Source organism: Olsenella kribbiana, from assembly GCF_036408795.1.
GTDB lineage: Bacteria > Actinomycetota > Coriobacteriia > Coriobacteriales > Atopobiaceae > Olsenella_L > Olsenella_L kribbiana.
Window position 1 is genome coordinate 1 of the sequence record NZ_JAZGJP010000016.1, and the last position, 43,579, is coordinate 43,579.

34 protein-coding genes and 1 pseudogene are annotated in these 43,579 nt (G+C 61.1%); 18 read left to right on the forward strand and 17 right to left on the reverse strand.

What is annotated here, in order from left to right; translation table 11 throughout:
- The first annotated feature begins 174 nt into the window (after positions 1-174).
- Positions 175-2,583, forward strand: a complete 2,409-nt coding sequence (locus tag VXJ24_RS09430) for a 3'-5' exonuclease family protein (protein WP_330972669.1) — start codon at positions 175-177, stop codon at positions 2,581-2,583.
- Positions 2,584-2,589: 6 nt separating this feature from the next.
- Here the strand turns inward: VXJ24_RS09430 and VXJ24_RS09435 are convergent, their stop codons facing one another.
- From VXJ24_RS09435 to VXJ24_RS09445, 3 genes are all read right to left on the reverse strand, one after another.
- Positions 2,590-3,129 (reverse strand): hypothetical protein, encoded by a 540-nt coding sequence (locus tag VXJ24_RS09435; RefSeq protein ID WP_330972670.1) that lies wholly within the window; start codon positions 3,127-3,129, stop codon positions 2,590-2,592.
- Positions 3,130-3,143: 14 nt separating this feature from the next.
- Positions 3,144-3,710, reverse strand: a complete 567-nt coding sequence (locus tag VXJ24_RS09440; protein ID WP_330972671.1) for a hypothetical protein — start codon at positions 3,708-3,710, stop codon at positions 3,144-3,146.
- A gap of 705 nt (positions 3,711-4,415) precedes the next feature.
- Positions 4,416-6,836 carry a hypothetical protein gene (locus VXJ24_RS09445; protein WP_330972672.1) on the reverse strand — a complete coding sequence of 807 codons (2,421 nt, stop codon included), beginning with the start codon at positions 6,834-6,836 and terminating at the stop codon, positions 4,416-4,418.
- Between VXJ24_RS09445 and VXJ24_RS09450 the strand changes: the two genes are divergently transcribed.
- From VXJ24_RS09450 to VXJ24_RS09460, 3 genes are all read left to right on the forward strand, one after another.
- The gene (locus VXJ24_RS09450; protein ID WP_330972673.1) at positions 6,835-7,068 is read left to right on the forward strand and encodes a hypothetical protein; all 234 of its coding nucleotides are present in this window, start codon (positions 6,835-6,837) and stop codon (positions 7,066-7,068) included. The genes VXJ24_RS09445 and VXJ24_RS09450 overlap by 2 nt on opposite strands.
- Positions 7,069-7,602: 534 nt before the next feature.
- Entirely contained in the window at positions 7,603-11,115 is a 3,513-nt protein-coding gene (locus tag VXJ24_RS09455) for a helicase-related protein (RefSeq protein WP_330972674.1), read from the forward strand.
- Positions 11,097-13,007 (forward strand): DUF1156 domain-containing protein, encoded by a 1,911-nt coding sequence (locus tag VXJ24_RS09460; protein WP_330972675.1) that lies wholly within the window; start codon positions 11,097-11,099, stop codon positions 13,005-13,007. The genes VXJ24_RS09455 and VXJ24_RS09460 overlap by 19 nt, the downstream gene beginning before the upstream one ends.
- Here the strand turns inward: VXJ24_RS09460 and VXJ24_RS09465 are convergent.
- Positions 13,004-13,576, reverse strand: coding sequence for a transposase (locus tag VXJ24_RS09465; RefSeq protein WP_330972676.1), 573 nt, complete (start codon positions 13,574-13,576; stop codon positions 13,004-13,006). The genes VXJ24_RS09460 and VXJ24_RS09465 overlap by 4 nt on opposite strands.
- A complete protein-coding gene (locus VXJ24_RS09470) occupies positions 13,563-14,000 on the reverse strand; it encodes an IS1595 family transposase (RefSeq protein ID WP_330972677.1) in 438 nt (145 codons plus the stop codon). The genes VXJ24_RS09465 and VXJ24_RS09470 overlap by 14 nt, the downstream gene beginning before the upstream one ends.
- Before the next feature lie 232 nt (positions 14,001-14,232).
- Here VXJ24_RS09470 and VXJ24_RS09475 point away from each other — a divergent pair, with 232 nt between their 5' ends.
- Positions 14,233-15,039 carry a DUF8807 domain-containing protein gene (locus VXJ24_RS09475; protein ID WP_330972678.1) on the forward strand — a complete coding sequence of 269 codons (807 nt, stop codon included), beginning with the start codon at positions 14,233-14,235 and terminating at the stop codon, positions 15,037-15,039.
- Between the two features lie 14 nt (positions 15,040-15,053).
- On the forward strand, positions 15,054-18,437 hold the full coding sequence (locus VXJ24_RS09480) for a DUF499 family protein (protein WP_330972679.1): 3,384 nt from the start codon (positions 15,054-15,056) through the stop codon (positions 18,435-18,437).
- A gap of 52 nt (positions 18,438-18,489) precedes the next feature.
- Here the strand turns inward: VXJ24_RS09480 and VXJ24_RS09485 are convergent, their stop codons facing one another.
- The 4 genes from VXJ24_RS09485 to VXJ24_RS09500 form a co-directional block, all read right to left on the reverse strand.
- The gene (locus VXJ24_RS09485) at positions 18,490-18,639 is read right to left on the reverse strand and encodes a hypothetical protein (protein WP_330972680.1); all 150 of its coding nucleotides are present in this window, start codon (positions 18,637-18,639) and stop codon (positions 18,490-18,492) included.
- Positions 18,636-18,803: a hypothetical protein gene (locus tag VXJ24_RS09490; RefSeq protein ID WP_330972681.1), complete on the reverse strand. Its 168-nt coding sequence runs from the start codon at positions 18,801-18,803 to the stop codon at positions 18,636-18,638. Before VXJ24_RS09490 ends, VXJ24_RS09485 begins: the two co-directional genes overlap by 4 nt.
- A gap of 262 nt (positions 18,804-19,065) precedes the next feature.
- On the reverse strand, positions 19,066-19,284 hold the full coding sequence (locus VXJ24_RS09495) for a hypothetical protein (protein ID WP_330972682.1): 219 nt from the start codon (positions 19,282-19,284) through the stop codon (positions 19,066-19,068).
- Positions 19,285-19,977: 693 nt separating this feature from the next.
- Positions 19,978-20,253, reverse strand: a complete 276-nt coding sequence (locus VXJ24_RS09500; protein ID WP_330972683.1) for a hypothetical protein — start codon at positions 20,251-20,253, stop codon at positions 19,978-19,980.
- 280 nt (positions 20,254-20,533) lie between these two features.
- Here VXJ24_RS09500 and VXJ24_RS09505 point away from each other — a divergent pair, with 280 nt between their 5' ends.
- From VXJ24_RS09505 to VXJ24_RS09515, 3 genes are read left to right on the forward strand one after another with little or no spacing between them, the layout of a single operon-like run.
- On the forward strand, positions 20,534-21,649 hold the full coding sequence (locus VXJ24_RS09505) for an SAVED domain-containing protein (protein WP_330972684.1): 1,116 nt from the start codon (positions 20,534-20,536) through the stop codon (positions 21,647-21,649).
- Complete coding sequence (locus VXJ24_RS09510) at positions 21,642-22,775, forward strand: nucleotidyltransferase domain-containing protein (RefSeq protein WP_330972685.1); 1,134 nt, start codon at positions 21,642-21,644, stop codon at positions 22,773-22,775. Before VXJ24_RS09505 ends, VXJ24_RS09510 begins: the two co-directional genes overlap by 8 nt.
- 37 nt (positions 22,776-22,812) lie before the next feature.
- Positions 22,813-23,199 carry a type II CBASS E2 protein gene (locus VXJ24_RS09515; protein ID WP_330972686.1) on the forward strand — a complete coding sequence of 129 codons (387 nt, stop codon included), beginning with the start codon at positions 22,813-22,815 and terminating at the stop codon, positions 23,197-23,199.
- A gap of 149 nt (positions 23,200-23,348) precedes the next feature.
- Here VXJ24_RS09515 and VXJ24_RS09520 read toward each other — a convergent pair whose 3' ends face one another.
- Positions 23,349-23,900 carry a hypothetical protein gene (locus VXJ24_RS09520; protein WP_330972687.1) on the reverse strand — a complete coding sequence of 184 codons (552 nt, stop codon included), beginning with the start codon at positions 23,898-23,900 and terminating at the stop codon, positions 23,349-23,351.
- Between the two features lie 238 nt (positions 23,901-24,138).
- Here VXJ24_RS09520 and VXJ24_RS09525 point away from each other — a divergent pair, with 238 nt between their 5' ends.
- The 4 genes and pseudogenes from VXJ24_RS09525 to tnpA all read left to right on the forward strand — a co-directional run bounded on the left by VXJ24_RS09525 (position 24,139) and on the right by tnpA (position 30,302).
- Positions 24,139-24,579, forward strand: coding sequence for a hypothetical protein (locus VXJ24_RS09525; protein WP_330972688.1), 441 nt, complete (start codon positions 24,139-24,141; stop codon positions 24,577-24,579).
- 209 nt (positions 24,580-24,788) lie between these two features.
- Positions 24,789-28,994 (forward strand): fibronectin type III domain-containing protein, encoded by a 4,206-nt coding sequence (locus VXJ24_RS09530; RefSeq protein WP_330972689.1) that lies wholly within the window; start codon positions 24,789-24,791, stop codon positions 28,992-28,994.
- 116 nt (positions 28,995-29,110) lie between these two features.
- Positions 29,111-29,548, forward strand: a complete 438-nt coding sequence (locus VXJ24_RS09535) for a potassium channel family protein (RefSeq protein ID WP_330972690.1) — start codon at positions 29,111-29,113, stop codon at positions 29,546-29,548.
- A 294-nt stretch (positions 29,549-29,842) separates the two neighbouring features.
- A pseudogene (tnpA, locus tag VXJ24_RS09540) lies at positions 29,843-30,302 on the forward strand (IS200/IS605 family transposase).
- Positions 30,303-30,462: 160 nt separating this feature from the next.
- On the opposite strand, the gene VXJ24_RS09545 reads toward tnpA, so the two are convergent.
- From VXJ24_RS09545 to VXJ24_RS09560, 4 genes are all read right to left on the reverse strand, one after another.
- Positions 30,463-32,550, reverse strand: coding sequence for a clostripain-related cysteine peptidase (locus VXJ24_RS09545; RefSeq protein WP_330972691.1), 2,088 nt, complete (start codon positions 32,548-32,550; stop codon positions 30,463-30,465).
- A gap of 74 nt (positions 32,551-32,624) precedes the next feature.
- On the reverse strand, positions 32,625-33,050 hold the full coding sequence (locus VXJ24_RS09550) for a hypothetical protein (RefSeq protein ID WP_330972692.1): 426 nt from the start codon (positions 33,048-33,050) through the stop codon (positions 32,625-32,627).
- 300 nt (positions 33,051-33,350) lie between these two features.
- Positions 33,351-34,835, reverse strand: coding sequence for an SPFH domain-containing protein (locus VXJ24_RS09555; RefSeq protein ID WP_330972693.1), 1,485 nt, complete (start codon positions 34,833-34,835; stop codon positions 33,351-33,353).
- Positions 34,836-34,866: 31 nt separating this feature from the next.
- On the reverse strand, positions 34,867-35,442 hold the full coding sequence (locus tag VXJ24_RS09560) for a hypothetical protein (RefSeq protein WP_330972694.1): 576 nt from the start codon (positions 35,440-35,442) through the stop codon (positions 34,867-34,869).
- A 235-nt stretch (positions 35,443-35,677) separates the two neighbouring features.
- On the opposite strand from VXJ24_RS09560, the gene VXJ24_RS09565 reads away from it, so the two are divergent.
- The 3 genes from VXJ24_RS09565 (at position 35,678) to VXJ24_RS09575 (ending at position 39,389) form a co-directional block, all read left to right on the forward strand.
- Complete coding sequence (locus VXJ24_RS09565; RefSeq protein ID WP_330972695.1) at positions 35,678-36,052, forward strand: hypothetical protein; 375 nt, start codon at positions 35,678-35,680, stop codon at positions 36,050-36,052.
- Positions 36,053-36,259: 207 nt separating this feature from the next.
- On the forward strand, positions 36,260-38,617 hold the full coding sequence (locus VXJ24_RS09570) for a helix-turn-helix transcriptional regulator (RefSeq protein WP_330972702.1): 2,358 nt from the start codon (positions 36,260-36,262) through the stop codon (positions 38,615-38,617).
- 187 nt (positions 38,618-38,804) lie between these two features.
- Positions 38,805-39,389, forward strand: coding sequence for a hypothetical protein (locus VXJ24_RS09575; RefSeq protein WP_330972696.1), 585 nt, complete (start codon positions 38,805-38,807; stop codon positions 39,387-39,389).
- A gap of 295 nt (positions 39,390-39,684) precedes the next feature.
- Here the strand turns inward: VXJ24_RS09575 and VXJ24_RS09580 are convergent, their stop codons facing one another.
- The 3 genes from VXJ24_RS09580 to VXJ24_RS09590 form a co-directional block, all read right to left on the reverse strand.
- Entirely contained in the window at positions 39,685-40,662 is a 978-nt protein-coding gene (locus tag VXJ24_RS09580) for an IS30 family transposase (protein WP_330972697.1), read from the reverse strand.
- A gap of 346 nt (positions 40,663-41,008) precedes the next feature.
- On the reverse strand, positions 41,009-41,347 hold the full coding sequence (locus tag VXJ24_RS09585) for a type II toxin-antitoxin system RelE/ParE family toxin (RefSeq protein WP_330972698.1): 339 nt from the start codon (positions 41,345-41,347) through the stop codon (positions 41,009-41,011).
- On the reverse strand, positions 41,337-41,600 hold the full coding sequence (locus VXJ24_RS09590; RefSeq protein WP_330972699.1) for a type II toxin-antitoxin system Phd/YefM family antitoxin: 264 nt from the start codon (positions 41,598-41,600) through the stop codon (positions 41,337-41,339). Before VXJ24_RS09590 ends, VXJ24_RS09585 begins: the two co-directional genes overlap by 11 nt.
- A 347-nt stretch (positions 41,601-41,947) precedes the next feature.
- Between VXJ24_RS09590 and VXJ24_RS09595 the strand changes: the two genes are divergently transcribed.
- Both VXJ24_RS09595 and VXJ24_RS09600 read left to right on the forward strand, forming a co-directional pair.
- Complete coding sequence (locus VXJ24_RS09595) at positions 41,948-42,646, forward strand: peptidylprolyl isomerase (RefSeq protein WP_330972700.1); 699 nt, start codon at positions 41,948-41,950, stop codon at positions 42,644-42,646.
- A gap of 8 nt (positions 42,647-42,654) precedes the next feature.
- Positions 42,655-43,527: a metallophosphoesterase gene (locus VXJ24_RS09600; RefSeq protein WP_330972701.1), complete on the forward strand. Its 873-nt coding sequence runs from the start codon at positions 42,655-42,657 to the stop codon at positions 43,525-43,527.
- Positions 43,528-43,579 lie beyond the last annotated feature (52 nt).

Here is a 43,579-nt window from a genome sequence, read left to right on the forward strand (position 1 = left end):
CTGCATGACCCTTCGCCATCTCGTCCCCCGATCCTCCGGATGCATCAGCCGTTCATCCATATGATGCAGCGGAGCGGCGACAGGAATTCCTGCGGTTATGCCGGAGGTCCTCAGCCATTTAATCAATATTCGTATCGAAGGAGTTCGAGTTTGCTTTACCTGAAGGGATGGCAGATGGTCGACCCGAAGAAGTACCTTGTTTTAGATCTTGAGACCAATGGGCTAAAGCCGGAAAGTGATGACTTGCTCTCCATCTCGATTTATAAGCCCGACGACGGGAGGACATTCGATAGGTTCCTGCCTCTCGAGAAGCAGGACCAGGTCAATCCCGAGGCAGCGTGGGTAAACGGGATTAAACCAGAGGACTTGGATGGGAAGAAGCCCCTCAGCCAAGAGGAAGTCAACACGCTGATCGATGAATTCGAGATGCGCGAGAGAACAATTCTTACCTTTGGCGGTTCGCATGGCGCTTCGGGACGCGGCTTCGACGAACGATTCCTGAAGCAATACTTCGATGACCATGGGCTCGCTGGAATGAGCGAGCTGAATTTTTATGACTTCAAGAGGATGGTCCACTCGGGGAATAGCATGCTCTTTACGGCAACGAAAGACAACCTCTGCAGGGCTTTCGGCATCGAGGGCGTGGCAATCACTCACTCCTCATTAAACGACTGCATACTCGAGTGGAAACTCTTCGAAGCGATGGACGAGTGTCATCTGCTTGTCACGGAGGGAAACGTGTTCAAGATGAACCACGACTACGTGGTTCCAGCATCGTATCTAGACAGGTTTTCGGGGCTTCGGAAATACGCCGGAGTGCCAAAGAGATATGCGGAAGCTCAGAACGTATTTGAGCTCGAACTCTCAGAGGAAACAACGAAAGAATTCCTAAGGTTTCCTACCAACATCTCCGGCGTAACCGTCGAACACCTGATTAATACTGAAGTCCGCGCTAGAAAGATTGATTCGCGCGAGAAGCTTCTCGAGAACAAGTCGAAGCTAGAGTACATCGGGTCGTTTCCTGGGGTATCGGCACCAATACCGGTAGAACAAAGGGACGACGGTCTCACCTACCTATCGTCCTCCGTCCTCGAGCATGCCGCCAAATCGGTGCGGGATGAAATGGGACCGTGCGCACTTGCGGATGTGCTCGATCTCATGAGGGCGAATGGGGGAAGCTTATTTGACCTGCTGCTCTCAAACAACGAAGCGATGAAGGAGTTCTGGAGTATCCGTTTGTCCCCTACGGCAACACAGCTCAGTTCAGAGCTGGAAGCGATTGACCGTCAGAGCGAAGTCGTCGAGGCTGCTGCTCGTGCAGACCGCGCAATCAAGCCGGAGCTGGGACCGCTAACTGACTTCCTGAAGAAGGTGCTTGGCCCGGAAATCATGACTCAGGAGCTCGTGGTGAACCAATCTGAAGGCTGTCTGGCGCTCTGTGATCTATCGTCAGAGAAGGCGGTGGTAGAGATCAAAACCGGCAGCCAAGGCTACGATTCCACAAAATTTGTAAACCAGCTCTACTACCAGGCGCACGGTAGGGACTGCTACGCACTGCACATCGAATGGGGCAAAGGGACCCCTGAAGGAATCTCACGAACGAAATTTATTGTGGAGAAAGTCAAGTTCACGACAACGCGGCCGAGAGCTCCAAGGCAAAGTTCTGGAAAGCTGACCCGGCGTTACGCAATCAGGCACGCCATAACAGAGTGGCGCTACTCGCACCCAAGGGGAGGACCGAAAGGTTGTGCGAAAGCCCTCTGGCTGAAGAGCGCGGAGGTGGAGAAGGCTTGGCCCAAGGCCGATTCCAACGTCATGTACGAGCGAGTGCCGTATCGTGGCAAGCAGAGACTCGCCTTTGAGAGGATGGTCGCCTGGAGGAACGCTCATCCAAGAGGCACGAGGCTTGAGCTCGCCGATGACACGGGGATCTCTGTAAGCGACGTCGAAAAGTGGTGGTATCAGGCGTCGATGCCAGTGAATGGCGGCGAGGGAAGCGCAATCCCGGCAAAAATAGACAACGAGACCATCCGTGAGATGATCAGTGAGTATACGGATAAGTCTTGTCAATACTTGGCGTGGACCGATGAGGAAATCGAGGAACTTAAAAGGCAGGTTTGGGAGCTTTGCAGACAGGCGGGTATGCCAGTTACGGGCGATTGCAGTGTGTTCTACTGGCCAAAAGAGCATTACCTCCCCAAAGAGCGGAAGGTCATCGTCCCCGAACTTAAGTCAGTTGAGGACCATTGCAGAGAAGAGCTTCGCTCCGGCACTAAAGTTCTCAGGATTCCGCTCCACATGACCAGGTACAAGACAAAGGTCTGTTATATGTGGCTCGATCCGCTGAAAGCGAGAATCTCGCGAAAAGAAAGTCCTGACAACGGAGAGGAGGACATCGCCATCATCGCTACAAACAGGGAGATAGCGGTGCTCAAGCCAGGAGACGATTTGTATGAGACGGCGCGAGATCTCGTGGGAAAGTGGATCAGGAGGGTGTTTATAGAGCGCTTGTACGAGGACAAGGAAGGGCAGGTCGTCATAGTGGTCGATAACACTCCAGACATGATTAAACCGAGGGTCTAGACCCTCTTACCCTGCGGTCAGATAGCCAGCGTGGCCTGCGCCGTCGATGACCGCGTAGTCGGCGGAGGTGTTCGAGACCGAGTAGGCGGTGCCGTTGCCGCCCACGAGCTTGGAGTCTGCGTAGAACGTGTTCGACTTGGTCGTGAGCGCCTTCGGAAGCGCCCACGAGGGGGTGGCGAGGATCTTTCTCAGCGAGGACATCCCCGAGAAGGCGTAGTTCCACCTCAGGATTGTGGACGGGTCGAGCCCGCACAGGTCGAGCGTCTCGAGGTTCACGGAGCTGTTGAAGAGGAACTCTATGCTCACGGGGTGGACGTTCGACCAGCCGTCGAAGGCTATCGCGGGCGACTTGGTGTTGTAGAACCAGTAGTCCATGGAGAGGCCCTTGACGCTGGCGAGGTCGGAGGCGAAGGTCACGCTCGTGATGGTGTCGCGCAGGCCGTGCCACGGCATGGACCCGAGCGCCTTGTACCGCGCGTTCGTGCAGAGCGTCCCCGAGGCGGCGATGATGCGGTCGCCGTCTAGCATGCCGGAACGGTTGACCACGAGGGGTCGCCCGATTAGAGGTACGCGAAGGCCCAGGAGCGCTCGTCGTCCGCGCTGCAGGTGAGCAGGCCGTTGTCGCCGGTCGTGAAGGCGGATTTCCCCGCGGTGTCCGTAGCGACCGTGAGGTGCCCACCGACGAGCTTGCAGCAGTCATAGAAGAGTATGCTTGCAATCGCGATCGAGGGGGCGTAGGGGGACTCGCACCAGATCGACCTCAGCTCCGAGTCGCCGGCGAAGGTCTGGTTAGCCTTGGTAACGCCGGAGATGTTGTCGAAGCCGCTCACGTTCATGCGCGAGGTCATGCCCCGGAACCAGTGCGAGATGTCCGGGAAGGAGACGCCCTTGAAGGAGGGGTTGACCTCGACGGAGGTGATCTGCTCCCGTACGGCGTGCCAGGGCACGTCCGTGTCTTTGGCGTAGCCTGCGGCCGACACCACCCAGGATTCCTCCACATCCCAGTATCCCGATGCCACCCCGGGACCGACGAGGTAGTTGAGCTCGAGGAACCTACCCTGGTTGTAGAGGACGGCGTGCGGCTTGAGCCCCGCGTCCCAGGAGAGGTCGCGAATCGTCTGCGCCATCCCACCGGGCTTGTACTTCGCTAAGAGCTCGTTCTGGCCGCGTATCGCGGAGGCGATGTCGGAGAAGGTGGAGTCGGGCACGACGCACACGCCGTCTCTTAGCGCGAGTGTGGCAGCCATGCCCGACTTCGTCCCGTCGAGCGCCGCGACGGCGGTCGCCATGTCCGCCGGCCTGTAGGTCGCGCTGCCACCGTTCTGCTCGCGGATCGCGTTCGCGATGTCGCTAAAAACGGACTCGGCGATGGTTCCCATTCCCATCAGTAGCTCACCCCGAGGGGTCCGGGAACTGCAAGGAAACCCACTCCTTCGTGGCGTACGCGGAGAGGTCTGGAGTCGCTCTGTCGGCGCCCCTTGCGACCGTGGCGTCGGTCGCTCTCGTCGCGCCCAGCTCGCCCTTGAGCCCGGTGAACGCGAATGAGAGCGTCCTGGCGGATGGGGTCCCGCCGAGCGTGACGGAGACGGCGGGCGTGCCTATCTTGGCATCTACAGCCGCGGTGAGCCCTGTCCATTATATTGACAGGGCTCAGCTCTCCGAGAGGGCAGGAAGCGCGAGGGAGGGCGCCTACCGGATCGCCGCGGAGGGCATAACACCGGAGGACATGAGGACCAAGTAGGAATACGGCAGGCAGACGGGTCGCGTTCAGGTTAACAAAGACACATGCGGGGGCAGAGTAGCCCTACGGGCTCGCGGCGTCAGGTATGGGCTCATCGCGATGGCCATGGGAGCAGAGAAAACTCTTGATTCGTCTCCCCCAGGGCAGCAGCGAGGTCATTCCGGCACTTGCTCATCACTTTGATAGTTCGGTTGATTGCCTTGATCATGTCCTTAGCGGACATGCCTTCTTCGGTGTCGTCTTTCCCATGCGGGTCGTTCCCTTCGCCAGGTATGGCGAGCCTGACTGACTCCGACTCAGCCTCGAGTTCGACAATCCTTCTGCAAAGGCTTGCATAGATGGAGGACACTGAGTGCACGTCATCATTGCGGTCGAGGAGAACTGTCTGGCAAAATGCCTCAAGCTTCGAGCACTCCTCCAGGACATATCTCCCGTCGGTAGCAAGCGCCAGCGAGGCCGCCGTGGTCAGGCCCGTGCCTCCGGCCGCACCCAAAAGAGCACCTCCGCCGGCGATAAGCATCGTTCCGCCCGCCATCCCGGCGCCACCTGCGGCAATCGCTCCGCCACCGAGGAATGCAAGGCTTGCGCTCGCGAGCGCCGCTCCGTGTAGGGCGGAAGCCTCAAGTCCGAGCGCGGCGGCGAGGGTTGGAGCAATGGCCGGGGCAAAGCAGGCGGCAAGCCCGCCGGTAGCGGCCATAATGATTGCGGTGCAGGCGACACCCGCAACAAGTCTTTCTCTGGACCCATCCAGTCTGGCCCTCGCCCCGTCCACTGCGTGCCCAAGGTCAGCGAGTTCCTTGGTTCCTGTTACGTCCTGGCGAATGCAGAACACATCGTTTAGGTAGTCCGAGCACGGTTTGAGCCCCTTGTACTCACCGTCGTCGTCGCGGCACAGTGGCCCGTATGGCCTGAAACGTCTCGCCTCCATTGCGACGAGCCATAGCCATGAAGTGTCCTCCCCGTCACCGATGCGCGATCCGATTTTCGCGTATAGCGCATCGTCTGGAAAGAAGTATCCAGCGTCCGCTGCCCAGACAAGGCTCACCGCATCGACGACCTGTTTACTCCACTTCTTTAGCCATGCCCTCTTCCTTGCTGCACGCTTCGGATACTCCTCCGCAGTTATGTCATAGGCCACTATCGCATGCTCTATCGAGTGGAGAATTCGGGCCTGCATGAAGTCCAGCTTGAGACATCCAAGGTCCGCGAGACCGCGCTCGTACGTCTCTTCCGGGCCTTCTTCGGAGGTCGAAGCCTCGTTCTCTAGCGTGGCGCGAACATCTACCACGCATGCGATGGTGAACGTCGCAATGCCGACGTAGTTGACCCGCAGGAAGAACTTGACGGGATCCCTGCTTGCGATGGAGCGCACGGCCGCATCCGCGATGTCGACGCCGACGAAGATGCCGGTCGACACAGTGACCATGCGGCGCATCGCGGGGGTGCCCCAGGGAAGGATGTCCTTGGGGGCGATGCGACCGAGCTCAGCAACCCCATGGATATCCAAGTCTCTGATTTCCCTTGCCACTCTGCGGCAAAAGTAGAATCCCCGCACGACGCACTGATTGACCAGAACGGGAAGGGCCTGCCTGCCTGTCTCCTCCAGCATGCCAATCTCCGTACGAAGGTCGAACTTGCGAGCGGTCCCCTTCACGATCCTCCCATTTTCGTCATGGTCCGCGAGCAGGGTCCCATTGAACAGCCTACTCACCCAAAGGCGTAGGCCAGGCTCCTCCGCGCTTGCCTCCCTGAAGAAGGGAAGGGCAGAAACATCCTTTATGAGGGAAACGATGGGTCCCGGGATGCCGGTGCCGCCCATGAGCGAGCCGCCTGAGCCGGCCATGTCGCTCACCATATGAAAGAACCAGCCGATAGTCCCGAAGGCGATCTTCTCCTGGAGGTTCTTTCCGATGAGGGGCCTATGAGACTCTGGCACGGGCGCGACTCTCAGGGCGCCAGATACGTCCGTACCCACCACGAGCCCGGTGAACTGGGTGAACATCGAGAAGAATAGTCCGTCGATGCCGAAGTGGTGAGAGAAGTCCCTGAGGTGGTGCTGCAGACCGCCGCCGAAGTCATTCGTGTTGCCGTCAGCAGCGAAAGGATGATTCTTCTCCAGTTTCCGTATGGCTCCGGCGAGGTCGTCCCCTTCGTATCCCTCGCTCCTCGCAACCCTTATCACAAAGCGCTCGACCTGGTCCTTTCCCCAACGGTTCGCGCGGTCGAGCGAGAATTCCCCGACCCAAAAAACGTCAACGAGGCCTGCAATCACTCCACTCGCGGCAGCAACGAGGTAGTCAAGCCTGTCGGCCTTGTCCACGCTTGGATCCCAATCGACCTCATCTTCGAGCGTCTCGTGGATGTCCGCGGAGGTTTCTTTGCCCCGTGACGCCTCATTGCCAAGGGTGAGCGAGGGGGTACCCAGAAGGGGAGTGCACTTCTGGAAGGAGATGTCGTACTGGACGAGTGAGCTGACACCGTCGGTTGCCAGCTTTGCTGATTCGCCACTCATGGCCAAGATCCGCCTTTCGAAGTGCATGGCTAACATAACAGTGGTCGGCATTGCCGAACTCATTGCAACGCCTTCGCCAAAGATGGGAGATTGTACGGAGACGAGCGATATAGCAGCTGTATTTCTGATATCAGACTATCACCCGATGGAAGAGGTCAAGGATTCTTTCGCCCGCGGCAGAATCGATGCGGTGAGCGATGGAATCGAGGTCTCATTAGACTCCTTGGCGTAGGTGCTCCCAATAACGTGTGGGAATCGGCCTAAGATTCAGTACCGTGGCGGAAGCGCTCATCAGAACACGGCACGCAGCGCGAGTCTTACCGCCCAGAGGAGGACGCGCAGGAACCCCCACAGGACGGCGAGCGTGATCCTGCCTAGGGCCAAGAAGAACCGTCTCATGACGCACCTCCGAGTCCGGGTTCCAACGATGGCGTGACGGTAGCACGCACGCGCCACATGAATACGAGGCTCACGGCTGGCAGATCGGATGGCCCGTCGTCAAGCGAGGCGCGGACGTCCTCGAGCCGCGAGACGTCCACGAGGCCGTCGCCCACCCTCATCCACCTCGTGGCTCCGTTGACGCCCACCTTGGACGCCGCCAGCTCCCCTGCCGTCGCGAGCTGCTCCCTCCAGCCCCGGTGCCATGATGACTCGCGCGAAACGGGGGCAGCGCTGTCAATCCGCAGAATATTTGATGCCAAGTCCTTAGACGTCTGCAATAATACCGTAGTGTTTTTTTTGTTATCTGCAGTTAGAATAGGTTGCTTTGGATATCAAGTCGCTCACTCCCGGCATGCACGTCACAGGCATAGTCCCGACCGAGGCGGTAGAGATTATCGCCGTCAAACCGTCGAACGACTCTGTCAGCGTTGTATTCCAGAAGCTTGATGGGAGCTACGACTCGGTAGTCCTCTTCTCTGAGGACTTGGATAAAGTCGCAGAGGTTGCAGGTGACGGGGTGCACCGGTTCGATGCCGACGCAAGCTCCTTTCTATTGGCGTCCGAGGCGTTGCGCATCCGGTACTCCTATGCATTCGACAACCGCCTGGCCATGCACACATCGCTCATCGAGCCTTTGCCACACCAGATAACTGCTGTCTACGAGGATATGCTGCCCCGACAGCCGTTGCGGTTCCTCTTGGCGGATGACCCTGGTGCCGGCAAGACTATCATGGCTGGGCTCCTCATCAAGGAGCTCATGATCCGCGGAGAGGTGGAGCGCTGCCTCATCGTCTGCCCGGGAGGCCTGGTTCAGCAGTGGGTAGAGGACGAGCTTGGGCCGAAGTTCGGCCTCGAGTTCCGCATGCTGACGAATGACGTCGTCGACTCCACACGCTCGGGAAACCCCTTCAGGGACATCCCGCTCATGGTCGCCTCGATGGACAAGCTCGCCCGTGACGAGAGGCTCAAGGCGATGCTTGGGGAGGTAGAGTGGGACCTCGTCGTGGTTGACGAGGCACACAAGATGGCAGCACACCGAAATGGGCGCAAGGTGGACGCAACCCGGCGCTACCGTCTCGGCGAGCTGCTACGCGACCACACCAGAAACCTCCTCCTCATGACGGCAACGCCGCACAACGGCAAGGAGGGAGACTTCCAGGAGTTCATGAAGCTCCTCGACCGGGACAGGTTCGAGGGAGGAACAGGCGCTGGCCTTGCGAGGAACACGGACGGCATGATGCGCCGCCTCCAGAAGGAGGAGCTCCTCACCTTCGAGGGCAAGCCCCTGTTCCCGATCCGGGAGGCCAGAACCTCCGCGTACACACTCTCGGCAGGAGAGCAGTCGCTCTACGAGCATGTCACAGAATACGTCCGAGAGGGCTTCAACAGGGCGGATAGAATAGTGCGCCAGGACCGCCGGAACGCGGTGGGGTTCGCGCTGACCTCCCTTCAGAGGAGGCTTGCGTCGTCCCCCATGGCAGCGTGGAAGTCAATCGAGCGCCGCCGTCTGCGTCTCGAAAGGCTGGCCCGGGAAGTCCGGGAGCACGGCACTTACACTGTTCATCCTCATGGTGGCGTGGGCATGGACGAACAGTTCTGGGCCGATTGGGACGACTGGGACGAGGAGGACATCGACGAGGCGCAGGACGACGACACGTTGGTCCTGGATGACGCGACGGCATCCGAGACGCTCGACGAGCTCGAGTCGGAGATCGCTGAGCTGAAAGCACTCGAATCCGAGGCCTCCGATGTCTACCACAGAGGCGAGGACAGGAAGTGGAACGAGCTGCTTAGGCTCCTCGAAAGCGAGCAGATGAAGGGACACGACGGGAAGCGCGAGAAGCTCATCGTCTTCACCGAGTACACAGACACGCTGGAGTACCTCGAGGGAAAGCTATCGAGCTACCTTGGCTCTGCGGGACGTCTCCGCACGATCCGCGGTGGCATGAACCGTGACCAGCGCAGACAGGTCGAGGCGGACTTCAAGCAGGACGACGACGTCAGCGTGCTCGTCGCAACGGATGCCGCAGGGGAGGGAATCAACCTCCAGGTAGCTCACATCCTCATCAACTACGACCTGCCTTGGAATCCGAACCGCATCGAGCAGCGCTTCGGGCGCATACACCGCATCGGGCAGAGGCACACCTGTTACATGTACAACCTGGTTGCGGACGGGACCCGCGAGGGCGAGGTCTGGCACAGGCTCTTCCAGAAGCTCGAACAGGAGTCAGAGACCCTCCATGGAAGGGTGTTCGACGTGCTCGGGCAGGTCACCTACGATGACAAGACGCTGAGCGAGCTGCTCCTCGACGCGATCCGCAGGGACAGCACGCCAGAGCGGCAGAGCTATCTCGACACGGTGATTGACAGCTCACTCGACACCGACAGGCTGAAGGACCTCATGGCGACCGACGTCCTAGCGACCGACTCGCTCGACGTCGAGGACGTCAGGAGGGTGAGGGAGGATATCGAGCGTGCGAACGCCATGCGCCTGCAGCCGCACTACATCCGAAGCTTCTTCGCGAGTGCTGTGGAAGACCTCGGCGGACACATGGTCTCCAACGGGGATGGTACCTACCGTATAAGGAAGGGGAAGGTACCCCTGGCACTACGTGTGAGCTCTTCCGGTGTGAAGAGGCCGCTTGCGGAGGGCTACGCTTCGCTTGCCTTCGACAAGGGCGACGTCAAGGAACCAGGCAAGACGGACCTCGTCTGCGTGGGACACCCGCTCCTTGACGCTGCTGTCGAGGAGATCCTCGCAAAGCATGGGGAGTCCCTCGGCAGAGGCTCTATTCTGATCGATGACGCCAACCGAACGCTCGCGCCGCGAGAGCTCCTTACGTACCTCCTCACACTCGTGGACGGCTGCGGGCAGGTCTGCGAGCGGCGCCTGTACTACGTAGAGGTCGAGCGGGGCAAGGAGCCGGTCATATTCGGACAGGCGCCCTACATCGACTACAGGCCGCCAAGCAAGGAGGAGTTGGCGCGGCTGGAAACAGGTGCGCTCGACCCGCTGGGGCTGGGCCGCGATGGAGAGGAACGGGCGGAAAGGATTCTCATGGACGGACCGGTCGCCCATGACGTGCGCGAGATCTCCGAGAAGCGCGCTGCGAGGGTTGACAAGGTCGAGGAGGCAGTCCGGCAAAGGCTCAATCACGCTATAGCAACCGCAAGCACCGAGAAGGAGAGGTGGGCCGAGCGGGCGCGCAGCGGAGAAGAGGGCGCGCGGCCCACGGCTGCGAACAAGAAGCGGGAGCTCGAGTCGCTTATTGCGAGGCGTGACACGAGGCTTAAGGAGCTCGAGGGCGAGCGCATGGTGCGCCCCAAACCGCTCAAGCTGGTATCTGCCGCGGTCGTGATTCCGTCGAGGGCTATCTCGACCAGTGCCGAGGCAGCAAGGGACCTGTTCGAGGCGCGCAAGGCGTCGGAGGAGCGGGGCATGGACGCGGTGATGCGCATCGAGCGTCACCTGCACCACGACCCAGAGGACGTCTCCAGGCAAAATATGGGCTGGGACATCCAGTCATACGTCGAGCGCCTGGACGGGACCGGAGACTGGAGATTCATCGAAAGCAAGGGCATCCGGGAGGATGCCGACACCGTAACGCTCTCCCCGAACGAGGTCCGCAAGGCTGCCGGAAACAGCGACACCTTCGTGCTCGCAGTGACGAGGCCGCTCGGGAGGGGAACAAGGACCACCTACTACTTCGGCGCGGTGCAGGACGACTACAACCCTGCGCTCGACTCCTATCCGTACAAGCTGAGCATGCTCGAGGAGCGGGCGGCATCGTGCGAGACATATGACATCGAGGACGGGAAATGTACAAGAAGAAGCTGATAGAGACCTCCATCCCCCTAGACGAGATCAACGCTCAGGCCGTGAGGGAGAAGTCCATTAGGAAGGGCCACCCCTCGACACTGCATCTGTGGTGGGCTCGGCGCCCCCTGGCGGCGGCGCGCTGCGTCATCTTCGCGAGCATGGTGGACGACCCCGGCGAGCACCCGGAGCTCTTCCCCACGGAGGAGGAGCAGGACAAGGAACGCGAGCGTCTCTTCGGAATCATAAGAAGACTGGCAGACTGGGACAACATCGGCGACGAGGCCCTCTACGACGAGGCCCGTGCAGAGATGAAGAAATATGCGCCGAATGGCGAGCTGCCCGAGTTCCTCGACCCCTTCGCGGGAGGCGGTGCCCTTCCCCTCGAGGCCCAGCGCCTCGGCCTGGTGGCACATGCGGCGGACCTGAACCCAATCCCAGTAACTATCAACCGCGCGATGATCGACATTCCGGCCAGGTTCTGCGGGCAGGACCCCGTGAACCCCGAGGCCAGGAGCCGCGGCCTTGCGGGCACCTACCCGCGCGCTACCGGGCTTGCCGCCGACGTGGAGTACTACGCCAACCTCATGCGCGAGAAGGCCAAGGAGCGGATAGGACAGAACTACCCCGACGTCGAGGTGACGAGAGGAGGCGTGAACAAGAGGGCCACGCCCATCGCCTACATCTGGGCGCGCACCGTGACCTGTCCGAACCCTGCCTGCCGACACGAGACCCCGCTCGTGAAGTCCTTCTGGCTCTCCAAGAAGGCAAAACACCGCGCCTACATTGACCCCATCGCCGCAGATGGCGAGATGCGCTACGTGGTGCACTTTGAAGGTGATGGCAGACCCGCCGACTTCGCCCATGTGCACGACAGTACGGTTGATCGCAATGGTGCAGTTTGCTTGCACTGTGGCGCACCCATCTCGCTCGATCATATACGTGCAGAGAGTCGTGAGCATGGGCTAGGCAACCATCTCATGGCCATCGTGAGCGAGAGTCCCTTTGGCAAGGGAAGATGGTACTCGAGCCCTCGCGACGAAGACACTTATAACGCTCAGGTTCGGAAGCCGACTGGTTCTCCAATGGGGAAGCTGGCAAAGAAGTATACGGGCGGTTCGTGCGTTACGTATGGCTTCGATACCTTTGACAAGCTCTTCACCAACCGCCAGCTGACAGCTCTCACTACGCTCTCAGGCCTTGTCATGGCCATGCGACCAACCATCGAATCAGATGCCATTGCCGCAGGTTTGGCTGATGATCATATAAGCCTCAGGGATGGTGGCACTGGCGCACGGGCCTATGGTGAAAGCATATCGGTATACCTTGCCTTCATGGTAGATAAGGAAGCAGATTACTGCTCATCAATCTGCATATGGCATACCACTCGCGAGACGATGGCTAATACGATGAGGCGTCAGGCGATTCCTATGACATGGGATTATGCGGAAGTAAACCCTCTATCTACATCATCGGGTTCGTTCCATAGCATGGTAGGCCAGATTGTTGAATCTATTAAGACGCTGCCATCTCTTCCAGAATGCGACGCGATACAACGTGATTCTACGAAGACAGAAGGCTTGTCCAACCTCCTCATCTCGACTGATCCGCCCTATTACGACAACATCGATTACTCAGACCTCTCTGACTACTTTTATGTCTGGATGCGACGAAGCCTGAAAGACGTATGGCCTGATACATTTGGCACCATGCTTACACCCAAGGCCGAGGAACTCGTTGCCATCCCCTGGCGTTTCGAGGGCGGTGCCGAAGAAGCGAAGTCCTTCTTCGAGAATGGCATGCGAGAGACCTTTACCCGGCTGTCTTATGCAATGTCGGACGACTATCCGATGACCGTCTACTACGCTTATAAGCAATCTGAGAAAATGACTAAGGACTTGCAGCATAGTTAGGCTTCCTGAACTGTAAGCTGCTTAGGCAAGATCGCAGGCATCTTCGGCTGGACCGTCGCGGTGGCGGCGATGTCCGAGAGCGGGACGTGGAAGAGGCACATCTCGTGGAGGAGGTCCCTGCATGCATCGGAGGAGCTCCGGTGGCTGTAGCGCCAGCTGAACGAGTCGGCATATGACTGCATGTGCGTCTTGGGAAGGCCGTGGAAGGCGCCCTCCACATACGCCTTGAAGTTCGAGATGACCCTGTGGACCATGGGAAGGGAGGCATCGCCGTCCGACCCGTCGTAAACCTTCTGCTCGAGGCCGCGGAAGGAGGAGAGCCCTGCCGCTATGCCGCTCCAGGCATCCGCACGTATCCTCGACGTGTGGCAGAGATGGTCGTGCCCGAACTGCCTCCACGAGTCTCCCGAGCAGTCCTCGGCGCAGCGGATGACGCAGGAGCCCTTCCCGGCAGGCGCCCTGTCCACGGCCGCGAGCATCGGCTGCTGCTCCGTGCCCCTTCCGCTCGTGCCATGGGCCTTCGTCCCGATATAGAAGTCGTCGGCCTCCACGCAGTCAGCACTGAGCACGTTGAACGCACTCCGATCCGGCCATCGCGCAGCGTATCCTCGCGAGCACCTTTCCTGCCGTCTTCGAGCTGCAGCCTATCTGGCGCTGGAGGGCGCATGCGCTCACGCCTGCCTTCTGGCTGGACATGAGCCATATCGCCACGAACCACTTCCTTAGGGGCAGGTGGGTGCCCTCCATCATCGTGTCTGCCGTGACCGAGAACTGGTGCGAGCACTTGGTGCACTGCCACTTGTGTGCCCGTCCATGCACCTTCGAGCAGGCGGTATTGCCGCACACGGGGCATACGAACCCTCCAGGGAACTTCTCCTCGAGGAGCCTCCTCTCGCACGACTCCTCGTCCGGATACCTCTCCAGGAGGTCCATGAGCGTCCCCCTGCTCTCGCACTCATGCCTGCTCAGCCCGCCTGCATGCCCCTTTGCCATCCTGTCCTCCGCCCTCTCGGATGCATCAACGCTTCATCCTCATTGTGCGGTTCGGAGGCGACAGGAATTCCTGCGGCTATGCTGGAGGTCCTCAGTCATTTCTGAGAATACGAACGATGGACGTACATCATCCGGCTGGGAGACCATGCTTCAGGCTCTCATTGATGCCGGTTTGCTCATCACCGGAACCTGGCCGATGAGAACCGAGCTGACGACTGCATTGAAGGGGAAGGTGAACGCCCTCGCGTCCTCCATCGTCCTCGTCTGCCGCCGCCGTCCCGAGGACGCCCCCATCGCGTCGCGCCCTGAGTTTCTCCGCGCCCTGCGGCGTAACCTGCGCGACGGCCTCGCTGAAATGCAGGGCGGATCAATCGCCCCCGTGGACCTCGCCCAGGCGGCCATCGGTCCGGGCATGGCGGCATTCTCGAAGTACTCCGAGGTCCTCGAGGCGGACGGCACCCCGATGAGCGTGCACGTGGCGCTCGGCATCATAAACGAGCAGCTCGACGCCCTCATGGGCGAGAGCGGAGAGGACCTGGACGGAGAGACGCGGTTCTGCATTACATGGTACGCGGAGCACGGATTCGACGAGGGACCCTTCGGGGATGCCCAGGTGCTCCAGAACGCAAGGGGCGCCTCCCTTGAGGCGCTCTCGCACGCGGGAGTCCTTGCAAGCGGCGGCGGCAAGGTGAGGCTCGTGAGGCCGACCGAGGTCGCGGACCTCGCTCGGGCCCGCCTCGCGCCGTCCTGCTGGAGTGACCTCATGGCGGAGGTAGGCGCACTCGAATCGCGTGACGGAGTTGCAGCCGCTGCCAGAGCCGCCTCCGAGTTCGACGACGCCCGGGCAGAGCGCACGAAGTCGCTCGCATATCTCCTCTTCCAGAGCGCGGAACGATCCGGCAGAGGCGAGGACGCACAGCTCTTCAACGATCTTGTGACATCCTGGGGAGACATAACGGAGCGTGCCGAAGACATGAGACGGCACCGTCCGGTCCAGGAGCGCCTGGACTTTGACCTTGGACATGATGTGGACGCTTAGGATAGGTGGTTTGGATGAAGCTCGAGATGGACAACAACTCTCTCATCGGAAGCGCATTTGATGCCATGCGCCCGACGCTCGGCGCCTTCATAATGCGCGAGATGATCCGCAACTACCACGACAGCTGGTGGGAGGAAGGAGTGATGGCGCACCTCTACGAGGACCAGCGGCGTGATGTTGCAGCCGACTCAACGGATGACACCGTGCGCATCGATTCGCTGGACATCCTCCTCATGCTGAGGCTCATCGTACAGTCATGGAAGGACGTCTTCCGCCCCGTGATGGACAGGAGGTCCCAATCCTGGGTGAGGGAACTCATAGACACGAGGAATACCTGGGCGCACCGCACGGGCGACGGGTTCTCCGACGAAGAGACGACGCGCGCTCTCGACACCATGGCGCTTCTCATGGACCAGATCGACCCCGAGACGGCAGTCGCCATCCGAGACTACCGGCGCTCCGTGATGGAGAGAAATGCTGTCACGGCGGAGCCAGTCGCTCCCGTATCGAAGGCGGCATCCTGGAGTGCCGTCACGCCCACGCCGACACAGGGCGGCAGCGAGGTGCTCGGGACGCTTCGTCCATGGAGGAGCGTCGTCGCCCCCAAGGACGACGTTGCGCGCGGCCAGTTCAAGACCGCAGAGTTCGCGCTCGACCTCGCATCGGTCGCCAAGGGTGAGGCTGGCTTCGAGTACCAGGACCCCAAGGAGTTCTACTCGAGAACGTACATCACGGAGGGCATGAGGTCCCTCCTCGCTAACGTAATGCGAAGGGTCTCCGGGGCTTCCGGCGGGGGCGACCCCGTCGTCGAGCTGAAGACCGCCTTCGGCGGCGGCAAGACGCACAGCATGCTCGCGGTCTACCATCTCATGCGCACCTCGAAGATAGCACGCGAGCTGCCGGGGGTCGCTGAGGTGATGGACGCGGCAGGGGTCCAGTCACTGCCGGAAAGGGTGTATGTCGCGACGCTCGTTGGCACGGACCTCGACCCCTCGTCATCGAAGAACCCGCCGTTCCTGTCGGGTAAGGTGAACACGCTCTGGGGGGAGATGGCCTACCAGCTCTGCCTCCAGAAAGGAGATCCCGCCCCCTACGGCATCCTCCGATCTGCGGACTCGAAGGGCGTCGCCCCCGGCACCGACGCCCTGACGAGGTTCTTCAAGGAAATCGGCCCCTGCGTCATCCTCATGGACGAGTTCGTGCGCTACGCGGCAAACCTCTACGGCAACGATTCGAGGAACCTTCCTGCAGGCACGTTCGACAGCGTCCTCACCTTCATGCAGCAGCTCACCGAGGCCGTGAAGCGCACGGATGACTGCATTCTCGTGGCCTCGCTCGCAGAGAGCGACAGGGAGCAGGGCGGAACCGGGGGCAGGGAAGCCTTCGAGCGCGTCGAGCACATCTTCGGGCGCGTGAACGCGATCTGGCGGGCCGCCTCCAACGAGGAGGGCTTCGAGATCGTGAAGAAGCGCCTCTTCGGAAGCTACGACGAGAGCCTCGCCGCACCCGTCGCCGACGCGTTCATGGAGTACTACGCGGAGGCGCCCGACAAGTTCCCCGTGGAGTGCCGGGACCCCTCTTACAGGGACAGGATCCTCCGGTGCTACCCCGTGCACCCGCAGCTCTTCGACAGGCTCTATGAGGACTGGAGCACACTCGAGAACTTCCAGAGAACCCGCGGGGTGCTTCGGCTCATGGCGACCGTCATCCACAACCTCTGGGAGGCAAACGACGCCGACCCGCTTATCATGCCGGGGTCCGTGGACTTCTCCGACTCGCGGATCAGCGAGGAGATCTTCCAGTACCTCGACCCGGCCTGGAACGCCATCGTGGACACCGACGTCGATGGTAGCAACTCGGTGCCATCCACAATAGACCGCAACAATAGCCGGTTCTCCCGTCCCAAGGCCGCACGCAGGGTGGCCAGGACGGTGTTCCTGGGGAGCGCACCAACATCACGCGGAGAGAGCCTGAGGGGTCTCGATGCATCCGACATACGCCTCGGCGCCGCCGTCCCCGGAACAAGCGTCACGATCTATGATGACGCGCTGGCTAAGATGCGCGACGAGCTGAGCTACCTCTACACCTCCGGGACCCGGTTCTGGTATGACACCCACCCGACACTCGAGAAGATGGCAAGAGACCGCGCAAGCAGCCAGAGCGCGGAGGCAATCGAAGAGCGAATCGTCGAAATAGTGCGGGAATCCGAGAGGTCCTCCAGGACGGGCTTCCACTCCGTCTACACCTGCCCGAAGTCAAGCAACGAGGTGCCAGATGCACCATACCTCGCGCTTGCGATCCTCCCTCCCTCAAAGACGATGTCTAGGGACCTCTCCCGCTCGGATGCCGTGGCGTGGGCGGCTGACTGCCTGAGCATGTGCGGAGGCACGATGCGCTCCAATAGAAACATGCTGCTCTTCGTCGCTGCGGACAAGACGGCCCTGTCGGATGCGAGGGACGCCGTCCGCCGGGAGCTGGCCTGGAAGAGCATCGACCGGGAGTCGGATGCGATGGAGCTCACCCGCCATGCCGTCGAGGACATGCGCGGGAAGCTGAAGAACGCGACATCGCGTGCGAAACGCCTCGTCCTCGGCGCATTCAAGCACCTCGTTTTCCCGACGCAAGACAGGGGCGACATATCCAAGGTCGAGTGGGACAGCTGTGGCATCGACGGCGGCGACCAGATCTCCAAGCGGGCCTGGAATCGTGCTGTCTCCGATGGCTTGGTTGCGCAGGCCTTCTCCCCCTTCATGCTCCAAAGGGACCTCGACGACATCTTGCTCGCCGAGCGGGAGAGTGCGCATATTCCGGAAATCTGGAACGACTACTGCAGATACAGCTACCTCCAGACGCTTGCCTCCGAGGAAGTGCTCAAGGCATCCATAGAGCAGGCGGTCAAGAGCAGGGACTACTTCGGATATGCTGACGGAGAGGGCAGCGATGGGCGTTTCCTCGGTCTCAGACTTGGGGAACGCCCGATGGTGGACATGCGGAATGGCATCATCGTCTCCCGCGAGGCGGCACTCGAGCAGCTCGCCTTCGATCACAGCCACGATGGGGGAGGCTCGGACGTAGGCGATGATACGCCGCCGGGTCCAGAAGTGCGACAGGGAGACTCTTCGCGCATGGACGGCAAGCCCAATGCCCATGGAGAAGAGCCGAAGAGGCCTCGTTTCACCGAGGTCGAGCTCGAGGCGACTCTTGACCAATGGTCGGCAGGCTCTGACGTCGGGAACATCGTCGAGGAGATACTCCAGCGTCTCTACGACCAAAAAGGCTCCTCGGCACATCTCACGCTTTCAGCAGACGTCTCGGTGCCAGACGGCATCGACGATACGACACTGCGAATTATCGAGGAGAACGGCAAGACCCTCGGCGTGACGCTCCGGATTAGATGATTCGGGAAAGCCATTCCTGCCATTAGCGGTGTCTGTATTATGACGTCCCAGGTCACTTCCTGCTCTCCGCCCACTGCCAGGCGCCGATGAGGTGGCGCAGCTTCGCCTGGCGCTCTCCCGTCACGACGATGGAGACCACGCCGTGGCGTATCGCGTCCACGTCGCCGTGGTCCGCAAGGTAGAGCAGGCACGCGCGCCTCATCGTCGCGAACTCATCGTCGCGAAATCAGCGGCGCCCACGGAGGGCTCGGGCATCATGGCCGAGCCCTCCTCGTAGGCGGAGACGACGGCTATCAGCACCGTCTCGTCCCCGTCCATGGCCACTATCGGTGCGTCCTCGCCGTTGTAGGACCAGCCGTCTGCCACGCGGGCCGTCAGGGAGCGGGAAGAGATGCTTGCTCCCTGTGCAAGCGTCTTGGGCGGGTAGAGAGTGGAGGTGTCGGCGCAGAAGTACCCTGTGCTTCTGCGCCGGCCGGGCGCTTTCGACGGGCGCGAGGATAGGGGATGGAGCAGCTATCACCGTCGCAGCGGATGTCGGAAGGGCGCCATCGCACAAGGTCACGCCCCCCCAGCGAGGGCGGCGTGACCGGCCGGCAAGACAGCTTTGAAGAAAAGCGGCGAGCAGGGTTTACCGTGCAAGATTGTCGTCTACGGCATGGGTATCATGCGACACGGTAGCCTCAGCGAGCTCTCTTACCAAGCGTCCCATGAGGCACGCCGCGACGTCCGCAGCGCCCCTCGGCGCGGAGGAGAGGTCGACGTGCTCCAGTGTCGCCGTGACGCCCATCCCCGCGAATGCGATCTCTTCGAGATCCGCGTTGACGTAAGCGTCACAAATCCACCTCATGGCATTTCCTCCAGTCCTCGCGACCGTTTGATGTGGCAGCTATGCTACGACGGACGGGAGAGACTGATGGCAATGCGTCGCGGGGGTTCTCCGGGCAAGCGTCGGGAATTTGGTGCAGATGCCGGCACCCCGCGAATCGTGACGTTCGGCACCCGGGCACCTCGTTCGGACTCGATTTGGATGATGGCCGGATCGCTCGCCGTGGCAGGAGCATCGCGCGCGTCCCCCAAGGTTAATGCGCGACGATCCGGAAGGCGTCGGCCGCGCCGGATCCGAAAGGCAAAAAATTAGGCAGAGACGCGCGAGCGCCTCTGCCACATAAAAAACCTCTCGGGTTTCGATATCCAAATGCACTATACCCGATTAGAACCAGCGGTCGACCAGCTCGGCGAGGAATTCCATGGACGCCTCCGCGGAGGCGTCAGGGCGGGTGACGGAGAGCACGGCCCTCACGTCGTCTGTCAGGGAGCGGAGCCCTGCAGACGCCTCGCCTCAGATCCTTATCTTCGCCGGGGCAACCCCTCGCTCGCTCGCGAACTCGTCTACGCCGAGAAGCCTGTACCTCGTTTCGATGACCTTCAGTTGCGAGTCGTATTCCTCGATTTCAAGCCATTCGTCATGCCCGTTGTCCGCTATCTCGGCATGCAAGACATGGCGGAGAAGGAGCGAGGTTCCATGGCTATCGATCGCGAACTAGTAGCACCATCCCTCGTTGAGCAGCTCGAATAGGGTGGTTTCCCTCACGCAGTCTCTGAACCCGCGCAGGTTGCCCAGCTTCGCCTGGAGGTAACGTTTGCCCTCTAGGTCCTCTTCGAGGCTCCTCGAAACTTGTCCCTCCGTCCGTTTCACTACGTCATTTATCCGACGGAGTAGCGCCTGCTTGGTTGTCATGTACTCCCGAATGAAGAGCTCGCGCTTGCGCGCGTTTAGGTCCTCATCCAGGTCAAGAAGTTCATCTCGGCGTAACATCTTTTCCCCGCCCTCATATGTTGAAGAAACTGTATCGTAACTGGTCAATTGCTGCACGAGGGGATATATAAAGTAAGGCGTGGAGCACGAGCGACATCCCTTCGGGTCAGCGCTCTCCACACCTGTATGAGAGTCGCCGGTGAGGGGTATGCTTTTCGACAAGACGAGGAGTCGAGTTTTCTACAACGTCTTGCCTTGACTAATCCCTTCTATATAATCTATATCTATTATGCTGCTGGTTTTATAACCACAATATCTTGTGGTCTATTTGAGAGTGATGATGAGCAAAACCAGAAAGAGCATCCCAAAGAATGTCTTGCTTTCCTTGTGGTCTCGCGCCGCGGGGAGGTGCGAGCTCTGCGGCAAGGAGCTTAATGTCGCGCACGCCTTCGACGAGTTGGGCAACTTCGCGCAAGTTGCCCACATCAACGCCTACTCGCCTGGTGGCCCACGCTACAAGGCCGACATGACCGAGGACGAGCTGAACGGCATCGACAACCTCATGCTCCTCTGCCACGAGCACCACAAGATGGTTGACGACAACGCTGACGACTATCCCGAGGAGGTACTCAGGAGGCACAAGGCAGACTGGGAAGACTCGATAGCTGGCTTTGTCGAGGGGCTCGCACCATCTCGCGCGCTCGTCGCCACGATGCTCCTGCCCGCAGGGGGAATGAGTCCGCACGTCACCACCGCCGAGCTTAACGCCGCCCTGCATAGGGAGAGGCTGTACGCCGCCAACCCGAAGGCGTACGACTTCGCGAAGGGCGTTGCTATCCCATGCCGACTCCAAGAGGCCGGCAGTCAGATCGAGCGTCGCATGGCTGCATTCGAGGACTCGTATGACGACCAGACAATGCCGGTGGCGGTATTCGCCCTCGCGCCCCAGCCGCTCCTGATCAAGCTCGGCAGCCTCCTTGGCGGGATGCGTGACGTCAGGGTTTTCCAGCCTTGCAGGGTCGGACGAGGCTGGGCTTGGCCCGAGGGTGGAAATCCAATTGATTTCTCAGCTCGCCATATAAGCGATGGCCAGCCGGACTCATCCCGTGCCTCATTAGTGGTCAGCCTCAGCGGCGTCGTCAGCATGAGGACTATCGTGGACATCCCCGACGGCACCCCAGTCTACGAGCTCACTACGACGAGCCCAGGTACTGAAATCGTCACATGCGAGGAGACGGTGAGGACCTTCGTCAAGGAGGCAACCTCGCTCGTCGACAGCATCCATGAGAGCTTCCCCGTGGTGAGGGAGCTGCATGTCTACCCTGCAATGCCTGCGTCCCTTGCCGTAGCGCTTGGAACCGCACTCAGGTTCAACCTGATCAGCAACTACGTTGTGCACGAGAAAGCCGACGGAACGTTCGGCGAGACGCTATGCATCGGGAGGTGCGATGAATAACAAAGACAACAGCCTTCTCAACGAATTGTATGCCGCGCTCGCGCAGGAGCTTGACATCTCCGAGACCATGCGCGGGAAGGCGGAGAGGGCCTACACGAGCGTTGGAGAGTGGATCGACGGTGACAAAGGCCAGCCTGCCGACGTCTTCGTCCAAGGCTCCTTTGCCCTCGGCACCGTGACCAGGCCTGTGAGTGGCGAGGACGATGACTACGACATCGACCTGGTTAGCGAGCTCCCCGGCATGACCCAATTCGGCCCCCGGACCATCAAGCACCACGTGGGAGACCGGCTCAAGGAACATGGGACCTACGCACAGAAGCTCGAGCCTGAGGGCAAGCGCTGCTGGACACTGCAGTTCGACGAGTTCCACATGGACATCCTCCCCTGTACGCCAGATCCGACGGCGCGCAGCATGACTGCAATCACCCTGACCAACCGAGAGCCCGGAGGCGAGTACACCACTAGGTCGAGCGACCCGAGGGCCTACCAGAGCTGGTTCGAGCGGCGCATGGGCGATTCCCTTGACCACGCGCGAAGCCGCGCGGTTGGGAAGGTCTATGCCTCGGTCGACAAGGTGCCAACGTTTGCTGTTGCCACTCCGCTGCAAATGGCCATCAGAATCCTCAAACACCACCGCGACGTCATGTTCGAGGGACGCGACGATGCGCCAATCTCCATCATCATCACCACGCTCGCAGCCCTTTCCTACGATCAGCAGGTGGGTGTGTTCGATACGGTGTCCGACGTGCTGGGCTCGATGAGCGGGCACATACGACGTGAGGGAGGCCTCTACGTAATCGAGAACCCCGTCGATCCGAAGGAAAACTTCGCGGACAGGTGGAACACCGAGCCTTGGAAGGCACGGGCGTACTTCGACTGGGTGAGTGCCGCACGCCGCGACCTCGTTGACAAGCCGCTCGGTTCTGCTGGAATCGACGCACTGTCGGACGGCCTCAAGGGGCCGCTGTCGGAGAATGTGGTCGTCAGGGCGTTCTCGAGGTTCGGCAACAGGATGTATGCAGAGCGCCAGTCGGGTGCCCTTCACTATGGTACAAGGGAGGGAATCACGCTCGCTGCTTCGGCGACTACCGTGGCAGTTCCGAGCCACAGGTTCTACGGTGCGTAGCAGAAGACCCCCTAAGGGAGGGGGCCTCACCCTGCCCATGCAGCTCCTGCATTTGCTCATGGCCTATCCCGACTCCTCGGGCAGAATCCTCCATGGTAGCAAGCTGGTTTGGCGGGCGACGGTGAAGCCATCGGCCCTCAGCGACATCTACCAGGTGTACATCGAAGCAAAGCCCCGCTCTTTTCCTCAGGTCTGGGTCTCTGGCGGTGCGGTCGATCGTTGCAAGGACCTCCCCTCGGTACCGCACAAGCTCGGCTACGAGGAGAGGCCACCGCGAGTACACGTCTGCCTCCAATACAGGGATTGGTCAACCGATCAGCTGTTCACGAAGACCGTCATGCCATGGTGTAGCGAGTGGATTCTCCACTTCGAGATATGGATGGCAACGGACGAGTGGCACGGCGGAGGCATTCACCCCTCATGAGGGCGCTCGCCTTCATCTCCATTGACCCGCCTCTTACGACCCGTAGTGCCAGAAGAGCAGGATGACCCTGGCCACGAACCTCATCCACATCAGGAAGAACTTGCCTATCGCACCTAGAACACGCTTGGCCACGCCCATCTCACACGTTCCTACTCGAAAGAATCGTCCGAATAAGCACTAGCAGCCACGCCGGACACAAATCCATAGCTGGCCTCCGTCATGCCGAGCATCGCGAATACGAGCCGCTCCCCATCGAAACTATGAAGGTCGCCGGCATGGGTGTCCCTCAGGTAGTCGTGCAGCCATACCGCACGCCCCGCCATGGGGCGTGCAGGCTCGTCGGCGTCGTAGAAGAAGTCGACCGTCTCGTAGAGCCTCGGCACGTCGCAGAGGTCGGGTCCGACACGCACCCACTGGAGGCGGCCGTCGAGCTCGACGGAGCGGATCTGCTCAATCTCCTCCTCGAACAGGACGTGCAGGCGACATCCCGCGGACCTCTGGGCCAGAGGCATGCCGGCGCCCTCCAAGCTTGTGACCCGGTACCAGCTCGCCTCGATCCAGAGCCCGCCGTCGAGAACAATCCGCAGGTTCGTGAGAGCGTTCGTCCTGCCGAGGGCGCTGTTGGTCATGAGCGTATTGGTGTCGAATACCTCGATGGCCCCGTCTGTGTTTGATAACCTCTGAGTTGCGGATTCGAGCATCGGGCACTTTCGGGTCTGAGCACGAAAAGCTTTCGGGTTCTGGCATGGGCACGCCGACCATCCCAAAGCTGGTCCAACATGTCGCTGCTTCGGCTATCGGCATATGGAGGCCAGAAAGGAAATGATCGGCGTGGACAGGATAGAGGACATGCGCAGAAGGGCGAGAAGCGGGGAACCGACAGCCTCGATCGCGAGGGTAGTCGGCGTCTCGGAGCCGACGGCCAGGAAGTGCGCGAGGATGGAGGACCTGTCGCCCGAGCCGCCGAAGAGGAAGGAGCCGGAGAGCGAGCTGCCCGCGCCGCACAGGGAGACGACCGGCTCCTGGCCCGGCGACGACTGCAGGAACTGGCGCAAGCAGCGCCATACGGCCGTGAGGGTGCATGCGAGGCTCATCGACGGGCGCGGCTGCGAGGGCTCCTATTCCACCGTGCAGCGCTACGTGAAGCAGCGCCGGGAGGAGATGGCCCGCGAGCGCGACCGCAGGGACGCCGAGGGCTTCCTGCAGCTGAGCTGGCTGCCCGGAGAGATCCAGGCCGACTTCGGCGAGGCCGACTTCAGGGTCCGCGGGGTGACCACGAGGGGCAAGTGCCTGACCGTCACGTTCCCGCACTCCAACGTGGGGCTCGCCCAGGTCTTCTGGGGTGAGACGGGCAATACGTTCTGGAGCGGCCGCGTGTGATACGCCGACGGAGGGGGTGGTCACGAACCAGAACGGACGGTGCCCGAGTCAGGGTTCCCATCGCTCGCATCCACCCGCTCTCTGCGACCTTCTGGCGTTCGCTGAGGCATCATACTTTGGAACGATGCGCTTTGCCTGCATGCCGCTGAAAATCTCCTAGAGCTGGACGCTACCCAGAAAGTATCAAACCTCCTAGGATTGGAGCGACCATGACAACGTGCCTCACACGCACGCGGTGGCTGCCCGTCGTATCCGGTGCGGTCGCGGCGGTGCTCGCATTTGCTGCCCTGCCCATGACGGCGCTGGCAAACGACGAGCTGAGCCCCGGACCCTACTCGCAGAGCAGTCAGCTGAGCACCGATGCGTACTCCGCCCTTGGCCTCACCGTCTCGGACGATACTGGTGACGCCGGCACCTATGCCCCCTATGGCAACGACGAGAACGTGAGCACCACCCTGCTGAGCGACGACGAGGTCTACATGGCAGCCAACGGCGCCAGAAACAACGTATACACGCTGCGGGGGAAGCTCAACCAGCTCTACGATGCCAATACATACGCGGAGGGCTTGATTGGCTACACCACGATCTCTGACGATTACGGGGGCATGAGCGGAGCTTATCTGTTCTGGCCCATCAACGAGCTCTACGGTACGAGCAGCAATTCAGGGATAGCCGTGGATATGGTTGAAAAGGGCGTTAGCTACTACTCGCCGCTCAGCGACAACGAGAATGACATGATCAAGGGGTCTACCAACAACGGATTCAGCGGCAAGTATGCCACCAGCGTCTCGGCAGACCTCGGCAGTGGCTACAAGGACCACGTCGTCGAGCTGCGTGCCTATGGGAGCCAGTACTACACCATGGTCGGCAACCGGCAGTTGAGCGGCGCCTTTGCGGTAAAGGTATTCTCGCTTGACGCAAAGGGGAACCGCACGGAAGTCGCGAGCCTCAGCCCCACGGTCAATGACAGTCAGATCCAGGTGAATGATTATACTGACGAGCTGTCATACATCCGGACCGGTTACCTGCAGGAGTACGACGCCTACTTCGAAGTGGCCGCCGCGGACGTGGACGCAGACGGCGTGGACGAGGTCTTCTGCTACACGGGCTGCTACAAGGACGAGAACGGCGAGCGCCTGGCCTGCGTCGACATGTGGGACCTGCAGCCCGACAGCTCCTGGAGCCACACCCAGGGGTGGGTGGACTGCGGCCAGGCGTCCTACTACGTCACAGATGATGAGCTTAACCAGATTCGCAACAGCAAGGATGACCCCACTGCTCGAATGCAGCTCATGAAGGCCCCGGTGGTCACCCTGGCCGGCGGCGACCTTGACCGCCGCGGTGGAGATGAGCTTGCCATCACCGTCTCCGCGCCCACGAACCACGACAACCCGACCGACGCAGCCCGCTGCTACATCTACACCTGGGATGACACCGCAAAGCGACTCTCCGCCGTCGTAAACGACGGCTTGGGCAACGACTATATCCCCCTGAGCACGACCGTCGGGGCGACCTCCGCCATGGTCTCCGCCAACTGCACCTTCGGAATCTTCAGGACGAGCGACACTGATACGGCCACGGCCCTCATCATTGCCGGCTGGGACTGCGGTGGCAGCTCAAACGCGGAGTATGCCAACTTCGGCTACCGCTACGTTTACTATGACACATCCCAGGACGATTTCGTCGTCTCCGACTACATCCGCAAGGCCCTCGGCAAGGACGCTGCGCACATCACCGAGACCGCCTGCAAGGACGCGAACCAGGGCGGCCGATACCGTCCGACCCTGGCGCCCTTCGCCCTGGGCGCCGCACGCTTGAACGGCCTCAACCAGGGTGCCGCCGAGAACGACGACGTTCTCATGGGCGGAGACATCTACTCGTTCAATCTCTCCGCTGGGGTGAGCCTCGACACTCTCGGCAGCATCAGCCTCACCTCTGACCAGGTGAACTCGAACCGTTACACAAAAGGCAAGGAGCAGGTCTGGATCGGCGACGTGCGCGTGGGTGCCGTGTCGGGCTCCAGCCAGTACGAGGAGAGCTTCCTCGCCGTCACGGGCGTCCACCGCGACGAGGACCTCGGCAAGGATGACGACTACTACTGGATGGACGTCTCGCACTTCTCTGCCAAGTGGTCTGACGGCAAGCTCCAGGGCTACACCACCGGTGAGGAGGGCGTCATAAACGAGAGCGTCCGTGTCCACAGCACGACGCAGTACGGATGCTGGATCAGCCTGTGCCTGCCCAACGTGGACCACGACGGCATGCAGGTGCGGTTCAAGGCGGAGGCCGAGTACTACACTGCGCCGCAGCTGCTCGCGGTGCTCCAGGGGTCCCCGTACTTTCAGGACCTCCAGGACAGCTATGGCTACCTCAACTACGGCGGCACCGCGTTTGGCTCCGAGTCCAGCAGCGCCTCGGGCTCCGGCTGGTCCATCGAGGGAGAGGCCGGCGTCTTCGGCGAGGCGTCGGGCGGCTTCCTTGGGCGCGTGGAGCTCGAGGGGGAGCTTACGGGCCATGCGGGCTACGAGTACCAGAGCTCCTCGACGCTCTCGTACGGCGTGGACTACGACGCGCACGCGGCCGAAGGCAACAAGGCCGTGGTGTACACCGTGCCCATCATGTACTACTGGTACGAGGTCAGCGACTCCAGCAGCCCGGAGTGGACGGACGTCGTCATGCCCGTGTTCCTCACGCCGGTCACCGCGGTCGTGAGCCAGGAGACCTGGGACGAGGCGGTCGAGAATTTCGATCTCGACGCCAGCGTGAGCAGTGACAGCTCCACGCCGCTCACCTACAAGATCTCCGACGTCCTCAACAACAGGCAGGGCGACCCCGCAAGCTACGGCGTCGACACCCTGACCAAGACGACCCTGCTGCCTACCGCCAAGCGTGCCTTCACGTACCAGCTTGATGGGAAGGACGCCTGGTCCATCGCCTCGAACGAGGAGGGCGTCGCCACGGCGCAGACCATCGCGGCCGAGAACGAGACCGAGAAGACCGTCGACGTGGGCGGTGCTGTTGCCCTGCAGATAGGTGCCGGCTTCGGCATTGGGGAAAACGAGATCGTTACCGGTATGGTGTTCGGGCTGTCGGGTGGCTACACGACGCTGAAGTCCAGCTCCACGGGCTTCTCGTTCACGGGCACCGTGGACAACCTGCCCGAGGCTGCCGAGGGCTACGGCTTCAGCTGGAGGCTTGCGGTGGACCAGAGCTCCTCCGACATGCCCGTCGACGGCACGCGTCCCGCCACCAACCAGTTCTGGATCGTGGGCTACGACGTCACCAACGTAAAGCAGCCCGAAGTCCCCATGGTGAGTGGCTTTGCCACGACCGGCACCGGCTACGATGCCACCACGGGCAAGGATGCGGTCACCCTGTCTTGGAACGATATCCTGACCTCCGACCAGAAGTCGAATGGCTACAGGTACGCGGTCGCCATGTATCCCGCGAACGATGATGACCACTACAGCTACGCCTACACGCTGGACGGCTCCGCCACAAGCTACGTCTGGGCCGGCCTCTCCACCAGCAGCAGCTACCGCTTTGCGGTGTTTGTCGTGGACGGCACGGGCAGGCAGGCGAGCCTGCGCTCGCCCATCGTGAGCGTGACCACGCTGCCAGCCGGCGACGCGATGGCCGTGAGCGGTATCAACATCCAGGGGCAGGCCAACACAAACGACGCGAGCGACACGTCCACCGGCAAGGCGACGCGCAGGATGGGGGAGTCCCTCACGCTTGACATGAGCGGCAGCTACTACGACTCCGGCTCCGCCGATCCGGACAAGCAGCCGCTCTTCCGCTGGTATCGCAAAGAGGCCTCCAAGCCCTACTGGCAGGAGATCTCTGCCGGAGCCACCCTCGGCACCCAGGACGACAAGACCTACACGTCCACCTACGCCATTGACGAGGTGACGGCGGAGGACGATGGCACGGTGTATCGCTGTGACGTGAGTTACAACAACATCGTGGTCTCGTCTCAGACGGTCACCCTTGATGTCACGCACACCTACTCGATCGTCGATTCTGCCAACACGTACTCGGCAACCAGGAAGCGTCTCAACTATCTGGATGCCGACCTGCTCAGGTTCTTCAAGCCGGTCGCAGCCGAGAGCGTGTCCGGACTCAAGCCTGGTGAGGGCGGCACCACGGGCAACGGCACCGCGACCGGTGACCCTACGACTGGAGGTGCCACAGGCAACGGCACCGCGATTGACGCCACGACCGGTGGCGGAGCCAGCGCTTCTGCTGACTTGGGCACTGCAACCGGCTCCACAAAGGCGGCCTCCGCATCGGGCACGCCCCAGACGGGCGACGGCTCGCTGGGCACCGGGGCGCTGGCCCTCATCGCCCTGGGCGGAGCTGTGTCCCTGGTTGCTGCGCTGTTGCTCCGTCACCGTACCAGGGACCGTGGCTAGCGAGCTGTGGGGACATGCGTCGGGTGAGAGGACCCGGCACCCGGGATTTCCACGCTGCGGCAGACGGTGACTCGCTGCCGCATGCCCCGTCCGTCCCTTTGGGCGGACGGGGCGCCTTGTTCGAGACGGAGGCTTCGATGCTCAACCAAAAACTGCTGCGCGCCGTGCTGCGCAACACTGGCCTTGCCCGCGCCACGTGGGGGTTTCTGGCGACGTTCGTCGCGGCGTCCGCGCTGCTCGCGCTGGTGGACCCAGGCGTAGACGGCTTTGGCGACGCCCTGTGGTGCTGTTTCCAGTCCGTCACGACCATCGGCTACGGGGACATCACCGTCACGAGCGCCGTCGGCCGCATGATCGTGGTGGCGCTCAGCGTGGTGGGGATTCTGTTCGTGGCGGTGCTCACGGCTGCGGTGGTCAGCTACTGCAACGAGCTCATGCTGGCGCGGCGCAACGAGAGCCTGGCCCTGTACCTGGACAAGCTGGAGCACCTGGACCAGCTGACTCAGGAAGAGCTGGCCGAACTCTCGCACAGGGTGCGCCGGCTGCGCGGCTAGCGGGAGCGGCGCGCGCCGGGCTCGTCTCGGCCGAGCTGGTGGTTCGTAGCTGGGGTCCAAGACCCCCTCTGCACCCCATGTCGCCCCCCGTCCCACCGGCAAGTTGTAAAAGAGGGTTCGGCCGCGTCCATCGCACGGCCGAACCCTCATCAGCTAAAGGCCTTAGCCTGTGCCGCGCGGCATAGAAAGCCACCCGCTGTGCGGGTGGATGGCAACGATGCTATGCAGCGAAGCTCCTTCCCCTCCAGAATGGCGATTGTTCGGGTCGCCGGCCGCGAGAGGAAGGAGAGAACGATGGCACAGAAGGCCAGCAGCCTTGCGCACACCAAGTGGATGTGCAAGTACCACATCGTGTCTTGCCCAAAGCATGGAAGAAAGGCCATTTACAACCAATACCGCAAGGACCTGGAGGAGATCCTCAGGCAGCTATGCCAATGGAAGGGCGTCGAGATGATAGAGGGGCATCTCGCGCCGGACCACGTGCACATGCTGGCGGGCATCCCGCCCAGGATCGGCGTGCCGGGCTTCATGGGCGGCCTGAAGGGGAAGAGCGCGCTCCTCATGTCCGGCAAGGCATGCGAACCTCAAGTACAAGTCCGGGAACAGGAAGTTCTGGGCAGAGGGCCACTGCGTCTCGACCGTCGGCATGAACGAGGCCACGATCGCGAAGTGCATCAGGGAGCAGGAAGCTGCGGACATCGCCCTCGGCAAGCTCAGCGTCAAGGAGTATGAGGACCCGTTCAGCAGGAAATAGGCCGGCACATGCCCGTCTGGCGGGCTGGCCACGAGCCAGGCGGCTATGCGGCCTGAACGAAGCGAAGGCCAGGGACCTGAGTCCCTGGCCGGCATTTATAGGGTCATGCCCTCAGAGCAGACCACCCGCTACGCAGGTGGTCATGATTAAAAAAGACGCACTACTTCGTGGTCAGGACCTCGGTATCAACCTGGGAGCCATAGACCGTGGTCAGCGTTCCCCAGAACAGCACGCTAGCATCGCCGGTGTCCTCGTAGCGCACCTCAACGTCCGATGGGTCGGACACCGTGATGGCATCGCCTTGGAGCGTCTCGACCCAGTTGCCCTCGGAGTCGAAGTAATCAAAGACCGGCGTCAGCGTGTTGCCCGCCTCGAGTTGCCCCAGGCCGCGACCGAGGACGTAGTCCTGCCCAGACATCCGATAGCCCTGAACGTACCCGATGGTCTCGCCATCACCGCGCTCGCTTGCCGTGGGCCAGGTCACCACCAGATCGACCCGCTCCCCGCCGTTGAGAATCGCCGGAATGGTTCCGGAGTAGCGAATCTCGCCATCCTCGGTCTCCTCAGGCGCGTCGCAATAGAACGAGAAGAAGCTGCCGTCAATCGAGAGCCACTTGCCGTCAAAGTCCACCGCGATGTTCCCGTCATCCGTTACCTGGTAGGCATCATCGGTGCCCAGCATGAGGTAGCCGTCGTCATACTTCTGCATGACCGTTATCTGGAAGTCTGCGAAGTCACCCCACAGGCTGTCGTCCATCTCCACGACCCAGTTCGAGCCGTCCGAGGCAAGCTCCAGCTCGTCGGGAAGCTCCTGGTAGGAGAATTCGTTCGAGAGGTCCTCGAACCAGCCCTCAGACGAGAGGAATTCGTTTGCATAGCTGTCGCTCGATGATGACGCGCTTGCCGCCGTGTCCGAGTCCTGGGCGACCTGCATGCTCGCATACGAGCTGACGATGCCATGGCTCGATGATGTGGGAGAGCTGCCCATGACGCTCAAGAAGTAGTCATAGAAGGCTACGGGCCCCGTATAGCCGATGTCCTCAAGAACCTGGCGTACGTCAGAGTACTGGGAGACCTCGGAGTACGGGAAGTACATCGCAATGCCGTTGGAGTCCGAAGACGTGTCGCTTCGGTACTTGACGCAGCTCGCCACCGCCTCGGACACATCGTCAGCCCCCTCGAAGTCCGAGCGGTCGATCATGTCAACGAGGTCGACCTGGTCCACGGAGTCCTCTGCATAGGACTTCGCGCGGGAGCGGGCGCCAGACATGGTCGTGAATAGGGCGTTATCCGCCTCGATGCTATCGACAGCCTCGTCAAGGAACGTCGAGAGGCGCTCGTAGACACGGCTGATCTCGCGCAGGTCGATGAGGGAGAGGGTCGTATCCTCCTCGACTGTCTCCGCGTAGTGGGCTGAAAAGTCATCGATGATGGTCTTGCCAAGATCCGTCGTGGCGATGGAGGAATCAGACCCCAGCTGATTGAGGAAGCCGGTCCACGACCAGCCGTCTCCAGGCTCGGTCTGCTCGGAGGCCACGAGGTAGTCTGCCACGGGCTCCATGGCCCAGGCGCACTCGACCGTGGCCATGAGGCAGGCGTCAAAGCCCACCATGTCAAACGACACGCCACTCGCCTTGATGGCATTGCGCAGCTGTGAGAGCGTGAGGGCGGAGGCGTCGGGATAGTTCTCGTCGTAGCCAAAGCCGCCAATGGTGCCGCCGCCGTGGTCCCAGAAGATGAGGATGTAGCGGTCCGCGGGGTACTCTTTGGCAGCCCACGAGCAGAAGTCCGTAACCTCGTCCTCGTCGAGCATCGTGCCCTCTCCGGCATCCTGGACGAGGCTTGCCTCGCCATTCTCGAGGACCCACCGTTGGCGTGTGGAGGGGTCGGCCTCAGGCGAGAAGGACCACTCTGATGCCCCGCCCGTCTCCAAGACCACGTTCACGTTGTCACCGAGGTCGGCCTCGAGCATCTCCTCGATGTCGGCTGATGCCGCGCCGTAGCCGGACTCCAGGTCCGACCCGCACATGTAGACCATCACCGTGGCGCTCTTTGCCGAAGCGACATCCACATAGTAATCGCGTAGGCCCGCCGTGCCAAGGTCTGTTCCCGAGACGCCCGCAGGCGCGCCTGCGGGCGTCTCGTCCGCGCATCCTGCAAGCCCCAAGCACGAGAGAGAAAGGATGCATGCCAGGGCAAGCGTTGCCATCCCACGCGTGTCCCACACCCTGCTCTTCGTCATCTTCATTCTCTCCTTGCGTGCCTAGGGGTGCGTTGCCTTGCGACTCGGGGCAGGGGGCTGCCCCCTTTGTCTCCTTGGCCCTACGCGATGGCCTTCCTGGTCTCGATGACGCCGTAGAGGTAGAGCGCAGGCAGGATGATGCCGACAAACGCATTTGCGATGGAGCCACCGTCACCGGTGCTGATGGCGCTCACGATGGCGTAGATGCCGTAGATGACGCTGATGACACCGAGGATGAAGGCGAGAGTGTTCTTGTCGTTGCGCTTGGACGCATTGAGGCCAACGCCGCCCACGAAGAGGTTGAGAAGTCCACCGATGAAGGCCACCACGCCGATGACTGCCGCAACGCCGGCCGCGATGCCCAGCTCCTCATCCGCCGAGGCGAAGAAGACGCCCATCATCATGAGCAGGCCAACCACGAGGTTGATGACGGCAAACACGATCATGATGATCGAGGCCACGCGCAGTACGCTGCTACCGGTAGGCTTGCTGCTGTTCTGATCCATTGATCTCTCCTTTGCGAGTTATCACGTCGAGGGCCCGTTGCCCTTCGCTTTCAGGAATGTTATGGAGTTGCGCTTGCCGATGCGTCATACCGAAGTATGACTGGCGGCGGTGAGGCGAAAAATTACTTGGTGCCTGAAGACGGGCTGCTTCGGTGCCAAAAGCCGGGCATCATGCGGGAGCGTGATGCGGGTCTCCTCGGCGGCCCATGCGGGCACAGGAAGCACCGCCCCCCTGTGGAAGGGGCTTGGAGGGCGGTGCTATGGGTCTTTGCAACACCGGTTACGAGGATCTTGGCGTGCCTATTCGACGTCGTTGGAGTTGAAGCGATCGCCGCACTCGGGGCAGAACTTGGGCGGGTGGGTCTGGTCTTCCGGCACCCACCCACACTTGTCGCAGCGATAGCGCGGTTGGGGCGCCGGCTGCGGTCTGGGCGTACCGCACTCCTGGCAGAACTTGCCCTTGTTGGTCGTTCCGCATGCGGGACAGGTCCACCCGTCATCAGCAGTGGCGGCGCCCTGGTGGGCCGCAACGCCGGGCTGTGCCGCAAGCTCTGGTGAGGTCATGCCCGGAGCGGGCGCATCCCCTGCTCCGGTGGCCGCAACGTCCGCTGACACGGCGCCGGCGGCAACACCCGCGGGGGCGCCAGCCATGCCGCCCTGGGGCGCGTTGGGGTAGACGTCCTGTCCCTGGGGGAACCCGCCTTGTCCACCCTGCGGATAGCCACCCTGCTGCGGATAGCCTTGTCCGCCCTGCGGATAACCGCCACCGGGATAGCCCATCTGGAAGAGGTTCTGGGGGTTCATGCCACCCATGCCGCCTGCCATCTGAGCCATGTTCATGCCGGCAAAACCCAACATGGCCCCGTTGCTGTTGCCGGCGGCAGTGCGCATGGCGTCACCTTGGGCAGAGGCGAGGTTGGCGGCCGCCATGCGCGGGTCACGCATGACCGCAGTGCGCTGCAGGTTCTTGATGGCCTTCTCGTCCTCGGGGTCCGCCGCAATGGCATTGACTCCAAACGCCACGATCTGGATGCCGCGGGTCTCTCGCCACTTCTTCGAGAGGATGTCCGAAAGCGCCTGGGAGACCTCTTCGGTGTGCGCCGGGACGGCGGAGTAGCGTATGCCCATCTCGGAGATGCGCGCGAACGCCGGCTGCAGGGCGGTGAGCAGCTCGCTTCTCAGCTGAGAGGCAATCTGGTCGCGCGTAAACTCGTCCTCGACGTTTCCGCATACATTCTGGTAGAACAGCAGCGGGTCGGCAAGCTTGAACGAGAACTCGCCGTTGCACCGCACGGCAATGTCCATGTCCAGACCGATGTTGTTGTCGACCACGCGGAAGGGCACCGGCGTTGGAGTGCCATAGCGGTTGCCCATGACCTCCTTGGTGTTGAAGTAGTACACGCGCTGGTCAAGGCCAGTGTCGCCACCAAAGGTGAAGCGCTTGCCTATGTTCTTGAACGTATCGACGATGCCAGAGCCGAGACTGCCCGCAAAGACGGAGGGGGCAGCCTTGGAGTCGTAGGTGAACTCGCCTGGCTCGGCACAGAAGTCCACGACCTTGCCCTGCTCGACGATAACCATGCACTGCCCATCGTTGACTACGACGATCGAGCCGTTCGAGATGATGTTGTCGTCACCCTTTGTGTTGGAGCTGCGAGACCCGACGCGCTTCTGACCCTTGGCGCACAGGACATCAGCATCGAGCGACTCGCAGTAGATCATTTCCTTCCACTGGTCGGCGAGGTTGCCCGTGAGGGCACCAAGGGCCGCCTTGATGAGTGCCATGGGAAAGCCTCCTTACTTGTGGCGCCTTACGCTACTCCTGCAGGTCGCGCATCACGCGAGCCATGATCTTGGCCTCATCGCTGGACATGATGAAGGGGTGGCCGTCAATGATGAGCTTGCCTCCGTTGCGCTCGATCCTGCAGTCGTCGTAATCGTCCCAGTCGACGAACGCGGAGTCCCCGTCCTCGTCGACCATGTAGACTCCCGAGACGGTCACGGCAAAGCCGACCTTGCAGCTACCGAAGATCGTGGTGTCGACAACGCAGTAGACCTCGTCGGCGTCGTCCTCGTCGATGTCGAAGTGCTTGACGGCAGCGCTGATCTTGTCCGAGTTGTCTTCTAGGCGGTCTGCGAAGTAGGCGTCGGACAGGTCGGACTCTTCGTCCACATACTCGTCGTAGGCGTCCTGGAAGAACTGCTCGAAGTCGAAGGCCTCCTCGTCGTCACTGTCGTCTTCATCAAAGTCCTCGGAACCGGCGGCGACGCCGCTCTCGTCGTCCTTGAGCTTGAAGACGCTGTCGCAGCTGTTGCAGCGACCATAGACTCCGTTGCCAAACGGGACGACGTCACCCATGCAGTTGGGGCACTTCATCGAGATTGCTTCCATGATCATTCCTTTCAGGCTGTTGGGTGGGGGGTTGAACGTTGCCGTGATTCTAGGAAGGCTGGAAGCGTCATACCTCATACCAAAGTATGAGGGTCAGATGCCGTAGGCCAATTGCGCGCCGCAGGCGGCACCTCATACTTTGGAATGAGGACAGGCGATGTCCGCGACGGCAAACTGGGCTCAGTCAGGCGGGGCAGGGTACCGCCTTCCAGACCACCGTGGATGGGAGTTCATCATGGCATTTGGATTCAAGCTCAAGACCGTCAAGACCAAGGAAAGCTTCGAGAACTACCAGCAGCTCTTCGACCGCATCAAGGATGTCGACTTCACCGCAGGCAAGCCCGAGCTCGTGAAGAATGGCTTTGCCGACGTGATCGTATTCCCACCCCTCGACCGTCAGAACCAGATCTGGGTCATGCTCCAGGGCAAGAACAAGATCATCATCCAGAAGAACCAGGTGGTGGGCGTTGCCGACCAGGCCATCAATGCCGCGTTCGACGCCGTGACCGACGGCCTGTTCTCCGTGGGCTCGATCATGGGGAAGAACTCCAAGAAAATCGAAAAGCTCGTCGAGGCTACGGCTTCCGAGATCGAGGCGCTCAACCTCTAGCCCTGGGCCTCAGGCCGCTACTGAACACCTGAAATAATCGGGGACCGATATCTCTCTCTCCGTACCCGACCGATGTGGTCTATCTTTGATAGGCGACGGTCGGGTACTTGCCGTTTGAGGGAAGAGGGCAAGGCCTGCACCTAATAGAATCGGTGACGAGGACATCTGCCTCGCAAATCTCTATGGTGGTGGTTTACCTTGGTAAAGATGGTTGCCCTCGAGCTTGACGAGTATATCTGGGCGCAGTGGAGCTACACGCGCCTGGCGTTTATATGTGCACCCCTGGGCTTTGGCAAGACCGAGTTTGCCCGTCGCATGCTCCAGGACCAGGACGTCCTTGAGATCGATGCCGAGAGGGACGATGTCACCAGGCTCGTGACCACGCAAAACGCCAGCAGGTATGACGCCGTCCTCCTGGACAACATCCATGACGACCTCTCGACTGCAGAGGGGTCGAAGCTCTCGTCCGTCATCAGGCAGTGCGACAGAACGCGCTTTGTCTTCACGTCCCGCGCACCGATGCCCGGATGGCTCACCCCGTTCTTTGCCAAGGGCGAAGTGCTTGTCGTGACATCCGAGGACCTGTACTTTACGGACACGGACATCGCGCGCCTCCTCGCCGCGAACAACCTTACGTCCACGCCCGAGCTCGTCGAGAGAATCGCCGACGTAACGTCTCGCTATCCCATGGCGGTATCGCTCTCCGTCGCCCACATGCTGCGCGGCGATGGCGACACCTGGGAGAGAAGCCTCTTCAAAGAGGTGATGTGCTACTTCGATGCGGAGTTCAGGCGGCGCTTTAGCCCCAGGGTGCAAGAGCTCTTGATGCTCGTCCCCTTCTTTGACTACATCGACAAGGATCTGGTCTTGGGGGTGCTTGGGGAGGAGGACGGCAAGCAGCTTCTCGATGTACTCCAGCACACCACATGCTTTGTCACCCCCGAGGGTGACGCATGGGCGGTAAACCCGGGCGTAAGGAAGTTCTTCGAGTGGGAGCGTACGCGCCGGCATGACGAAGCCTCGTATTATTCCGTCATCGACCACGCAGTCGACTACTACGTGACGCACGGGAGCTACATCAGGGCCCTGGAGCTGTGCTCGCGCACGAAGAACAACAAGCGCATGCTCGCCATCCTGGAGGAACACGCAAAGCTCAACCCCGGAAACGGCAGCTATTGTGAGCTCGAGCACTACTATCACGCCTTGCCCGAGGACGTTGTGTGCGCATCCCCCAGGCTCATGCGCATCATGAGCCTCCTGGACTCCATGCTCATGGACACCGTTGGCTCCGAGCGTTGGTACTCGGAGCTCGAGGACTACGCGCATGCGCCCCAGCGAACGCCCGAGGAGCTCAAGATCGCCAACGCCAACCTCGCGTACCTCGACATCGCGCTGCCCCACCGGCGGCTGACCAGTCTCACCGACGCCGTGGCCGCACTCGCGAGGGTCAATGCCAGCAACGATCCCGAGCTTATGCCGTCCATGACAAGCGCAATGCCCAGTGTCATCAACGGCGGGCGTGACCTCAGCCCCTGGGTTTCCTCAGACGAAGAGACCTGCATCCTCATTGGCAAGCTAGCCGGGCGGGCGCTTGGCAGGCTTGCTGTGGGCTGCACCGAGGTGGCCTTGTGCGAGAGCAAGTTCGAGAAAGGCGAGGATGTCACGCCGTACATCTCCAAGGTCAATGCCGTCCTCCCCAAGATCAGGCGTAACGGAGACCCCTCAGTCGAGTTTGCCGCAACGGGCATTGAGTGCAGGAACCTCGTCGACCAAGGTGACGCGCGACAGGCACTCTCCCTTCTCGACCTCCAGCGCAGGCACCTGTTGCAGGTGAAGCCACACGAGTGCGGGCGCATCATCGCAAACCTCGATGCCATGCGCTGCCGCATCTGGCTGCGTTTGAACCAGACGGAACGCGCTCACGCATGGCTCGAGGAGAATGAGCCGGACCTCTCGAAGCCCCTCGACTTCCTGAACCGCTACATCTACAAGACCGTGAGCCAGGTTCTGATTTCTGAGTGCCGCTACGACGAGGCCCTGCGCCTCATGTCCACGCTCAGTGAATACGTGCAGTCCCGTGACATCTTCATTGACTTCATCAACTACAGCGTCCTTGCCGCAATTGCCACATGGCGAAGCAACAAGGGTGACTGGAGGATATGGATGGTCCGGGCTCTCAACATGGCAAAGCGCTTTGGCTATGTGCGCACCATCTCGACCTACGGGGCTGCCGTGCTGCCGCTTCTCATCGAAACGCAAAAGCATGCCGAGGAGATGGGCGTCGATCCCAGTCAGGTGTCGCGTCTCATCAAGACCACGCGTGTGCAGGCAACGCATTACCCCAACTTCATGGCGGTGCCCTCGGGTCCAACAGAGCCCCTCACCGACACGGAACTCCAGGTGCTACGCCTGATCTGCAGCGACAAGAGCAATGCCGAGATCGGCGAGATCTTGAGCATCAAGCTTCCCACGGTAAAGACGCACGTGAGCCACATCCTTGCGAAGCTTGATGTGAGTCGTCGCTCGGAGGCCGCAAGCGAAGCTCGGCGCCTTCACCTGGTGTAGGGCATGAGACAGGGGACAGGGCTTTGGCACATCCCCCTGTCTTCCCACCGAGCCTACATATTGTCATGCCGTCTCATACTTTGGAATGATGTAGACTCATCGGCCCTTCTATAGGATTCCTTTCAGAAGTTCGGGCACGCCTACCAACGAGCCCAACCAACCAGATGTCCGAGAGAAAGGAATCGCAATGCTCAACACGAATCGCTTCGTCACCATCGGTCTCGCCTTCGCACTGGCCGCCTCTCCTCTCGCCCTCACGGCCTGCGGCAGCTCCAGCTCCTCTGACTCCGCAAGCGCGGCTGCCGAGTCCACTGACTCCGATAGCACCGCGACCGAGGAGGCAACCGCAGACAGCGCCGCGTCGAGCGACTCTACGGCCGCCGATAGCTCCGCCGGCCAGAGTTACTCCATCTCCACGAGCGAGATCACCGAGGCTTACATGGGTGTCTCCGAGGCAGGCGAGACCGTCTACTACGTGGGCAATGACGACGGCTCCAAGACCGGCATCTTCTTCCTCGACGCTGAGAACCAGGCTAACGTGAGCTTCATGGGTCCCGCCACCGTGACGCAGCAGGATGGCGAGAACCTCGTCACCATCACCGACGTGCTCTCCGGCAACACCCTCACCTTCGGCGTTGCCAAGAACGATGACGGCACCATCACCATCGACATGGGCGACGAGCTCGGCAAGGCAATCCTCGCCCAGACTGACATTGCCGAGACGGTCGACGCCATCAATACCATCCAGGCCAACTCCACGTCGATTCAGTAGGCTCTTTCCTACGCCCTTTCTCACCCCTGGCCTTCTCCCAGGCCTTGACCCCCGGACGAACTCGACTCGTCCGGGGGTCGTCTTTTGTAACAAGGCAGGACGCTCTGGGTGGACGAGCTAACGGCACCTCTCACGCTGGTGGGGCGTCTGCCAAGCGTGGCACGGCTCCGCCCGGAAGTGTGCCGTCTTGCGGGATCTCGCAAATAGCCATATTTGGTCAAATGCGAAGTCGCAAATCGCCAGAAATGGCTAAACGCGAAATCGCAAACGGGGCGAATCCTCAGAGCAAGTGCAACTACTGGTGGTGGTAGACCTCCCAGGGGCACTTCCACTTGAGACGCTTGCGTGGTCTCCGGTTGAGTGGATCGCATGCCTCCTGCACCTCGCTGTCGCTGACATCGTCGAGGCTCACGCCCTTCGGGAACCAGTCCCTGAGAAGGCCATTGGTGTTCTCGTTGGTGCCCCGCTCCCATGGATGGTGGGGATGGCAGAAGTAGACCGGCGCTCCCAGCGCCTCCTGGAGGCCCTCTGCATCCGAGAACTCCTTGCCCCTGTCGAGAGTGACGGTATGGACGGCCTCTCCCTCGAGCGCCCTCTCCGTGGCCTCGTTGACCTCGGCATGGGCCTTCCTGGCGGCCTTGCCGCCGACAAGGTATCCGCTCATCCTGTCGACCTGGGTGACGAGGCATGCACCGCCCTGCCTGCCAGCGACCGTATCGCCTTCCCAGTCGCCTGTCCGGTTCCTGGACGATGCCTCTTCCGGCCTCTCGGAGATGTCATGGGTTATGCGCACCTTGCCCCTGCGCTCCTGGCTTCCCTTCCTGTGCCTGCGCTTGCCATGGTGCCTGAGCAGCCTTGCGGCCTTCCGGTGCCCCGGAAGCTCGCAGTCCAGGGATCCCGACTCCACGGCACGGTAGATGGCGGAATCGCTCACGGCGAGGTCGGGCCGCTCCTCCGAGATGCGGCCCGATATCTCCTCCGGGGACCAGTGCTCGTCCCGCATGAGCCTCACGACCAGCGAGCGCCTCTCGGGCTCGTCCATGAGCCTGGGGCGCCTGCAGCGCAGCCTCCTCCTGTCCGCCTTCCTCTGTGCCGTAGACGCGCGGTAGCGGCGCCCTGCAGGGCCCTGCCAGCCGTTCCGCCTGATCTCGCGGGATATGGTCGACTTGTCCCTGTGGAGCTCCCTCGCTATCTGGCTGACCCCCTCATGGCCCTTCCAGCGGACCATGATGTCCTCGCGCTCCGCGATGCCAAGACGGTTGTAGCCGTCCATGGTGCCTCCAATGATGCATGTCTACGCAAGCATCATCATAGGTCGCGCCTGGGCGGCTACCTCGTAATATCCTGTTGCACTCGGAGTGAGGATTCGCCCATTAAAACGCGAATCGACAAGCGGTGGCTGGTATGGCGGGCTTGCATGAAAGTCTGTGCCTTGGAGCCCGTAACCCGCGACTGACAGATCATGCGTGGCGTCTTCGGCTGCTCTGGCGCGGTTGTGCATCATGTGGTCCGATATCTGGCATATGTCATGCGAAGGAGCCTCAGCATGCCACTCTCCTGGGACCTCATGAGTACCACGAGGGCTGCTCGTTCGCACCCTGTGGCGCCAGGCTGCACCATCATGCGTAGAAGGTCGTTCCATCATCCAGGCCGAAGAGCTTGCGGAGGAAGTCGCTCTTTCCGCTGAGCACACGATCGACGTACACACGGTCCCTCTCCACGCGGATGAAGACGAGGTAACCCCTCTCCTCCACAAAGCGCCAGTTCGACTTGATGCGGCATCTTGAGTCAAGCGGTGTCGTAGCAAGCGGGAAGTCTGCGACGCCGTCCACGCGGTCGAGTATGGCCATGATGGTCTTATCAGCTGCGGTGGGCTTGTCGTTCTCGTCGGCTATCCACTCCCGGATGGCATCGAGGTCGTCCACAGCTACGGGCGACCAAACCACCTCAGCCGGCATCGGACGACTCTCCGGAGAACCTTGCCCTCACGTCGGAAGCTGCCACCCAGCCCTCTGACTCGCCTGACGTGCGTCCGCGCTGCAGCTCGGAGAAAAGGGTCTGCTCCGCGACCAGGCGGTCGTAGTCGTCCATGTCGAGGATAGCGTAGCGGCCGTGCCCGTTCTTGGTGAGGAAGACCGGGGACCCAGGTCGGACGCCCTCGAGGACCTCGGTGTAGCTGCGCAGGGTCGAGACTGGCATGATGGCAGGCATGACGCACCTCCAAGAAATTGCTGAAGAAACTTGTGACAAATAATACAGCAAAAGCAGATAAAGAGAAGCGGTTCGCTCAGACGAGCCACCCCATCCCATCCCGTGCTGCGTCAAGTAGATCTCCCTAGGCCTTTGCTGGAGGATTGCGCTGCCTCTCCTCTCTTTCCCGGCTGAAGGTCCTATATTCCACCAGAAGGGAGCAGGATACAGACCCTGCTCCTTTCTCATATAGAGTCATTGCATTCGCCCAATAATGAAAGATCCCTATGCAGCCAGCCCTGGCGGTTGGTATCGTAGGAAGATATCGCAGCGGGATTGTTGGACGAAGCTAAGGAAAGACGGCGGCAATGGAGATGGACGTTGAGGAAATGCTGACAAGACGTGGCTTTGTCGCGTTGGCGGCTGCTGCCGCAGCGCTTCCGCTTGACGCCTGCCGCTCTTCTGCAGCAGATGGATCTGGCAGCGCTGATGCCGGGTCTGCCTTCAATGCCGACAGCTCGGCATCTGCAGGTGAGTCTTCTGGAATGGCATCAGGGCCCTACGTCACCGGCACCCACCACGTGACGATCGAGGTTGCGGATTATGGGACCATCAAGGTGTCGCTCAATGCGAATGTGTCACCCATCACGGTCTCGAACTTCGTGGGACTCGTTGATCAGGGGTTCTACAACGGCCTCACCTTCCATCGGGTTATCCGTGATTTCATGATCCAGGGCGGCGATCCGAATGGGGATGGCACCGGAGGCTCAGGCGCCACGATCAAGGGCGAGTTCCCTGAGAACGGCGTGGAGAACAATATCGCCCATGTCCGGGGGACCATTTCGATGGCAAGAAGCTCGGACTATGATTCGGCAAGCTCCCAGTTCTTCATCGTCCAGAAGGAATACCCGTCCCTCAATGGGCAGTATGCCGCCTTCGGCCATGTGACCGATGGAATGGATGTGGTTGACGCAATCGTCGATGCGACTGCAGACCAGGGGGACTCGAATGGCCTTCTGCCCAAGGATGTCCAGCCCGTCATCACGTCCATCGCTATGGTCGATTGAGCTGCCCCATGAAGATCATCGTAATCCCCGACGTGCATCTGAAGCCCTGGATGTTCGAGAGGGCTTCGGAGCTGATGGATGAGGAGAAGCTCGATGGTGCTGTCTGCCTCATGGACCTGCCAGACGACTGGGGCCATGGCAAGGACTTCGACCTCTATATCGAGACGTATGATGCAGCGTCCAGGTTCGCAGCTGCGTACGCTGAGACGAAGTGGTGCTGGGGCAACCATGATCTGAGCTACAAGTGGGGCCTCGACCAGAGTGGCTATAGCTCAGCCATGCAGGGGACGGTCCGCGGTCTGCAGGGGAGGATGGCAGACTTGCTTCCAGCAGGCAACCCCATCCGCTATGTCCAGAGGATTGACTCTGCCATCTTCTCCCATGGCGGATTGAGCGATCTCTATGTCCGGGAGGCTGCCCCCTCAATAAAGGGCAACGACGTCGATGGGGTGCTCGATCGGGTGAACTCGCGCGGTGCACGCTATCTCAGGAACGACGAGTCGCCTATCTGGCTGAGGCCACAGCTCCAATACCATCCGACCAAGCTCTTCCATGAGAAGGCCATGCTCCAGGTCGTCGGGCATACGCCAGTCGACGGGGATCGGGCGCGCAGGCAATCTCATCTCCTGCGATGTCTTTTCGACCTATCCGGACGGCACACCCATCGGCACCCAGGAATTCCTCGTGCTCGAAACTGTGACGTGGGATTTCGACTGCGTGCAGTAGGACGTTTTCTTTCGCAATACGGCCGGAAAGGAAGAATTTCGATGCACGCCAATCTCTATGTGATGCCGTTCGATGGCGCTCCATCAGAAATGGCTGAGGACCTCCGGCATAACCGCAGGAATTCCTGTCGCCGCTCCGCTGCATCATATGGATGAACGGCTGATGCATCCGGAGGATCGGGGGACGAGATGGCGAAGGGTCATGCAG

Coding starts and splice junctions, on each gene's coding strand:
- VXJ24_RS09595 (WP_330972700.1), top strand. CDS start 41,948: ATGGAGATGGACGTTGAGGAAATGCTGACAAGACGTGGCTTTGTCGCG.
- VXJ24_RS09450 (WP_330972673.1), top strand. CDS start 6,835: ATGGCCAAGATCCGCCTTTCGAAGTGCATGGCTAACATAACAGTGGTC.
- VXJ24_RS09570 (WP_330972702.1), top strand. CDS start 36,260: ATGGTTGCCCTCGAGCTTGACGAGTATATCTGGGCGCAGTGGAGCTAC.
- VXJ24_RS09510 (WP_330972685.1), top strand. CDS start 21,642: ATGAATAACAAAGACAACAGCCTTCTCAACGAATTGTATGCCGCGCTC.
- VXJ24_RS09485 (WP_330972680.1), bottom strand. CDS start 18,639: ATGAGGCGCGCGTGCCTGCTCTACCTTGCGGACCACGGCGACGTGGAC.
- VXJ24_RS09590 (WP_330972699.1), bottom strand. CDS start 41,600: ATGCCTGCCATCATGCCAGTCTCGACCCTGCGCAGCTACACCGAGGTC.
- VXJ24_RS09580 (WP_330972697.1), bottom strand. CDS start 40,662: ATGGACGGCTACAACCGTCTTGGCATCGCGGAGCGCGAGGACATCATG.
- VXJ24_RS09500 (WP_330972683.1), bottom strand. CDS start 20,253: ATGTTACGCCGAGATGAACTTCTTGACCTGGATGAGGACCTAAACGCG.
- VXJ24_RS09545 (WP_330972691.1), bottom strand. CDS start 32,550: ATGAAGATGACGAAGAGCAGGGTGTGGGACACGCGTGGGATGGCAACG.
- VXJ24_RS09520 (WP_330972687.1), bottom strand. CDS start 23,900: ATGCTCGAATCCGCAACTCAGAGGTTATCAAACACAGACGGGGCCATC.
- VXJ24_RS09565 (WP_330972695.1), top strand. CDS start 35,678: ATGGCATTTGGATTCAAGCTCAAGACCGTCAAGACCAAGGAAAGCTTC.
- VXJ24_RS09600 (WP_330972701.1), top strand. CDS start 42,655: ATGAAGATCATCGTAATCCCCGACGTGCATCTGAAGCCCTGGATGTTC.
- VXJ24_RS09470 (WP_330972677.1), bottom strand. CDS start 14,000: ATGGCAAAGGGGCATGCAGGCGGGCTGAGCAGGCATGAGTGCGAGAGC.
- VXJ24_RS09550 (WP_330972692.1), bottom strand. CDS start 33,050: ATGGATCAGAACAGCAGCAAGCCTACCGGTAGCAGCGTACTGCGCGTG.
- VXJ24_RS09460 (WP_330972675.1), top strand. CDS start 11,097: ATGTACAAGAAGAAGCTGATAGAGACCTCCATCCCCCTAGACGAGATC.
- VXJ24_RS09440 (WP_330972671.1), bottom strand. CDS start 3,710: ATGGCGCAGACGATTCGCGACCTCTCCTGGGACGCGGGGCTCAAGCCG.
- VXJ24_RS09430 (WP_330972669.1), top strand. CDS start 175: ATGGTCGACCCGAAGAAGTACCTTGTTTTAGATCTTGAGACCAATGGG.
- VXJ24_RS09525 (WP_330972688.1), top strand. CDS start 24,139: ATGGAGGACCTGTCGCCCGAGCCGCCGAAGAGGAAGGAGCCGGAGAGC.
- VXJ24_RS09555 (WP_330972693.1), bottom strand. CDS start 34,835: ATGGCACTCATCAAGGCGGCCCTTGGTGCCCTCACGGGCAACCTCGCC.
- VXJ24_RS09495 (WP_330972682.1), bottom strand. CDS start 19,284: ATGAGGTGGATTTGTGACGCTTACGTCAACGCGGATCTCGAAGAGATC.
- VXJ24_RS09505 (WP_330972684.1), top strand. CDS start 20,534: ATGAGCAAAACCAGAAAGAGCATCCCAAAGAATGTCTTGCTTTCCTTG.
- VXJ24_RS09530 (WP_330972689.1), top strand. CDS start 24,789: ATGACAACGTGCCTCACACGCACGCGGTGGCTGCCCGTCGTATCCGGT.
- VXJ24_RS09585 (WP_330972698.1), bottom strand. CDS start 41,347: ATGCCGGCTGAGGTGGTTTGGTCGCCCGTAGCTGTGGACGACCTCGAT.
- VXJ24_RS09445 (WP_330972672.1), bottom strand. CDS start 6,836: ATGAGTGGCGAATCAGCAAAGCTGGCAACCGACGGTGTCAGCTCACTC.
- VXJ24_RS09560 (WP_330972694.1), bottom strand. CDS start 35,442: ATGGAAGCAATCTCGATGAAGTGCCCCAACTGCATGGGTGACGTCGTC.
- VXJ24_RS09480 (WP_330972679.1), top strand. CDS start 15,054: ATGAAGCTCGAGATGGACAACAACTCTCTCATCGGAAGCGCATTTGAT.
- VXJ24_RS09515 (WP_330972686.1), top strand. CDS start 22,813: ATGCAGCTCCTGCATTTGCTCATGGCCTATCCCGACTCCTCGGGCAGA.
- VXJ24_RS09575 (WP_330972696.1), top strand. CDS start 38,805: ATGCTCAACACGAATCGCTTCGTCACCATCGGTCTCGCCTTCGCACTG.